We start from the raw sequence: 57,671 nt of genomic DNA on the forward strand, positions 1-57,671 counted from the left end.
ATACTTGGTTTGCATATCCGGGTATCCATAGGCCTTATCCCACCGGAAATCATTGCTATAGGTGATGCGTCCTTTGCCGGGTCTTCCCTTTTTTGTGGTAATGATAATGGCGCCGTTGGATGCATCTGAACCATATAAAGCCGCTGCTGCAGCGCCTTTCAATACGGAAATGGATTCGATGTCCTCAGGATTAAAATCGTTCCCTCTCGATGCAAAGTCCAGGTTACGGACCGAGTAGGTTTCCGTACCTGCCATAGCAATCGGGTTAAATGTAGAGTTATTCATCGGCACCCCATCTACCACGTATAATGGCTGGTTGTTACCTGAAATAGAAGTAATATTCCGGAGTACAACGGTGGTGGACGCGCCCGGAGAACCACTGGTAGATGTTACATTCAGCCCCGGCACCCGTCCCTGGAGTGCCGTAATAAATGCATCTCTTCCGGATTCTGCAACCGTAGCTCCATCGATCATCTGAACAGAAGAGCCTACTGCCCGCTGAACCCGTTTCATACCAAACTCGGTTGTCACCACCACTTCATCCATATTGTCCTTTCCTTTTAAAAGTGTCACCGCAATCGCTGTATCGGCACCTACGGTGAAACGAAAGGATTCAAAACCAACATGTGAAAAAACAAGTGCACTCGCCCTGGCCGCGTTAATACTGAAACTGCCATTGCTTTCGGTGGTAGTTCCGGCAGCCGTACCATTGATCGTAATCGTAACACCTGACAATGGCCTGTTTTCCTCGTCATGTACCGTTCCTGTAATCCGCCTCATCTGTGCGTTTCCCTTATTTGGAAAAACCACAAACAAAACCAATAACAGACCAATCAGTCCAGTTAGTTTTTTCATTTCTCATACTTTTTGATTAAAAAATTATAATAGATCCAGCTTTTAAACAGCATAGCGTATACCGGACAGCACGTATGGTTCCCCATTCGTCTAATGTCAGGGCTTCCTCAACAGATCCCCGCTTTCAATAACCCGGTTCATTCGCAATGAATGCAGATTTATTTCCGATACCCCATAACCAATAACCACAGGAATACTGTGAATTGCCGTAAATCCTTCCAGCGCGTGTTTCTCCCCATTTCTACCATGTATACGGCGGATTCCTGTTTGCAATCAATCGTTATAACATCTTCTCAAGTTCTAGTCAATTCGCTCACAAAGACTCTGTTAAAGATATGTAAAAAAACCGTAAAAAAAAGCAGTTTCTATAAAAAACCTGCAAATATGCGCAAAAATTTTAGGAGGACTTCCGCGTGCCAGGCTCATTTTATAAACCAAACTGGTCCTGCGTATATATTTATAGTATATAAGTGCCGCCTATATTCCGGAACAATATCTGAATCTGGCAGCGTTGCCTCAATGATATCAAAAATACCCGGTGCAGAACATTGCCGTTCCCCACCGGGTATTGAATACTACCACCCGGGGTTCTGCTTAAAACTTCCGTCGGGATACAAAGCGATCTGCCCGGTAGGAATGGCTGAAAGATAGTTTTTAGGATCAATAAAAGGTCGTACGGTTCCCGCAGTATAGGGCGTAATATAACCGTTAGCATCTGTTTTAACCTGGCCATTTCCGGCAACCTTCGCACCCTTGAAAATATCCGGGTTTACTGAGTTATCCATGTAACTTCCTTTTGCCCATCGCATCAGGTCATCGAACCGGAATCCATCCAGCATTAACTCTGTTCTACGTTCACGGCGTACTTCCCACAACAGGGAAGTGATGTTTTGATCGGCATCCTTTTTCGGATCTGTAAAGCCCACTCCATTTATTGCGGTGCCCTGGTTTCCTGCAAGCTGCAGCGATGCCACCCCGGCACGTGCTCTTAGTTTATTAACAGACATATCCAGGTCGGACTGACTGATACTGTATTTACCCATGCGGTCAAGCTCTGTACAGGCTTCGGCATAGTTCAGCAACACTTCCGGAAGACCGAAGATCGGTGCGTCGGTTGTGTTGTTTGGCGCCAGTTGATTGTCTGCCGGCTGCAGAAACTTGGCCGGACGGTAACCGGTACTGGAACTTAATCCGTTTACCAATTTACCCTGGTAACATAGAAAATCGCTGATCGTTTGCTGTAATCGCTTGTCGCGGTTTGCCCGAACATTAATAATGGTATCATCTCCTTTGTATAAGGGAGACAGGCTAATGGGTAACCCATCTGTACATAGATAAGCTTCCACGGCGTTTTTAGACACGCCTTTCATTACGGTTGAACTATTGGTAAAACCGATCACTGAGTGACCCAGAAATCCTGCCAAATATTGTTTATACAGGATCAACTGCTTGTTACCGTTCAAATCTAATGAATTGTAAGTGGTTTGATAATCCGCATTCAGCCCATACCCCGCAGCGGGATTCATTAGCTTTTCAGAAGCCGTTTTGCATGCCTGCAAATACACATCCGCATTGGTTACCGCCGGATCCTTGTGATAAATACGATACGTACCTTCATACAAACCCACTCTCGACAATAATGCGTATGCCACATCCTGGTTAACGGTATTTGCCTGGTCCTTAACCCGTAAGTTAGCAACAGCAAAGTTCAGATCCGCCAATACACTATCCATTACCAACGCACGGTTGTCTCTCGGTTTATATATTTTTTGTTCATCGGCCAGATCGAGATAAGTATTTACAAACGGAACATCTCCAAATGTTTTTACCAGGTTGAAATAGGTCATTGCCCGGAAGAATTTTGCAACGCCTTTCCAATGATTTTTTGCCTCGTCCGTAATGGTCATTCCATCAATACGCGCCAGCATCAGGTTCGCTTTCCGCACCCAGTAAAAGTTCCACGCAGCACTGCTGGCCGGTGCATTGGCTGCAAAGATCTGCAGGCTGGGATCCGCCTGATCATCGTTAAACGACGTAAAATAAAAATCGCCCTGACTACTTCCATTGCCATAACCCGGAAACAGGGAATAAAACTCCCAGCTATAGGCTCTTAAGTTGTCTTCACCGGTCCAGAAATCGCCGTCACTAAAACTATCGAGCGGAACCTTATCCACGTATTTTTTACATCCAAATGCTGTAGTAACTAAAAACAGCAATACGAATAATTTATTATAGAGTTTCATAGTCTGTTTGTTTTATTGAAAGTTAATTTGCACCCCAAATGAAAGGGTTCTGGCTATGGGCCATGTTCTTCCGGTAAACCCGGCAGTTGAGCTAACATCGTATGCTTCCGGATCAATCGGCAGGTATTTATCCTTTATAGTTATGAGGTTTTCGCCACTTACATACACCCGCACTTTTTGAAAATGATATTTTGCCAGCAGATCATATGGTAAGGTATAACCAATGGTAAGATTTTTCAGCCGTGCATAAGCCAGGTTTAACAGGTATTTCGTTTGCGGATAAAAGTTATTGGATCCTGCCTGCAGGCCGCTCACCGTTCCACCCTGGTTATTGGGATAAGGATTGGGGAAACGGGCATTAGGGTTTTCAGGAGTCCAGTAGTCTACCTGGTCCGCATACAGGATATCTGTACCCTGGTACATCGGCAGTACTACATTTCCCAGGCCCCAAACGTTTTGCTTTCCTACGCCCTGGAAAAGGAGGTCCAGATCAAAGTTCTTATAGTTCCCTCCCAATCTTCCGTTATAGATGTAGCGGGGCCTGCTATTGCCAATCACTTTTAAATCGCCATGATCTGCAGCAGATCCCTTGCCCCCATCAATTTTATCATCGCCATTGATATTCTTGTATTTAATATCTCCAGGACCGTATACAAAGTTTCCCGTCTGAAGATTTTTTTGACTGGCGATACCTGTGGCATACCCGGTAATTTTTCCGCTGCCATCTTTCACAAAATCCGCATCCGTAAAATACCGGTCGGTTTCAAATCCCCAGATATCACCGAATGTGGACCCCGAATAATAATTATTGATCAACTGAGAAGGATTATACCATTTCGTTACAATTGTTTTATTATCTGAAAAACCAAGCATGCCATAAAGTGACAGATCATTGTTTACGGGTACATATCCGTTTATCGTGATTTCATAACCACGGGTGCGCAGCGTTCCGTCATTTCTTCTGGGTTCAAGACCGGAAACGGTTCCTCCAGACGTGCCAAAAACAGCAGGGAGCGTAACGGTTGCAATCATGTCGCTGGTGGTGCGCTGATACCAGTCGAATGTTACAGAGAGGTTATTATTTTTAAAGAAACTGAAGTCGGTTCCGATATTTATCGACTGAACTTTTTCCCAAAGAAGATCTTTAGGCACCGCCCGCGGAAGTGAAATACCCTGCGCCCAGTTTCCACCCGCCATCCAATATCCGCTGGTACTAAACATTGATGGGATAAAATATTGAGCACCGCCAAAATCCTGGTTGCCTACACTTCCCCAGGAAGCACGTACCTTCCAGTCGTTCAATACCGGCTTCAGGGATTGCATAAATGATTCTTCGCTGATCCGGTATGCTCCTGACACTCCGGAGAAAAAAGCCCATCGATAATTCAATGGGAAGGAAGACGATCCGTCATAACGCCCCATTAACTCAAGCAGGTACTTTTCTTTATAATCGTAGTTTAGCCTGCCAAAAAAGCCGGCATAAGCGCGGTTACCATGGCTGCTGTTGGCGAACTGATCGCCTGTTGCCAGGTTCAGCTCTCCTTTATCCGGGTCCAATAAATTTCTGCGGGAAGCCGAAAAAGACAGGTTTTCATACTCTTCTGAATTGGCACCCCCCATCAGTTTGAAATGATGATCATTGAATTTTTTAGTATAGGTTAAAAAAGCATTGAATGAATTCTGCCCTACGCGTGTAGCGCTATAACTAGCCACATTTTGCGATGCCAGTGAAACGTCCGCCAGAGCAGAACTGATATTATTGGGATCGGGGATCGCCGCCCAGTTGTTTAAAATCTTTACAGGCCCGCCCACCTGGTGATTGATCACATTGTCTTTTCCAATTACATAATTTACATTCAACTCCAGATCCTTCATGAGCTTCATGGTTGAAGTCAGCTCCACCCGGGTATAGTTATCAATCGTGGAAGACGGGTGCGCAGCATTAAGAAATCCGGGCACATTCCGGAAATACTGCCCATTATAGGTACCATAAGGCCAGTAAGCACCCCACCGGTACATGTAGTAAAAATAATCCTGGTATCCATAGGGGGCAGTGTATTCAAAATTGCGGTACATCGATTTGATACCTACCGTCCACCATTTTGTAATGTCTACATTTACGCCACCAACAAGGTTATATTTTTTGATATTATCCGGGTTCATTTTAAACATGCCCCCCTGATTATTATAACCCGCCGATAAATAATAGGAAACCCGCTCACCGCCACCGGTAACACTGAGCGTTTGATTGGACTGCGGCATCGTACGGAACATGATCTTATTCACATCCCATACTTTATAGAAGTAAAAAATATTATTGATAATATCAAAGTCCTGGCCCTTGATCATTTCCATTCCGGTGTTTGTGCTTTTATATTTTTCTTCCCAGGTCTGGATACCACTCAACAATGTTTTCAATTGCATTCCGAATGATTCAGGAGAGGCCGTACCGGCCCGCTGCGCAGCTGAAATAATACCCGGTAATTCTTTAACAGGATCCGCAAACTGGGGAAGGTTGATCGCTTTGGCCCAGGAATAATTACTATTGAAACTCACAAGCGGTTTTTGATTCCGTTTTCCTTCCTTCATTTTTATCAATACCACACCAAAAGCGGCGCGGGTTCCATAAATGGCCGCAGAGGTAGCATCTTTCAATACCGATATGCTGGCGATGTCATTCGGATTAATAATACTCAGATCCTGTGTTTCGATATTATCCACCAAGATCAGCGGTCGTCCGAAGCCGGACGCATTGATCGACCCGACACCTCTGATATTAAAATCGGCTGTACTGGTGAGGCCGCCGTTTTTATACATAATATTTAAACCAGGAACAGCACCCTGCAAGGCCCGCATGGGATCTGAGATAGGTCGGTTGGTAAAGGTTTTTCCTACATCCACCGTAGCAACGGCGTCGGAAAGATTGGCTCTTTTCTGGCTACCATATCCTACTACCACTATGTTTTCCAGTTCTCCTGTGCTTGCTGCTAATACCACATTTACAATATGGGACGCGCCTACTACAATGTTTTTATCAACAAACCCAACAGCTGAAACAGAAAGACTGTCTCCCGCAGTTGCCATCAATTCGAAATGTCCTGTGGAATCCGTAGCAGTTCCCTGCCCTGTTTTTAAGGCAATAACAGTAGCGCCTGGTATGGGGGATCGCCCATCGCTCGTTACCCCCCCCGTAACCTTTCCGGTCTGACCAAAAGCAATTCCCGACAAAAGATTACAAATCAAAAATGTCAGCAGACATGAATATTTGTTCATTTGAAATTTGTTTTCATTTTTTATAAAACCGTTATCCCGGCCTTTACATAGGGCTGTAGCAACTCGTCTTGCGGATCCAGTTCCGTAACCAGGTAATCGATCTGTTTCAGTTCACACACCTGCAGCGCTTCAAAAGAGTTCAGTTTTTCTGCAATCGTTAAACATACGGTTTTCGCAGAAGCCGCTACCATTGCCTTTTTCAGTTCCACCACCTCCCAGTCGCTGTCCGTAATACCGCGGCGCAGGTCGATGGCATTGGTCCCCAGGATACACAGATCGGCGTTCACTTCCTTGATCTTGGCAATGGCACTGGCGCCCACCGTGATCTTGGATTCTTTATTCACTTTATCGCCCACTACCACTACATTAATATTGGGATGCGCGATATACGCGTTTAATACCGGTATGCTTCCGGTAATAAACGTAGCCCGTAACTGGGGAGGAAGCCGTTTGGCCATCTCGATGATGGTCGTTCCCCCACTCGTGAGTACGTACATATTTTCCTTGATCAGCCCGATTACTTTCTGCGCAATTACCGCCTTCTGCGTTTGCGAGTACACCGGGCTGCTGTTAAAATGTACCTCATTAAAAGCCAGCGAAAGGGCGCCGCCATGTACTTTAATCAGCCTGCCGGCCTCTGCAAGTTCCTGCAGATCTCTTCGAACCGTGTCCTCAGACACGTTCATATCCACACAAAGCTTGGTACTCAGCACTTTATTGTGCAGATCCAGCCGGTGGAGAATGTATGCTTGTCGTTCTTTTTTTAACACAACCGTTAATTTATTCCTAAAGGTAAACAGGAAAACAGCAAAAAGTCGCAAAATCTCAAAAAAAAAAGCAGTTGATCTTCCGAGAACTCCGGTTTTTTTAAACTAATTTTAACAAATACCTATTTTTTTAACATTTAACCTACTGATTTATGAAACAACTTTACCTCTTTTCAATCCTGGTACTAACGCTTTTTTTTATCCGCTGTAAAAAAGAAGACATCATTCCTTCTGAAAAAAATGCCCCAGTTACCAAACCAGAAACGCTTGCAATTTGGAATGGCTCACCTATTACCACAGAGCAAATCCCTTATCAGGCGCGTATTGAGAGAATTAACGGGGCACAAGGTTCTGGTGGCGGAGTCATTATCGGAAGACAATGGATTTTAACAGCGGCCCACGTGGTAGAAGACGTTCAACCGAATCAACTAAACATCCGCCTGGGATTGCATGACCTTAGCAATCCCGTTGGATCGCAAAGCTATAGTGCCGATCAAATTATCATCCATCCGGATTACAGAAACGAATCGATATTCTTTGGAGCAATCGATATCTTGAAAAACGATATCGCGTTGATCCATTTATCATCCCCCATCCAGCTTAACAATCACGTATCGGCCATCCTTTTTGCTGACGATACACACGAAAATTTCTATGGTGCTACCCTGTTTACTGTTTCAGGTTTCGGACACACCGAATCCGGTTCCGGAAGTCCGGTCCTTTTATCTACTACATTGAAATATGCAGAAACAACCACCCAGTTTATCAAAGCTGTAAGCCCTCCCGGCGAGCCTTTGTCGAGAACGGATGCAGGCGATAGTGGCGGACCACTCACTTATGTTACAGGTGAAGGGCGCTTTTTAGTGGGTGTCGTTAGCCATAGCAGAAGCAGCAGTGCCTCAGCTTCCTATTTTACAAGAGTATCTACATTCGCTCCCTGGATTACCGCTATAACCGGTATCCAGGTACAGCTGCCATCCGGTATTTTAGGGGCCAGCCCTTCGCCCTGTCAAACATCTTCCCAGTTCAGCTTAAACAATGTTCCGGCCGGAGCAAACGTAATCTGGGAAATTCCATCGTATGCCTCCGCCACTTTATCTGTTACAAATAATACCGCCACGCTTAATGCTACGGCAAATGAAGGCGTAGGGTTAACAGCCCACCTGGATATATATGGAAATCTGTATACATGGTACCGTGTCGTCAACTTTGGATATATTGACCGGTTGTTAACTGGCGTTGATGCAACCTATTTACCCGGAGATTTTATTCCCCTGGAAATTACACCCTCCAATGATGACCGACTATATACCTGGTACATCGATGGTATTATGGCAAACCAGGTATCAATACCGGAAGGGGCTATTTTCAATCACGGATATTATTATCACATCTATGCTTCCGAACCAGGGCTTCACCGGGTCAAAGTAGAAGTCAGTACCAAATGCAATACCTTCCAAACCTACGAAGGCGTTTTCACCGTAAATGATCAATAGCAATTTTAGAAAAAGAAGTATATTTGTTTATAAAAGTTGCATAAACAACTATTTTTCGATTATCTAAAAAAAACGCGCCATGCAAGAAGCATATATTGTTGCCGGCTACCGTACTGCAGTTGGCAAAGCAAAGAAGGGAGGACTCCGCTTTTACCGGCCGGATGACCTTGCCATTACCGTAATCAAAGGTCTGATGGCATCACTGCCCCAGCTGGAGCCCAACCGGGTAGATGATGTGCTTGTAGGTAATGCGGTGCCGGAAGCAGAACAGGGACTGCAGGTCGGGCGCATTATCTCTGCCCGCGCCCTGGGTATTGAAGTGCCGGGCGCCACCGTAAACCGCTATTGTGCCTCAGGACTGGAAACCATTGCCATGGCCACTGCCAAGATCCGCACCGGCCAGGCCGATTGCATCATCGCCGGCGGTACTGAAAGTATGAGCCTGGTACCGGCATCCGGATGGAAAACGGTTCCCTCCTACTCCATCGCCAGTGATGAACCAGACTATTATCTAAATATGGGCTTAACCGCGGAAGCCGTTTCAAAAGAATTTCATATCAGCCGGGAAGATGCGGATGCGTTCAGCTACCATTCGCACCAGAAGGCCATCAATGCCATACAGAACGGCTATTTTAAGGAAGGCATTCTTCCGGTGGAAGTAGAGGAGGTATTTGTAGACCCTAAAGGAAAACGGCAGGTGAAAAAATTTGTGGTGGATACAGATGAAGGTCCCCGCGCAGATACCTCTATGGAAGCCTTGCAAAAATTAAAGCCGGTTTTTGCGGCTAATGGGGTGGTTACTGCGGGCAACGCTTCGCAAACCAGCGATGGCGCGGCCTTTGTAGTGGTGATGAGCGAAAAACTGATGCAGGAACTGCAGCTACAACCCATCGGCCGGCTGGTAGCTAGCGCCGTGGCCGGGGTACATCCGCGCATCATGGGCATCGGACCAGTGGCGGCTATTCCAAAAGCCTTAAACCGCGCGGGCCTTTCCCTGAACGATATCGACCTCATCGAATTAAACGAAGCCTTTGGCGCGCAGTCCCTCGCGGTGATCCGGGAAGCAGGGCTGAATCCCGACATTGTGAACATCAACGGAGGAGCCATCGCATTGGGACATCCCCTGGGTTGTACCGGCTGCAAACTCACCATCCAGGTGCTTGGCGACCTGAAGCGCCTGAATAAAAAATATGGCATGGTTACGGCCTGCGTAGGCGGCGGACAGGGCATTGCCGGTATTATCGAACGTTTTTAGTTTTTTTGTCGTCTAAAAATCCGGTTCACTGTGCATAACGGTCAACCGGATTTTTTTTAGCCCGGCAGCGGAACAAAGGGCACCCATGTTGCGACGCTCCGTTCAGCTGCTGTGCCAGGTTCATCCCGTTCACTATTCAATATTGCTTATTCCTGTTCTATGTCCAAACCCTTTACAAAAACGCTCAATCTCGCCAATATCGTAAAACAGCTCTGGCCTTTTGTACGGCCCTACCGCACCATGATCTTTGGTACACTGGCGCTTACACTGGTAGGATCGCTGGCGGCACAGGTAAACCCGCTCATCCTGAAATATACGGTTGATCATGTAGACATACTCCTTCAAAAGCCCGACCCCATGCAGGAGGGCTTACGCCTCCTGCTGTACATTTCCATTATCCTGTTTACCAAGGAAATCGTCAATATTTTCATTCAGTTCGGACAGAAGTTTTATGGTGAAAAGATCCGGATCAACGTCAGCAATCTCCTGTCGGAAGCAGCCATTAAAAAGATACTTACCTATGGCATGGCCTTCTATGCAGCGCCGGAAAACCAATCCGGCCGCCTGCAAACAAGGATCGACCGTGGTGTGGAAAGTTTGACCCGGCTGGTACAAAACTTCTTTATCGATATCCTGCCCCTGTTCTCCAATGCCATCCTGGCCCTGGTGATCATGTACCTGGCCAATGTAAAGGTAGGGCTGGTAGCCACCGTGATCCTGCCCGCATACTTTTATGTAAGCAGCCGGCAGGCGCAGAAACTGCAGGGAGTACGACGGCAGCTGCGGCGGGGCAGAGAGAACAAGAACAACGGTTTGCTGAACCTGATTGAATCCATTACCGTAATCAAAAGTTTTGTGCGGGAAACCTATGAAGAAAAAAAACAACTCGAAATACAGGACCAGCTTACACAGGACCAGCTTTATACCCGCAAAACCAATTTCCGTTATGATGGTATCAAATCTTTTATAGAACAGATCGGCGTAGTGCTGATCATCATTCTTACAACCTACCTGGTGCTGGGTCACCAGATCAGCATCGGCGCCATTATGCTGCACATTATGCTTTTCAACAACGTATCGGCCCCCATCCGGCAGTTGCACCGTATTTACGATGAGGTAAACGATGCCTTTATTTATGCCGAAGCCTACTTCCAGATACTGGACGCAGAAGAAGCCACCGAAGAAACCGGTGCTTATAAAGAAGAAGTGGTAAAAGGCGATTTTGAAATGCAACAGGTGAATTTCACCTATCCCAATGGCACCAAGGCGCTGCACGATGTATCATTAAAAATAGAAGGTGGAAAAACAACCGCACTGGTGGGCCTGAGCGGCGCCGGGAAAAGCACCATCCTCAACCTGCTTAATAAATTCTATAAGCCGGATAGCGGCAGCATTGTATTGGACGGCGTTAACCTCGATGCATACAACAACCAGGTGCTCAGGAGTGAGATCGGACTGGTGCTGCAAAAGAACCATATTTTTAAAGGCACTATTGAAGACAATATCCGCTATGGAAAAATGGACGCCACAAAGGAAGCCATCATCACCGCCGCAAAAAAAGCCAGCCTGCACGACCAGATCATAGAATTGCCGCTGCAATATGAAAGTGATGCCCAGTTACTGAGCGGTGGCCAGCAACAACGCATTGCTATTGCCCGGCTGTTTCTGAAAGATCCTCCCGTGATATTTTTAGATGAGCCCACTGCGAGTCTCGATGCTATTGCCACCGAACAAATCAAAAACAGCCTAGATGCGATCAAACAAAACAGAACCGTGGTGATCATCTCCCACTCTATTTCGCAGATCGTTGATGCCGATATGATCTATGTACTCAAACAGGGGCGTGTGGTAGAGCACGGCACCCATGAGCAACTCGTAGCCCTTAACGGTACCTACCGCGAAATATTCAATGCTTCTGCCCGCAGCCTCAATATCGCCCGCATCGCACAATCATATAGCTGATTTCCGGAACGTTCGCGCATACGTTAAAGGGCCAACTCCCGAAAGAAAAGATCCTTTAGGCGGTGGTTGCTCAATGTGATGCTAAACTTGTTTCAGCTTCTATCCGGCTTCCAAAACGGGTTCGCATCAACCGATACGGATCTGCCGCCCCTGGTTTGAACACCTCCGCAGTGAACCGGACGCGGGTATAATACACCTGAAACCGACACCCGGATACCGCGGAATATTTTAATTTTCGTTAACAGCTGTTAGCCCTTTATAAGCGTCCTATAGAGGAAGACTTTTTAATCAAGTAACCCAATTAAAAAATGTTATGAAAGTGAAACTGGCCTTGTTGGCATTTGCATTACTGGTAGCAGGCATTTCCAAATCGGAAGCACAGCACTACCGTTACGAAAAAAAATATACGAAGCACTATAAAAAAAGCTATCGCCACAGCCGGCCGGTTGCGGTGGCTTATTATCCCGTAGTGCACCGGAACCGGTATTATGAAAGCAACGTATACCCGGCGTACCGGAATCACCATCGCTACCGGAATCACCGGCACATGCCTCCCGGACATGCAAAAAAGTATTACCGCTCTCACAGGCAACACAAGCGGGTACATTATTATTAAAGGATAAACGCGTGATTCATAAGGCTTAAAATGGTTCAGCAATCGCCACCCCCATGGGTGGCCTGATTGCTGGTATAAAGTTTGATTTATAGCCCGTTAAAATCCCGAATATGAAAAGAATAACCGTTAATAAACCCGGAGTAACCATCTCGCTGGCCATTTTGTTTTTAACATTTTTTTCGGTAATGATTAGTTCCTGTGCCGATCCTTATTATCCTTCTGATAGTTATTACCGGCATGGACACCGTTACTATAAGCAAATGCCTCCGGGCCAGGCAAAAAAATACTATGGCGCTCAATCAGCACGGGACTTTGCACCCGGGCATAACAAGCGCCGTTACTGACATAAACTTTTTCTTTAACAAAAACAATAGCAGACAATGAAAATACAATTATTCAATAAAACCCGTCTGCTGGTCACCGGTGCACTGATCGCGTTGGTGGCGGGGCTTAGTTCCTGTGCAGATACCTACTATCCTTCAGATAGTTATTATGACGGGTATTACGGCTATAACCCTTATTACTATTACTCTCCGGGGTATTATGGCTATTATGGAAATGGCGGCTATTATTATAATAACCGGTATTACCGCAATAACCGAAATTACCGCCGTTATGAAGACCGCCGCAGGTCGGACGACCGGAGAAGGGTATACAGTAATAACAGCCGGGATCGGTATCGTGTAAATACGAATCGTAATAATGCGGAATATTACCGCCAGCAAAACAACAACCGAGTTCCGGAACGGAACAGCACCAACAGTCGCTCCAACGAAGTCCGGTCAAGGAATGTAACACCACAGCGTTCTTACAGCCCGCCCCCTCCTTCCAGAAATATACGGCAGGCGCCTCCTTCCTCCGGTTCAGGTGGAAGCTATAACCAGGGACGGTCGAACAGTAACAACAGCCGTTCTTCGAGGAGATAACCGAATACAGGAATTACCTACTGCCGCAGGCCTTTTGAAAAAAGACCTGCGGCTTTTATTTTTTAACAAACCGTTGTTCATACAACGCGATCCAGTCGGCCACCGAAATCCGTTCCAGGAGTTGACCGATCAACTCAAAAGGAATCAGTTCCGGTTTGCTGAACCGGATGCAACTTTTTCCCATATCGGGCTTTTTTGGGGCAACTTTCTTCCATTCATTTAAAAACCAGTCCATCAGGCCGGCATCCGCATATAGTCCCATATGGTAAAGCACAATTCCGTTCTTTTGGGAAGCCATGCTCAAAAACGGGAGCGGCTGTTCCGGAGCACAATGATAACCGGCCGGGTAAAGGCGGTGCGGCACCACATAACCAATCATACCATATGCCATTGTTTCCTCATAGCCTTCGGGTAAATGTTTCCGGATTACGGTCCGCAGTTTTTCCATTGAGGGCAGCCGCTCTGCCGGTATTTCGCTTAGATAATCTGCGACTGTTTTTGCCTTGGATTGCATCTTTTTTAAGCGGGTTTATTTTTTAGCATTTTTTTTACAGAACCAGGGAGCTTGTTGCCACCATTTTACTGCTTTTTATCGTCCAATAAATATAATAAAAAAACAATGAGTAAAAATGTCATAAAACTGGGCATGTTCCTGCTGGGCGCCAGCCTTTTTCTGGCAGTAGAAAGTTTTGCGCAGTACCGGCGTCCGCCGCACCGCGTATACAGGAGCCACTCCTATTACCGGGCACCGAGAGTTTCCATTGGTATCGGTGGGGTCTTTGGCTGGCCGGCGCCTTATTACCGGTATGGCTACGGACCCAACGTAGGGGTTTCGGTTGGGATTGCTTTTCCGCCCATTGGCGCCACTATTTATGCGTTACCCCAGGGTGCGCGCAGGGTGTATTATGGTGGCATTCCCTATTATTACCGGAATGATACCTATTTTATGGAGCGCGATAAAGGAGGTTATGAAGTGGTAGCGCCTCCGCTTGGAGCCACTGCTGCACGCCTGCCCAACGGGGCCCGGATGCGAAAAATTGACGGGGATACGTATTATGAATACAACGGAACGTATTACCGCCCCGATGTAGATGAGGACGGCGAACGGGTCTATATCGTGGTAGGGCGAAATGGAACCCTGGATACAGAAGAAGCAAGAACGCAGCGCTATAATGACGAACGTGCCGCCACGGATGAAGATCGCAATGATGAACGAAGCAGCAACGCGGTGCAGCAAAACAGTGACGACACGGACACTAACAGCGGTGTTTATGATACCCGTCCCCAGGTGGGCGACCAGTTTGACCAGCTGCCCAAAAATTCAACCCGGGTAACGGTTGGTGGCAAAACCCAGTTCCGCTCACCCGCAGGCACTTACTATAAAGAGGTTACGGTTGACGGAAGAACCGTATATGAAGTTGTTTCTTCTAAATAATAAAACATATAAAATGTAAGGGAAAAAGTGGCCTCAGACGGCCACTTTTTAATGTGTATACAATGCTCTAACTTTAAATATGAAGCGGCTACATTTCAATAAGTACAAGCATTTCCGGATCAGCGGCCTGTTTTTCCTGTTGTTGCTGGCGGGTCTCCTTTCGGGGATGGTCTTATCTGCACAGGAATCCCGGTCACTCCTTTGGAAGATCAGCGGCAATCAATTACAGGCGCCCTCCTATCTCCTGGGTACCATGCACCTGGTTTGCGGAGAAGATTTTGAAGTTCCGCCGAAATTGAAAACCGTGCTTAAAAAAGTACGCACGGTAACTTTTGAGGCGGATATCGCAGCCATGGATGGCGCAGATCAATTAATGGACCTGATGAAACCCGTGCCGCGCATACTGGAAAAGACCCCGCGGGTACAACGCCAGCTGCTGGACAGCTTGCTGAAAGAATACCAGTTAACGCCGGAAGCGTTGAATTATATGTCGCCCTTTGGAATTACTTCGGTACTGACCCTGAAAACCTTTAATTGCGCCGATCCCTCAGCAGTGAAAATGATGGAAAAGGAGCTCCTCAATTTGGCAGAGACAGATTCGCTGCAGATTGATCACCTGGAATCGGTTGACTTCCAGATACAGATGATCCGTTCGATGAATACGATTGATGAGCTGCTGAACACCCTGAAAGGCATGAAAGAGGCCCCTCATTTTATCAAAGACCTGGTACAGGTTTATAAAACGGAAGATCTGCCACGACTAACCGGCCTGATGAATGACCCCGCATTTATGAGCACCGTACAACAAACCCGCTTGCTCAAAGAGCGGAATTATAACTGGATGCAGCTCCTGCCGGGAAAAATGAAAAAGGCATCCACACTGTTTGCTGTTGGCGCCGGGCACCTTGGTGGTAAAAGCGGATTGATCCAGCTTTTAAAACAAAACGGGTATACGGTTACGCCCGTTTTTGAATAAGCGCCATGAAGTATCTTTGTATGCTGAAACCCGGCTAAACCACAGTTGTGCCGGTTTCAAAACATATCAGTGGTTTATTCTAAAACGAAACAATGATGGCTCAGGCTACGCAGCTGGCAAAACGATTCAGAGAAGTACACCTCGATGGCGACTGGGTGGCCGCCACTAATCTCAGGGCTGCACTATCCGGTGTAACCTGGCAGCAGGCAACCAAAAAGATCGGATCGCTGAATACCATTGCGGCGCTTGCTTTTCATATCAACTATTACATTGCGGGTATATTAAAGGTATTTGAAGGCGGCTCGCTGGACATCCATGACCGCTATAGCTTCGACGCTCCTCCGATCGGTTCGCAGGCAAACTGGGAGCAATTACTGAACAAACTATGGACCGATGCTGAAGCATTTGCAGCACATGTACAGCAGATGTCCGAAGAACAACTGGAGTCGGCATTTACAAACGAAAAATACGGCAGTTATCAGCGGAATATTGATGCAATGATCGAGCATGTATATTACCACCTGGGGCAGATCGTGCTACTCCGGAAACTGGTACAGGAAACGCCTGTGCATTAAAAACGTCCAACACTGATGAAAAGAAATTATTATATACTTTCTGCGTGTTTCCTGCTCACTGCGTTGTTATCGGGCATTTTAACATCCGGTATTTCACTGGTGGGGCGTGTGGGCGTAAATACGTTTTACAGGAACTATCGTTTTTTTAAAATATGGTGGCAGGCGGCACTCGTATGCTTCCTGTTACTGGCGCTTGTAGCCCTTTTGTTATATTCGATCGATAAAAAATTCAACGGCAGCAAGCGCCTGATTTTCCTTACCGGCTTTCTTTTCGTATTCCTGGGCGGTCTTTATATCAGCTACGCCGATTTCCGGAATTCACTTTCGCACCGCTGGCTTGGAGAACGTTTTCACCTGGGTATCTATTTATACTGGCTGGGATCTTGCATTACCGATCTGTTCTTCCTGCTGACCCCCCGAACGGTTCCGGGTGCAATTACAAGCAAGTCCGGCGCACCTGCAGGAACTTCAGCCGTTTCTACAGATCCGGATGCAACTGCTCCGCGAACCAGTATTTAAGTTCGTTAAAAAATGGCGGTTAAGGAGGCCTTACCGGTATGTACGGTTTTGGTTGTTCCCGGTTTACGGCCATCATATTGAAAATTCAATTCCAGGTTGCTCATCAGCCGTTTGGTAAGCATAATATTCCACAGGTAGTTTTTTCCCGGTAATAATCCATCCAGCATGATATAGCTTACCGTGGTGGTATTGGTTCCCGCTGCTGTATACTTCAGATAGTCCAGCGTAAAGCGTGCCGTGAGCGCAGCACTTTGAAGGATATTGTATTTTGTTTCGGCCGTAAGGGCATTGGATATGGCTTTTTCTCCGCCATATACCGGCTTGTTCTTCCGCACTTCATATTTATAACCGGCCATCAGCCGGAAGGTGGTTCCGCTGATAAACGACAGGGAGGGCTCTGCACTGTTTTTGGTAATTTCATAATTGCGGTTATCAAATTGCGCGTTATCCGAATAAAGTGCCTGCATCCCATTCCGTCCTTCAAGATTCAGCGTAAGACTGCTGCCGAAAAATTGCCGGTACTTCAACGACCATTCCTTGGTTTTGCGGCTTTCATAGCCATAGGTCAACAGTGTTTTTCCCGTATTCTGAAGGTTGCTGATATCAATGCCCCACACTGAGCTAAAGCGGTTAAAGGAAAGGGTGTTGACCAGCACCGAACTCATCGCAATGAGGCTGGTATCGTTTAACGCATAGCGGAACGGATTGAGCGTTACAAGCCCCGTAGCCTGTGCCTTTCGGGAAATCTGCAACGTGCTGGTCCAGTTAAACCGCGCCAGGAATAGCTGAAACCGGCTGGCGGTTTTGTCTTTCCATAAGAGCTTCGGATTCAGTCCCAGGCTGTAGTTAAACGTATTATAATTGGCCTTTATATACTCGTTGGTAGGGGTATTGATCCGTATAAACCGGGCCTGGTCAGGGAAAGCGGCCAGCTCAAATTCATTCAGTTGCTGTATACTGTCCTGGTTCAGGTCAATCCAGGTATACTGTCCCGTACCCGCCGGAACTTCCAGGTAAGCATATTCTCTTTTTTGCTCCTGACCCGAACCCGCTTCATACAGGATATTACCTGTAAGAAAGCCCTTAAATTCATTCATATTGTATTCGATTCTCGAAAGCAGTGTATTTTCCTCCTGCTGCCGGCTAACCGCCGCATTGAGTACGCTTAACTTCCGCAGTGTTGTGTTGAAATATAATTGCCGGTGTTGGTTTGCCAGCAGCTCTGCTTTAAAATTCAGGTTATAACTCCGGTCGCCTTTTACAAAATCCCTGTACACCGGGTATTTATCTTCTCTTGTAAAAAAGCTGATGCCATAATGATTTTGTTTGGCTTCATCCGATTTTATAAAGAATGTATACGTATCAAACGAAAATGCAGTAGCGTTTAGAGTATCCGTTACTTTATTCCGGCTCTCATTATGCTCTAGCGTATAACGGGCACCAATACTCCAGTTATCCAATGCCGGTATTTTTTTACTGATGTCCAGTATAGGGCGTAAAAAGTTTCCCTTATCAAGCATCCCGCTGTACTGCGTAAGGGTTACATCATTATTAAAGGTCCAGTTACGCCATTGTGTAAATTGTGTCAACGCATGCTGAAAACCGTTGTAACGGTCGCTGCGGTTATAGTTCGTAAACTGGTACTGCAGCCGGTTACCGCTCCCACTCTGCAATCCTGTGGCCGCGCGGATAATGTGCTCATCAACCCGGGCCGTTACCAATGGCAATCCCCAGTCCCTGGTAAACTCTACGCTGCGTAAACGTTCAACCGGTTGAAACCGGGCCTGCACCATTTCATAGTCGAGCGAAGACACCAGTTGCAATTTGTTCTTTTCCCGGATATTGGTCGTATTGGACAGGTTTACTTTGGCTGCAAACCCCTTATCATCACCACCATTCAGCCTTGAAAAAGTATTTACATCATAACTGCTGGCCGCTACCTCCGTCTTTAGCAATGTTCCCGGCGTAAGGGCATAATCTACCCCCAGCGTTAGCACCTGTTGCTTTTTGGGTGTTATCAGCGCAATCACCGGCGCATAATTGCCTTGCCTTTGCCCATTTTCCGGCGGCACATACCGGAATACCTTTCCATTGGCGTTGGTATTGTCCGGCACATAATCGCCCTTACCAAAGCCTACGTCCATAAAGGACACGTTATACTGAGCAGAATCGCGGTTGATCGAATACCGGTAAAATGAGTCGACCACCTCTGTTCCCTGCAGCACATAGCTTCTTGCATACAGGATCTTGCCAGCCGCAAAGGTATCCAGTACCGCAGATGGATACAACGCATTCTGAATGCTGTCGCCGATCTGCGAAAGGAACTGTTTTTGCCGGTTATCCAGCACCTGGTTAATAGAAGAGTTCTTTGCATCACTGTTATTAAAAAATCCAACGCGAACTTTTACTTTATGATTAAAGTCCAGCTCCTGCATTCCGTACAGGTTGGTGTTCAGAAAATTCCTGTCGGCATATTCAAACTCGATCTGAATACGACTGTCTTTTGTAATCATACGACGCGGTGTAAAACTCACCTCGGCCGTGTTGTAGTTGATCACATAATCCTGGTCTTCGCCCCGTTGCAGTAATTCGCCGTCAATAAAAACGCGCTCGGTATTCGCCAGTACAATAAAGAACAGCTCATTGTTGGCGCCCTGTAATTTATACGGCCCCTGGTTGCCCTCCAACCCCTGGAATACGTTACGTGTAAATTTTCCCTTGGCGATGGAACCACTGATCAACGTATTAGAACTTGTTTTTTTGGAAAGCCCATTGGTTGTTTGGAAAGACAAGCCCTGCAGGCGTTTATAAAAATTGAGAAAATAACTCCGGTTTTCCCGGAGGTCCATATCCCCGATATTGAGCTGCCATTGCTTTTTTTTGAAGCGGATATATACTTCATCAAATTCATTTAACTGCTGGGTGTTGCCATCCGGCTGAATGGGTACATTATTATCAGTAATGGCAGCCTGCAGTTCAATACTGTCCGCCAGCATTCCGCTCAACTGTACATTCAGGTTCGAGTTCAAAACCAGGCTCTGGTTATTTCCAAAACCCATTTGCCGGCCAAAACTCCCTTGCGCGTTGATGTTCCCAAAATTAAACAGCTGGCTGCGCCCCCGGGTGCCGGTTTCGGGCGGAGCAATCGGCGCCGCAGAATTCATGACCAGACTGTCAAAGTTCATCCGTTGAACGACCGGGTTCAGCTTTACAGCAAATACCCGGTAATGTACGGTGATACTGCTTGCTGCCGGTTTGAGTATCCAGTGCAGCTGGGCGTTCACAAAATCGACCCGGTATGTATTGCTGTCTATCCCATCTATACGTAAACTGCCGGGAACAATACTCACGCTATCGAGCAATACCTTATCTGCCAGCACGGGTACCTGCTTTGTTCGCAGGTTCGATAAGGCACGGGATATGGTCTCCTCCTGTGCGCTCAACCGACCTGCCATACAAAGAAGAAAAAGGAAAAATATTATGCTTCTCAATAGACGCAATACTGGCTGTTTTAATTCAGCAAAAATCGGCTTTTTAGCTATACAGAACGGATTAAATGAATAATCGCAGCAAATCCGGATCTGGGAAATATTCCGGCCGGCATGGTACATCCTGCAATCATTTTTCATAATTTTAGTTCCTATCACCGTTGGGAAGGGATGGAAAGAAAACATTTTTACCAGGCAATTCACTATAAGGACAGAAGGCTTCATGCGCGATAAGACAGGAATGGCAACAACCGCCTCAGAAAAACTATATGGTCTTGATCATTTAAGGGCATTGGCCATCTTACTGGTATTTTTATTTCATTACCTGGGCTTTAACCACCCGGCCTGGATGAATGGGGTCGCTGAGGTTGGCTGGACAGGAGTTGATCTGTTCTTTGTGCTGAGCGGGTTCCTGATTTCCGGTCAACTGTTTGGGCAGTTAAAAAAAACCGGAAATATCGACGTTGGCGCTTTCTTCATAAAACGCTTCTTCCGGATCATTCCGCCATATCTCATTGTAGTAGCGCTTTATTTCTGCGTGCCGTTTTTTAGAGAAAGGGAGGCCCTGGGACCGTTGTGGAAATTTTTGACCTTTACCCACAATTTTGGACTGGATGTCATACACCGCGGTACATTCTCCCATGCCTGGTCCCTTTGTATTGAAGAACAGTTTTACCTCACGCTTCCGTTCATTCTATTGCTGGTACACAAACACAAAAGTGCTGCAGGGTTTGGGTTTAAGCTCCTGTTCTGCCTGCTGCTGGCGCTGACGGTCGTTTTCCGTTTGCTTTCCTGGAATATTTGGGTGGCGCCCTTTATCAACAAAGACGATTTCTGGCTGCAGTGGTACAAGTATATTTATTATCCCACACCTACAAGACTGGACAGCTTATTGCTGGGCATAGGGCTGGCATGGGTCATGCATTACCGTCCCCGAATCAATAGCAGGATCCGGCTAAACGGAAATTTACTTTTCCTTTCCGGCCTTCCATTTTTAACAGCGGCTTATTTTGTTTGCCGGTCGCCCTATTCTTTTACGGCAACCATCTGGGGCTTCCTCCTTGTGGCCATGGGTTTTACGTGTTGGGTAGCGGCGGCCGCAGCACCCTCGTCTTTTCTTTTTAAAAAGCGACTATTTATAACCGAGCAGCTGGCCAGCCTGTCTTTTGCTATTTATCTGTCGCACAAAGGCGTCATTCATATAACACAGGTATTGCTGGAGAAAGCCGGCTGGGCCACCGATAGCAACCTTACATTGCTTCTTGCCGCAACAAATTGCATTCTGGCGGGGCTGCTGTTTCGTTACTTAATAGAACGCCCCTGCCAACAGCTCCGCAATGCGTTCTTAAAACGGAGAGAACGGTTCTCTGCTGCCGTTGAACCTGCCATATCGGCAATCCCGGAGCGGGATCTTCTGCAATAAGAATGCGTTTTACGCCGAATGACAGCAACCACGGCAGCTCCAGCATTCAAGCACAAAAATTGCAGGAACCTTATCGCAGGAAATATGTTAATGTAAAAAAGATAAAAATCATGAATACAAATAAAATGCAGGTAGAGATCTGGAGCGATGTCATGTGTCCTTTCTGTTATATCGGCAAACGGCATTTTGAAGCAGCACTTGAAAAATTCGCAGACAATCAACAGGTGGAGATCACCTGGAAAAGCTTCCAGCTGGATCCCACGCTGCCCGAAAAGGAAGAATTGGATCATGAGCAATACCTCGTCGAGCGTAAGGGACTGCCCAAAGAGCAGGTGGCATCCATGCTGGATCATGTAACCCAATCGGCCAAACTGGCCGGACTGGACTATCACTTTGAAAAAGTGATCACCGTCAATTCTTTCAATGCCCATCGTGTTATACAGATGGCCAAAACAAAAGGGCTGGGCGATGCAGCTGAAGAGCGGTTCTTTAAAGCCTATTTTACCGAAGGCCTTGATATTGCCGACGGCGCCACTCTTACCCGGCTGGGAAAAGAGATCGGGCTTACGGAAGCAGAAGTGCATGATGCGCTTACCAATGAAGCCTATACCGGCAAGGTGAACCGCGATATTTATGAGGCACAGCAGATCGGCGTTAGAGGAGTTCCCTTCTTTGTATTTAACCGGAAATATGCCGTTTCCGGAGCTCAGCCAACGGAAGCGTTCACACAAACACTTGACAAAGCCTTTGCAGAATGGCGTACAGAGCACCCGGCTCCCTTACTGGAAATAACCGAAGGACCATCCTGCACGCCGGACGGTAATTGCAGTTAACATTCTTAATACCATAACCAGGATGCGGCTGCATTAAAAGTCGGTTAAAACATGTTGTTATTCTGAACTTGATGCAGCATCTTTTGATAAACAGGAGAACCTTAAATACTGAAATAATTCAGGCTAACCACAGCCGTTTTTGATGCAGCCTTATTTTTTGCCGCAGATCAGCACATCCATCCACAGATGTAGTTTTATATAAAAAGATTCTTTTGCGGAGGCAATAAAAAAAGCCGCCCTGTGCAGAGCAGCTTCAGCATTTTAACTTCCCGGGGGATATTAGTATTCGTCTTCGTTGAACAGGAAATCTTCCTGGGTGGGATAATCAGGCCAGATGTCTTCGATGGTTTCATATACATCGCCTTCATCTTCCAGTTCCTGTAAATTTTCAACCACTTCGATGGGCGCTCCACTCCTGATAGCGAAATCAATCAGTTCGTCTTTGGTGGCTGGCCAAGGGGCATCTTCTAAATAAGAGGCTAACTCAAGTGTCCAAAACATACTATATTCGATTTTTTATTATTAACAGGATACCTGAAACAAGGTTCAGGGTATTCTCAATTTTTTGCAAAAGTAACTGTATTCGGTAATTTAAAAAATACTTATTTTTATTTCCAAAACTTTGAAAACTGCTGCTTTTTTAACCCCGATCAAAGCTAAACAATATCCAAAATGCTGAAAAAAATCACTGCTGCCTTCCTGATGACAATCGCCGTTTTTGTACTTCATGCACAAACAGATCAGTACCTGTTTGCCCGGTTCCGGATAGCTGCTTCCGGAGGCTATGCGCTTCGCCTTGGTAAAAAGCCAGGTACGGACCCGTATTTTCGGGAAATTTCCCGGGGGGCTTCGTTTAATACAGACGCTACCTATTATTTCCGGGATAACATCGGGTTCGGATTAAAATATTCATACTTTTCAACCGCCGGATCCAGCTACCGGGTAAGTCCGTCGGTGATCAGCAATATCGACATACAATATCTGGGTCCGCTGTTTCAAACCCGCATCAGCGGTAATAGCGAGAGAATCGCGCTGGTGTCCGGTGTTTCTTTCGGTTATATGAACTACCGGGATAAGGGATGGATCGACCGGGAATACGGCACTTTAAAAGGAGGATCTATCGCCGCATTACTGGAGCTGGGTGTGGATGCAAGATTGTTCGGCAACCTGTTCCTGGGTATCAATACAAGTCTGTACGGTGGCAGTCTTTCCTCTGTGAGCCGGCAGGGGCAAACAATAAAGCTGGATGATAAAAACCGGGAAAGCCTGTCCCGTGTTGAAGCCAGCGCCGGACTACGGTATGCATTCCGCTAACGTTGTTGGGCAAGCTGTTGACAATTCCTATATTTACAGTCATATATCCATACAATGATTTCCGGGAAAAATATACACAAGGCCTATGGCACGGTTCAGGTTCTGAAGGGCGTAGATATTGAAATTGCCAAGGGAGAAGTGGTATCCATTGTTGGCCCCTCGGGCAGCGGAAAAAGCACGCTGTTGCATATATTGGGCACACTGGATAAACCAGACACAGGTTCTGTTGTAATGAATCAAACGCCCATAAGTGCCCTCAGTGGAAAACAGCTGGCTGCTTTTCGCAATAAGAACATCGGCTTTGTGTTCCAGTTCCATCATTTGCTGCCGGAATTTTCTGCGCTGGAAAATGTTTGCATTCCCGCCTGGTTGAGTGGAGGCCGTAAAAAAGAAGTGGCAGAAAATGCAAAAGAATTGCTGACCATACTGGGTGTAGACCACCGACTGGAAAACAAGCCCAATGAGCTCAGTGGTGGCGAGCAGCAGCGTGTAGCAGTTGCGCGCGCACTCATTAACCGTCCAGGGATCATCTTTGCAGATGAACCCACCGGCAATCTGGACACCTCAAATGCCCGGGAGCTGCACCGCCTGTTCTTTGATCTGCGGGAACGGTTTCAGCAAACCTTTTTGATCGTTACCCATAACGAAGAGCTTGCCCAGCTGAGTGACCGTGCCCTGCATATGAAGGACGGTTTGATCGTATAAAAAAAACGGCTCCCTGGGCCGTTCTGAAATTCCGGGCTGTGTACGGTTATTGACGGTCCCTGTAAAACGCCACTACCATCTTTTTTGAAGCAGGATCCAGTAGTGTTAATGTTTTAGAGGATGACACAAAGTTCTCCTGTATTTCATACTCCACATTATTCCAGGTCATCCTTTTGGTTCCGTTGCTAAATGCAAACTGATCCGTCCGGATCTGGTCGCCGCTTACGTTGTAGTAATGAATCAAGTGGTCCTGCTTGGAGAATTCAGCCCGGCCGCCGGCAGGAACCAGGTCAGTACCCGCTGCGGTAATCACACTTTTCCAGTTACCGATCGTTACCATGTTTTCAATAGTGTCTGTCCCAATTGCATCCCGTGTACGTGAACAGGCGCCCAGGAAACACACGCCCACTACCATAACACCGAGCATTATTTTGGAGATTGTTTTCATATATCTTTTTTTGCGGTTTAAAAGTTGCTGCGCCTTTCATAAACCAAGATTTATGCCAAGGAGTTTTTCAAAAGCATTCTTATAATCGATGGTTCTGCTGTACTACTTCAGAAGCTGTTGATCGTTAAGTATTTTCAGCTACCAACCAGGGTTTAGCCAACCAATAGACGACATCTGCTAAAACGGTTATAACACACGGTGTTGGGAAAGCATTCAGCCTCAGCAGGCTGCACCCTGGCCGGTTTTTTAAATTTATGTTAAAGGATTGTTGAAAGCCGGTTAAACGGCCGATGAGCGGAATATCAGGAACTGCGCGGCCTCCAGGGAATATCGGCGATACCGGTAAGATATCCGGTGTACCGCGCCAATACAAACAGGTAGTCGCTCAGGCGGTTCAGGTATTTAATGATCAACGCATCTACGGGCTCTTCTTCCTGTAATCGTACAGATGAGCGTTCTGCTCTCCGGCAGGTGCACCGGGCAATATGCAGGTAAGAAATGGCCACGCTACCGCCCGGTATAATAAACGACTTCATTTCCGGTAACGCGGCCGTCATGGTATCTATTTCCTTTTCAAGTACCTGGATGTCTTCCTCATGCAGATCGGGTAACGCCATTTTGGTATCCTTCGCAGGGTCCTGCGCCAGCAAGGCTCCGATGGTAAAAAGGCGGCCCTGTATTTCCTGCAGGCGGCCGGTTATAGCCACCTCCGTTTGAACATCCCTGCACAACCCGATCCAGGAATTGAGTTCGTCTACATTCCCATATGCCTCAATCCGTAAATGCGCTTTTGAAACTTTTGTGCCCCCTATCAGTGCGGTTTTTCCCTGATCCCCTGTTTTTGTATAAATGCGAAAAGTCATTGTGTGGATTTGAGGTTTGATATTTCAGAGTTGAGAAACGAGATATAAACATCAGATTTAAATCTAAAAGAAACCAGGAGGAACATTGAATACCCGGAAATTTAATTCAGGGTTCTGGAAGCGGGATTCTTCACCGCCAGATCGCTCTCAATCACTCCGTCGCGGAGCCGCACGATCCGGTGAGCATGATTGGCAATATCCTCTTCGTGGGTTACCAATACAACCGTATTTCCATCGTGGTGGATCCGGTTAAAGATATCCATGATCTCATAAGAAGTTTTCGTGTCCAGGTTCCCGGTGGGTTCATCCGCCAGGATCAACGAGGGATCATTTACCAGTGCACGTGCAATGGCTACACGCTGGCATTGTCCGCCGCTCAGCTCATTGGGTTTGTGATGGTACCGGTCTGTAAGATTTACCAGTTCCAGCACCTGCATGGCTTTTTCGTTCCGTTCGTTCTTCCGTATACCGGCATAGATCAGCGGCAACGCCACATTTTCCAGCGCGGTAAGTCGGGGCAATAAATTAAACTGCTGAAATACAAAACCGATTTCTTTGTTCCGCACTTCCGCCAGCGCATTATCCTCCATTTTGCTTACATCCTTTTCATTGAGCACATAGCTGCCGGAAGTAGGCGTATCGAGGCATCCCAGGATATTCATCAGCGTGCTTTTTCCGCTACCGGATGGGCCCATGAGCGCTACATATTCATTTTTATTGATATTCAGCGACACGCCTTTCAGCACCTGCAATTCCTGCTGTCCCATAAAGTAGCTCTTACGCAGGTTGCTGATATGGATAATGGAGTGATTCACCTTATTTGCGGATAACTTTGGGCACCTTAAAAAAGACGCCGTCTGTTGCAGGAGCATTTAATAGCGCTTCTTCGCGGGTAATAGATCCCTTTACCTGGTCGTCCCTCAGCACGTTGATCTCTTCGCTCATATGCATCAGCGGTGCTACATCTTTCAGGTCCAATTCGTTTAGCTTTTCTACAAACCCGATCATTTTCTCAAGATCATCCCGGAATTCGAGCTGTTCTTCCTGCGAAAAACTGAGTTTAGAAAGATGTGCCAGTTTATTAATTAAAGCCTCATTTACTTCCATTTGTCAAAGATAAAGCGTAGGAATTCTAAATACCAATTCTAAATACTAAATTCTAAATGAGCCGGAACATTACACGGAATCACTACGGAGAAGTGTTCCGGGGTTGGTGCTCAGGGATTGATAAGGATCGTCGCCGTATTTAGCGATGCATCACCTTCCCCGCTTATGCGCCCGCTCCCAGCCACATGGCTCCGCCGGCACTATCTCGACTAGCGCCGGTTACGGAGCTCAACACATTGGTTTCCTCCCTCCAGCGCAATACCGCAATCAACGCCATAATCAGGGCTTCTTTATATAACACCAGCCGTTCATCCGGAACGACTACCCTTATGTTAAGCAATTCCTTTAAACGGCTGATCAAAAAGCCATTCAATGCCCCGCCCCCGGTTACCAGCAGTTCCTGTGCTTCCTGGCCATAATGATCGTCTGCTTCCAGTGCCCGGCACACCTGCTGTGCAACATGTTCCACATACGTGCGCAGCTGATCCTCCACCCGGCCCTCGTAGCGTTTGATCAACGGGTAAACAGTATCCGTTCCGAAATCGTTGGCTAGCGACTTGGGAGCAGGCATCTGATAATAATCCAACGCATTCAACGCACCAAGCAATGCTTCGTTTACTGTACCGCTGGCTGCCAGGGCGCCATTTTCATCATAAGAATGCCCCAATTCCGCGGCCAGCAGGTTCAGTACCCGGTTAGCGGCGCAGATATCAAAGGCCTTGTAGCGGGTATCTTTTATCGACAGGTTGGCGATTCCTCCGATATTCAGTAAATAACGATACTGCCCCAGCAGCAGCTGTTCTCCTATCGGCACAATCGGTGCTCCCTGGCCACCGAGGGCAACATCCAGGGCGCGGAGATCCGACACCACTGTTAATCCCGTTGCTGCCGCAATGGCCGCTCCGTCTCCGATCTGCCCGGTCATCCGGCGTTCCGGCATGTGAAACGTGGTATGCCCATGAGAGCCGATCACCGCTACTTTGTACTGCAGATCATGCCGGTCGATAAATTCGTTTACCCGGGCTCCGATGTAATGGCCATAGTCTGCATGCAGCAGTTGATATTCCAGCGCATTCAATGAAACCGCATATTCCAGTTTGGATTTCCATTCCGGAGTATAGGCCAAACAATCGGCCTGCTGGATCTCAAACTGCCACCTGCCGCCGTTTTCATGAAATTCCACAAATGCAATATCCAGTCCATCCAGCGAGCTGCCACTCATAATTCCTATAGCCCTGTAGATCATAATAAAATTTTAGATTCGCCAAAATTAACAGATTGCTGATTACTGAAATTCTAAATATTGAACGCCAGATTCTAAAAGAACGCTAAAAACAAAACCGAAAAATCAAAAACCAACAGACAAAATCGCCAAACCAGGCGTCGCCAACTGATAGCTGAAGCTTAAAAGCTGATCACTGATTGCTGAAAGCGGATCACTTTATTCTCAAATATTATCTTATTTTTATTCTTCCGGAAGCAGCAATTATAAACAGTTCAACATGGTCATTAATTTAAGCGAGCAACACAGCCTGGTAAGCAATTGGGTAAGCGAACTCAGAGATACTGAAATACAACAGGATCGTATGCGGTTTCGCAGGAACCTGGAGCGGATCGGCGAAGTGATTGCCTATGAAATCAGCCGGGAGCTGCCTTATAAGACCGTGGAAACCCAAACTTCGCTGGGTATCTCCAATTCCAGGGTATTGGCGGAGCAACCGGTGCTGGCGACCATTCTGCGGGCCGGGCTTCCCCTGCACCAGGGATTGCTGAACTATTTTGACAAGGCCGACAACGCGTTCGTATCGGCTTACCGGAAACATCATAAAGACGGCAGTTTTACCATTAACGTCGAATACCTGAGCAGCCCCGAACTGGAAAACCGCATCGTCATTGTTTCCGACCCCATGCTGGCCACCGGCGCCTCCCTGGTAAAAACCGTTCAATACCTGCGGGAAATAGGGCGTCCAAAATTGATTCATGTAGCGGCCGCAATTGCCTGTACGGAAGGCATTGAATATGTCCTGCGCGAAGAACCGTCACTGAAACTCTGGTGTGGTGATATCGACGATGAGATCACCGCAAAAGGCTATATCGTACCCGGACTGGGCGATGCCGGAGATCTTGCTTTTGGCGGAAAAGCACAGTACTAACTGCACCGCCGGAAAAAATAAAGCCCTGTAAAACGGTTTGCTCACATTTCCCCGCAGAAAGCCGGTTTCCTCGCTACTTTACCCATCACCCCGTACATAATAAAACTGCAGGAAAATACTTAAAAACTGAATAACCGCTAATCTTTCGCAATATTCTCTGCATATATTTCAAAAAAACTAATACCTGTTAAAAAAATATTTTTGTATTTTTCCGCACTAATCCATCTTAGTTATTTTTAAAATATGAATGAATCAATCAGGCCTTTTCTTGAAAAGGTAAGTGCAAGAAATGCCGGAGAACCGGAATTCTTACAGGCAGTTACCGAAGTTGCAGAATCAATCATCCCTTATATCGAAACCCAGTCAAAGTATAAAAACAGCAAGATCCTGGAACGGATGGTGGAACCGGAGCGCGTGGTCATTTTCAGGGTTCCCTGGCTTGATGATAACGGCGAAGTGCAGGTAAACCGCGGATTCAGGGTTCAGATGAATAGTTCCATCGGACCGTACAAAGGCGGTTTACGGTTTCACCCCACGGTAACGCTCAGTGTGCTGAAATTCCTGGCATTTGAACAGGTATTTAAAAACAGCCTTACCGGCCTGCCGATGGGTGGAGGAAAAGGCGGATCGGATTTTGATCCCAAAGGAAAATCAGATAACGAGATCATGAAATTCTGCCAGAGTTTTATGACCGAGCTGTACCGGCATGTGGGGGATGATATTGATATCCCTGCCGGTGATATCGGAGTGGGCAAACGCGAGATCGGCTACCTGTTTGGCCAGTACAAACGGATCACCGGCACGTTTAACGGGGTACTTACCGGAAAGGCATTTGAATGGGGCGGCAGCCTGATACGGCCCGAAGCCACCGGCTATGGCCTGATTTATTTTGTAGAAGAAATGCTGAAAGTACAGGAAGACACCCTGTTGGGCAAAAGAGTACTCATCTCCGGATCGGGCAACGTGGCACAGTTTGCCGCAGAAAAATGTATTGAAAAAGGTGCCAAGGTATTAACCATGTCCGATTCCGAAGGGTTTATTTACGACCCGGTGGGCATCGACCAGGAGAAGCTGGAATATATCAAGGATCTGAAAGATAACCAGCGCGGGCGTATCAAGGAATATGCACAACGTTACTCCTGCGAATTTTTCCCCGGTGAAAAACCCTGGAGAATTAAATGTGATATTGCGCTTCCCAATGCCACCCAAAACGAACTGGATATAGCAGATGCAGAAATCCTAATCCAAAACGGTTGTACCTGTGTAGCAGAAGGAGCCAATATGCCTTGCACCCCGGAAGCGGTGGCCGCTTTCCATCAGGCAAAAGTATTGTATGCCCCGGGTAAGGCCGCAAATGCAGGAGGCGTGGCGGTTTCCGGTCTTGAAATGTCGCAAAACTCCCAGCGCTACTCATGGGGACGAACCAAGGTAGACAATAAACTAAAGGATATCATGAGCGACATCCATCACATCTGTATGAAGCACGGGCATGAAAAGGATGGCCATATCAATTACGAAAAAGGCGCCAATATCGGAGGATTTGTGAAAGTGGCGGAAGCCATGCTTTCGCAGGGTATTGTGTAACACAAATAGCACCGTTTTTCTTAAACAGGGACGCCTCAAAAAAGGAGGCGTCCTTGTTTTTATGCTGCTATGCGAAACTTGAACTTGAAGCCTCGCATAGCTGATTTTCAAAAAACCGGCCGCCCCTGTCCAATTCCCGACCTTCTGATTGTTATAATATCAAACATACATTATGGCAAACAATCAACAAGAAAACAAACACCTGATGCCCTTCCTGATCTGGCTGGCAATATATCCCCTGATCACTTTATTGTTATTTGTATTGGGTGGGCATATCGAGCCCTTTCCTTTACCGGTAAAAACCCTCATTCTTACCGTTATCGCAGTTCCGCTGGTCTATTACATCATTCTTCCTTTCTATTTCAATATCAGCGACCGTATTAAAAAACAAATAAAATAATTACCATGATAACCGTTAAAGTAACCTATACCATTAAGCCTTCATTCGTAAAGCAAAACCTTGAAAATATCCGCCGGTTCATGAATGATTTCAAACAACTGGAAGGCTTTCAATATGCAGTATATACATCAGCAGATGGCAATACCTTCACCCATATATCCCATTATAAGGATGAAGTGATTCAGAAGGGTGTACTGGCGGTGCCCTCCTTCCTTGCATTTCAGCAGCAGCGCGATGCAAGCGGATTGATCGGTGAACCCCAGATCGAAGTATTGCAACTGGAGGAGATGGTACGTCCGATCATCTAAATAAACTGCTATGCGAAACTTGAAGTTTCGCATAGCAGTTTATTGCAATCATTATTGTAACATTGCTGTATGACAGCCACGATCTACCTTATTCCTACCTACCTGCACGAAAGTAACCTGGAGGTATTGCCCGCCTACCTGCTGGAGGCCATTGAAAAATGCGCCGTGCTTTTTGTAGAAAACGAGCGCACCGCGCGGCGCTATTTAAAACAGTTAAAAAAAGAGATCGTCATCGACCATTTCGAATGGTTTGGCATCCAGAAAGACGAGGCAAGCCTGCTCCAGCAATTCCGGCAAAAACTAAAAGAAGGGAAGTCCATCGGCATCATTAGTGAGGCCGGATGCCCGGGGGTAGCAGATCCGGGGCAGCTCCTGGTTGCGGCGGCACAGGAAGCCGGAGCGCAGGTAATTCCCCTGGTGGGGCCCAGCTCCATTTTGCTGTCGCTCATGGCCAGCGGGTTAAACGGGCAGCAGTTTAGCTTTATCGGTTACCTGCCCATCGACAATGGTCAGCGGATCAAAGCCATTAAAGAACTGGAAAACGAATCGCAGCGCAAAAACAGCACCCAGATCTTTATTGAAACACCCTACCGCAACAACCAATTACTGGAAACACTTTTGAAACAATGCCAGCCGCAAACGAAGTTGTGTATTGCAGCGGATATCACTGCCGGAGAAGAATTCATTAAAACAAAAACCATTCAGCAGTGGCAGAAAGAAACCATTGACCTGCACAAACGGCCTGCTATTTTTTTACTAAAAAGGTGATACGCCGCCATCCGTCATGGAAATGATACTGTCTACAATATACACGGTGTTACCTCTCCAGGGCAATACACCCCGGTATTCTTTATAATGCAGATCGAAGCGCTTGCCGCTGTGTATAGCCAGTGTATCGTAAATACGTTTATTCTCGATGGAAAAAACAAAATTATTCGATTGTGCGCCACCACCCAAAGCGCCCTTGATACCAGCCTGGATCAGCTCCCCTTCAAACGTTTTAAATACCTGTCCTTTACGCACCACATTTTTCAGGATACCCGATTTTACACCATCACCAAATACATTATAATAATTCCAGTATATATATCCGCCACCCAGAATGATAAACACCAGGATGCCCATCAGAAAATACCGGCGACAACCCGAACGTTTGTTTGCTTTCTTTTGGTTCTCAATTGGTAAGGTTTCCATAAAAAATGGTTTAAATAAAAAATTTAATGTGCAATATTCAATATTGCATTATTTTTGTACTTCGAAAGTACAATTTGTTTTTAAATGAATAACTTTTTAAAACATACAAAACACGTTGCATTTCATGCAAATATCACCACGGGGATCTACGCCGTGGGATTTGATGTGGCCGTATGTTTTCCACGACCGATGCGCTGTCCTGATTGCTGACAGGACAACCCCCTGACCTGGGCCCTGTCAGTGAAATCTCTCCGAAAAAAGCTTATCAGGACTGGTCTCCCGCAAATTCATTTTAACTACACATCGTGGACAATCTCAATCAGGAAATTATCGTAAGAGTAGCTGAAGCTGCTGATAAAAAATATTCAACGATCATTACGGACGAAATGGAATCATCGGCAAAAGCCCGTGGTACCGGCATTGCAAAAAGAAGTCCGGAGTACATTGAAAAAAAGATCGACGAAGGTAAAGCCGTTATCGCGCTTACAGAAACCGGTGACTGGGTAGGTTTTTGCTATATCGAAACCTGGAGTCATGGAGAATATGTGGCCAATTCCGGCCTGATCGTCGCGCCCCATTTCCGTAAAAGCGGCGTTGCCAAAAAGATCAAGCAAACCATTTTTAAACTCAGCCGGAAATTATTCCCTGAGGCCAAAATATTCGGGTTAACCACCGGGCTTGCCGTAATGAAAATCAACAGCGAGCTGGGATATGAGCCCGTTACCTATTCGGAACTCACGCAAGACGAACAGTTCTGGGCAGGCTGCAAAAGCTGTGTCAATTACGAGATCCTTATGGGCAAGGACCGGAAGAACTGTATGTGCACGGCTATGCTCTACGATCCCAAAGACCACTATGAGCCGGAGGAAACCAAAGCGTTTTTTGAAGAAAACAAAACAGGCCTGGAGCGGCTGCAACGGTTTAAACAATGGAAATTCTTAAAAGCCTTCCGTAAAAAAGGCAAAACCGGAACCGGGTCCGGAACCATAAAATCATTTTTTAATTTGTTTCATTAATAATTACTGTTAAAGATGGCTAAAAAAGTTGTACTGGGTTTTAGTGGTGGTTTAGACACATCATTCTGCGTAAAATACCTTACTGAAGAAAAAGGATACGAGGTACACAGCATCATTGTAAATACCGGCGGTTTTAGCGAGGATGAATTGAAAAAGATAGAAGAGCACGCCAAAAAGCTGGGTGTAAAATCGCACAAAACAGTGGACGCCGTTAAAAATTATTACGAATCCATCATCCGGTACCTCATATACGGAAATGTGCTGAAGAACAATACATATCCGCTGAGCGTATCTGCGGAGCGCCTGAGCCAGGCCCTGCATATTGCCAGCTATGCCCGGGAGCTGAATGCTGACGCCATTGCGCATGGCAGCACCGGCGCGGGAAATGACCAGGTACGGTTCGATATGGTGTTTCATATCATGGCTCCGGAAATAGAGATCATTACACCCATCCGGGATATGAACCTCAGCCGGGCTGCTGAAGTAGAATACCTGAAAAGCAAAGGTGTAGAAATGAACTTTGAAAAATCGGTGTATTCCATCAATAAAGGCCTCTGGGGCACCAGCGTTGGCGGCAAGGAAACACTGACCTCCAACGGCTACCTGCCCGATGAGGCCTGGCCCACGCAGGTAACCCAAACCGGCACCGAGCAGGTAAAGCTTTCGTTTGAGGAAGGTGAGCTGAAACGGATCAACGATCAGGAATTCGCCCACCCAACAGAAGCCATACAGCACCTGCAGCAGATTGCAGGCCCTTACGGCATCGGCCGTGATATTCACGTGGGTGATACCATTATCGGCATCAAAGGCCGTGTTGGTTTTGAAGCCGCAGCGCCCATCCTGATCCTGAAGGCACACCATGCCCTGGAGAAACATGTTTTAAGCAAATGGCAGTTGCAGTGGAAAGACCAGATCTCCCAGTTTTACGGAACCTGGTTACATGAAGGACAGATCCTGGACCCGGTAATGCGAGATATTGAGGCTTATTTGCAAAGCAGCCAGCGCAATGTAACCGGAGATGTATTTCTTCAACTGCACCCCTATCGCTACCAGGTATTGGGCATCGAAAGTCCGTACGACCTTATGAACAATGCATTCGGCAGCTATGGCGAAGCAAACAGAAGTTTTACAGGAGAAGATGTAAAAGGCTTTACCCGGATCTTTGGCAACCAAACATCGATCTATCATTTGATAAAAGAAGGTGCCCAGGAAGAAAAATAAAGTGGTCAGCAGCAATATACCGGTATCATCATACCAATGGGGTGCCGGGTGCGAGGCGTTTGTGTTGAGCAGCAATGACCATTTTTCAATAAAAAAAGAACGGATACCACCAGGAACCGGAGAACAGTTACATCTGCACCATAAGGCAATACAGTTTTTTTACATCCTGAAAGGGACCGGTTCTTTTGAAATTGATCAAACTTTTTTTGTAGTAGGCTCCGGGCAGGGAATAGAGATCCTGCCGGGTCAGCAACACCGGATTTTCAACCAGGAAAGGGAATCGCTGGAATTTCTTGTTTGTTCACATCCGTTAACCGAACAGGATCGCTTAAATTTGTAACGCTGAAAATCAAACAACAAAACAGACAGGCATGAATATAAAAGCTGGAATAATTGGTGGCGCAGGATATACCGGTGGTGAATTAATTCGTTTATTGATCCATCACCCTTTTGTAACCATAACATTTATTCACAGCCGGAGTAATGCCGGAAAGCCGGTAACAGAGGTACATGCAGACCTGATAGGCGACACAGATCTGCGCTTTACAGATGCTATTTCACAGGATATTGATGTACTGTTTCTTTGTTTAGGCCACGGAGAATCCACGAAATTTTTAAAAGAGACGCCCATCGATGCATCCGTTAAAATTATCGACCTGGCCAATGATTTCAGGTTAAGAAAAGACAGCAACCAGCCGGAACTGAACCGTACGTTTGTTTACGGTCTTCCCGAGCTGAACCGGGAAGCGATTCAAAAAGCACAGAACATTGCCAATCCGGGCTGTTTTGCCACTACCATCCAGTTGGGATTATTACCATTGGCCCATACCGGTGTTCTTAAAGAGATCTACACAACCGGTATTACCGGCTCCACCGGCGCCGGTCAGAAGCTGGCCGCCACTTCGCATTTCAGCTGGAGGGCCAATAATATACAGGCTTATAAAACATTAACGCATCAGCACCTGGGCGAAATCGGCGAATCGCTGGATCAGCTGCAGCCAGGCACAGAGATCGACCTAAGCTTTGTACCCTGGAGAGGCGATTTTACAAGAGGCATCTTTATCAGTTCCACGATTACCACCGATCTGTCCCTGGAAGAGCTCTACGTTTTATTTGAAAATTTTTATAACGGTCATCCCTTTACCGTGGTGAGCCGCACACCCATCTTCCTGAAGCAGATCGTAAATACCAACAAAGCTGTGATCCAGCTGGAAAAAGTAGGTTCCAAACTGGTGGTGCATTCAGCGGCAGACAACCTGTTAAAGGGCGCAAGCGGGCAAGCGGTACAAAACATGAACCTGCTGTTTGGCCTGGATGAGCGCGCCGGTTTAAACCTGAAGCCCGCTGCTTTTTAAAATCAGCGATCCGATTTCAGCCGTCAGATTGGCGATCGAATCTTTAGACGAAGATTTGAAAACAGGCATTACCATCAAGCGCAAAAATGGCACTCCACCTGAAAGGTTGAGCATTAAACCAGGAACCCGTCCTTAACAGCCGGCATAGTTTTCCCCCACTCAAGCAAGCAGAAGGGTTTCTCTACCCAAATAACCGGTTGTCCAGTCCGTAAGACCGGGAATCAATAATTTTTATTTTTTTAAAATCGGGATGCAGGGGGTTTAACAGGAGATTAAATTCTTCCTGGATCACTGCTGAAGGCATTCTTAATGTGAGGTGCGCTTTTTGAACAAGGAACTGGTCGCCCATAAAACGGGTATACTCAAAATCCTCAACCCATTTATTTTTTAATACATCCGGATGTATTTGCACCAGCGGGCTTTCCGGCACCTCAAGCGTGAGCAGGTAGTAATCGGGCAGCATTTTATACATTGTCCGGTCATAGTTTACCACAATCTCCAATGCGGCCAATGAAATATGCTCAGAAGTATAAAGCGCATAAACCCCTTTGGAGTTCCAGCGCCCTCCATATAAAAAGGCTCCATAACCGGAGATGTCTTCTTTATAAGGTGCATGCACCAGTCGATAAACAAACATCAGGCAGAAATTCCTTGTTCCAGACGATGAAGCAGATCGATGATGCTTTGAATGCCATCATGTGTGGTTAAATGTTCTTTAACCAGCGACCCGTTTAAAGAGAATGGCCGGCTTTGCAGCCATAACCGAAATCCCTCTTTGCCAAAAAAATCATTTCCGGCTTCAATAAGGGTTGATAACAACAGGATCCGTTCTATTTGCAAGCCATTAAAACCGCTGCCCTCTTTTGCATACCGGTGCAGCGATCGCTCACTGATATAAAGAAGATCGGCCCATTCATTCAGGCTAAACGGACCTTTATCTGCGATCCTTTTAAAATGCGCATAGGTAAAATCTTTGATGGCGGGCTCTTTCGGTTCTTTTTTTATAGCTTTTGGACGAACCTGGTATACCGCTTCAAAATCGGATACCAGTGAAAGCGGCGGATCTTCGATGATTGGATATTTTTTTACTGGCTTTTTCATATTACGACTTTTGTCACAAAGGTAGGTGTTTTTTGTCGCTATTCATCTATTTCAGCTATCTTTCCTCCGGCCTGGTTTTGGACCATACCTCATAGATGGGGTCTCCCTTGGAACTCAATCCCGTATGAATCCAATGCCCCTCTTCCAGGTGATCTTTAAATTGCAGGGCCATTCCAACCCGGGAGCTGTCTCGCGAAAAAAACGCTATCTGCTCGGTATAGATCCCGTTCCTGAAGGTATATGTTCCGCCACCCGTACCGGAAAACTCCCCGGTTTCTATATTGATAGCAGCCCATTGGAACCGGTCATCGGTAAGAAATTTCAGGGTGCGCCTCGGCGCCAGTTGAATTTCCCGGAGCTGGTCGCCCTCCTTACGCTTGGTGATCCGCCAAACACCCGTCATTTCACCATTGGCTTTTCCGGCAGGAACCCATTTGCCCGTTTCGCCGGATAGGTTACTTTCAACATAGCCATTTTTTACATTCCATGTAAACGCACCGATGCTGCCGGTTTTGCTTTTATCTCCGGAATGGAACCGGTAGTTCAATTGTAAAATTCCTTTTTCTACGTGCTGAAATCCACCAAAGGTTTTGAAAAACGTTTTCCCGGTAGCGTCATAATGCGTAACCATACAATATTGATCCGCCGCCATCAACACCCAGGTTTCGGTACCTTTCGTGTACATCCAGCTTCCGGTTACTGATGTTTTTGAAGCCGGCCGTGCAAAACCTGTAAACAGGATCACACAGAGCAACGGCAAGAGATGGAATGGGCCGCTCATTTTCATGCGTAGTGCTTTTAAAGTCGGAATAACGATTACTTATTGCTGTGCGTTCAGGATCCGGGCTATCTGGCTTAATTCGTCTTTACTAAAGGTACTATTTTTCAGGTAACTTACTGAATCCATCAATTGGGCACTGCTGCTGGCCCCTACCAATACCGAGGTAACCCTGGGATCTTTCAGCAGCCAGGCCAGCGCCATTTGAGCCAGGCTTTGTCCTCTTTCCATCGCCAGCGCATTCAGTTCCTGGATCTGTTGCAACCGTTCCTTTGTGATCTGGTCTTTTTGAAGAAAGCCATGTTTCTTTGCCGCTCTGGAATTTTTGGGAATCCCCTTCAGGTACCGGTTGGTTAGCAGTCCCTGGGCCAGGGGCGAAAAAGGAATACAGCCAACACCTTCTTTCTCCAGCAGAACCAGCAACCCATCTTCCACCCAGCGTTCGAACATAGAGTATTTGGGCTGATGGATGACGCAGGGTGTGCCCAGTTTTTTAAGTATTTTAAACGCTTTCGCCGCTTCTTCTTTCCGGTAATTGGAGATCCCTACATACAAGGCCTTCCCCTGCCGCACAATCAGGTCCAGGGTTGCCATTGTTTCCTCCAATGGTGTTTCGGGGTCCGGACGGTGATGATAAAAAATATCAACATACTCCAGCTTCATACGTTTCAGGCTTTGATCCAGGCTTGATACAAGGTATTTTTTAGACCCCCAATCCCCGTAAGGCCCCACCCACATGGTATATCCGGCTTTTGTAGAAATGATCAGCTCATCCCGGTGGGATTTAAAATCCGTATGCAGGAGCTTGCCAAAATTGGTTTCTGCAGATCCCGGAGGCGGACCGTAATTATTGGCCAGGTCAAAATGGGTGATGCCGGTATCAAATGCACTGTGCAGGGTTTTACGATACACTGTTTCATCATCTACACCTCCGAAGTTATGCCAGAGGCCCAGCGAAATAGCCGGCAGTTTTAAACCAGACACGCCGCATCTGCGGTATTGCATCTCGGTATATCGCGATGGATTAAATTTCATTGATCAAATATTTTAATTAAAAATTAATTTTTATGCCTTGCGATGTCATTTTCTTAAAACCGCAGATGCGCAGATTAGGCCTGCGGCGCTTCGCACCGGTATTTTAGATATCATTAGAGCCGGCGCCCATCAGCGTATCTGTGGCAATTAAAATCACCAGGAGAAACTGCATTCACTGTTATTGCCCATTCACCATTACCTACTTCAGCTCGTCCAGCACCTTGTACATTTTCCGTACCAGTGCCAGCTGGCTCCCGTTGTAATTATTTACAAGAAACGAGAAAATGTATTCTTTTCCATCCCTGGATTTCTGATAACCGGAAAAGCCTTTTACCCGGTTGATGGTTCCGCTTTTCATCTTCATATCATTATACAAAGGAAAGCCCTCATAATAATCCGCAAACCAGGACTGCTCCCTTGCATAGTTTAAAATAGTTACCTGGGCTCTTGTGGTGATCCTGTTTTGAGGCGACAATCCCGAGCCATCATACAAATGCAGTTCGTCCACATCCACACCTCTTGTTTTCCAGTGCTCCTGTATGGCCGCAATACCGTTATCGGTGGTAGCCATTCCCTTACGATTTAGCCCCACCGTTCGTAATAGCGCTTCCCCGTAAAGATTAATGCTTTTGCGCAGAAACCAGTAAATGATCTTTGACAATTCCGGTGAGCTGTTTGTGTAAAACCATTTTACCTCCTTTGCCTCCTGACTCGTTGCAGTAACTGCGGTATTGGAAAAACGAACGGTGCCCTTAAGACTATTGATCACCGTTTTTACAAACTGGTTGGCCGGGTCATATACCGATCCCGATACTACAAACCCGTTCTGTCCTGCAGGAATGGTGCCGGTCAGCAATCCCGATTGCCGGCCCATGGAAGGATAAAACAAAATACTGTTATCACCCGAATTCTTTTCGCCAGCCGTTGCCAGTGAAGTGATCCGGTAATCGTAGAGATACGGTACCGTTTTTACAACCGAAACCGCGCTGCCCAATGCAGTCCCCGATTTTAATACAAGGTCAAACTGGTTCTCTCTCCAATTGAGTGCCTGTGCACCTGCGCCGTAGTAATTCCCAAGATCCTGCCAGATCCATCCCTCCGGAATGGTTTCTTCACCCCATTTTCCGGTATAGATCAACACGCTGTTCAGCTCTTTCACCCCCTCCGCACGCAATGCATTTTTAAGTCTTGCAAGGAACGCCGTGTCCTTTGTTTCGCTCCATCGCCAGCTGGCCAAACTGGGGTCACCGGACGGATCGATATACAGGCACTTCCCCTTGGGCGTATGCACAATACCAAACCGGGTTTCATACCGGTAACCGGCACCCAAAATATCAAACGCTGTAGCAGCCGTTACAATTTTTTCTGTGGAAGCCGTTGCCATACCTACCTTGCTGTTCTGATCAAAAACCACATTACCGGTTGAAGCATCAATAACATACAGGGAACTCAATGCATATTTCAATTGAGCATCTGCATTAAATGCATCCATTGCCGCTGTTAACTTTTGCGCGGTTTGCGCGTGAACCGTTATCCACCCCAGAAGGATCGCCAGAAGAGAAAAAAGTCGCATAGTCATCTCATTAAGAAAGGGAAAGTACAACATAATTCAGGAAGAACCGCATCCGGAATCGAAGATTTTTGATCACACCTCGTTCAACGAAGCCGATAGAAAAGCAGATCAGCCGGACGCAGGAGCCGCCGCTTTATGCCAGATCAAAAGGTATTATCGAAAATTAAACAACGTAGCCGTAAACATGCCCCGTTCTCTTTTTTTAAAGATCACATCCCAGTTACCGATATAGCGAAGCACCGAGGGTACCAGCAATCGCCCAACCCGTGTTAATTCTACTTCCATATGTACATCAAAATCATAAGCACCGGTATTATAACTCAGGTCATAGGTACGACCCATAATTTCAAAGCTGCGGTCGTTAAACCAGGTGGTCATCCGGTCATATACGATCCGGTTCCGGTCGGCCCCACTCAATCCCTCCTTTGCCTTAATCTCAAATTTGTACGCATTTTTACCATTGTAAGAAACATAGTCAATCATATAATCATACAGGTCCGCAACACGGGGGTCGAAGATATTGCTCTTTTCGCCCATCAGCGGAATGCCCGGTATCCTTTTCCCCGGATTAAAGAACAACATCTTCAGTTGCTCCTTCCGCTTTTCGATACCGGATTTATCTTTTGGATGCAACCCGGCATTGCCCACAATATTTGTTTCCCCGCATACTTTCCCTGCAGTAAAGAACAACCCTGCATACAATTCAGCGGTATAATAATTATAATCCCCGCTCTTATCGACCATGTCTCCTGTGGTGTGCTCATATTCTTTTGTCATGGTACGGCAGCCTCCCTGGTAGGTTTGATGGGTTTTACTGTTGAGTGAAGCAACCTGCTGTCCCCGCTTATCGCGCATTACAATATTGTTTAAGGACGAGAAACTAAGCACTCTTAAATTTTTAAATGCTTTATAAAAAGAAGTATCCTTCTTCACCCGGTCAATAAAGCTGGGTACATTCAGTTTATTATTGATCACTACTTCCGAAAGCGTTACCATCTGCGCCAGGCGGTCATTTTCCAATGAATCCTGTACGGCTTCATTTACCTGCGCGCTCAGCCATTGACCAAAACCCTGCAGCAATACAAGAAAAAGAATTTTCGGTTTCATAATTCTAAAAGAAAGAAAGCGCTGATCACTTTAAACGATTCAGAGCGCCAGCAGACTACAACCACGGATATCGCTGTTGTCTCTTCTGCCCAATACCTCAAAGGTTCCGTTTGCGTGTACGATCCCCAGATCGTCTGTAGCAATAAAGCTGCAGGAATACAGATTGGCCAGGTCAATTACATTCAATACGCCGCGGCCCGGCCGGGTAATAACTGAAAGCGGATCTTCCTCCTCCCTCAATACCATCCGCATCCAGGGCGGTGTATCAAAAATACCGGCGCCCTTTGAATAGGCCTGCGACAGCAGCTCCGTCATTCCATATTCGGAATGAACGGCCGCGGTACCAAAATGCTGTTGTAACCGGTCGTGTACTTCTGCGCGGATTAGCTCGCGTCTTCGTCCCTTCATACCGCCCGTTTCCATAACGATCGTATGTTGGAGCGCCCGGGGAAACTGTTCTGCAAAATCAAGCAGTGCATAGGTAACCCCGATGAGCAGGGTCTTTTGCCCCCGCTCTTCCAACTGTTGCAAAGTTTGAGCCAGGGATTCAAAATCCTGAAGGTAAAAACCGCTTTGTGGATGTCCACTGTCACGTATCAGCTGGTCTACCATAAAAACCAGCGAAGAGTGGCCCCGCTCCAGGTAGGAAGGCAGTAAGCCCAGAATACAAAAATCCGTTGCAGGTCCGTAAAACAATTCAAACGCGCTCGTAAAACTTTCGGTATATAAAGCAGCGTCTTTTACCAGGTGCTTACTATTAACCGTACCGGTAGTTCCGCTGCTTTCAAAGTACACCTCCGGCTCAAAAGCGGTGGTGATTACTTCATGGGTTTTAAAAAAACGGATCGGAAGAAAAGGAATATCCTGCAGGCCGGTCACGGCTGCAGCCTTACACCCGATGGCATCCGCATAACGCCGGTAAATTTCATTATGTTGATATTGAAACAGAAACACCTCCTTCGCGAGAGCTTCAAACTCCGCCGGTTCAACTGCAAATAGCGATTCCTTCAATGTCTCCAATTCCATAAAATATGCCGCAAAAATACAAATAGGGCACAGATAAATAAAGGATTAAGTTTGCAGCAGAAAGCTGGTTTTTCATGAGGGCAAAGGGTAAAATTTTTTTTGATTTTATTATTTTCAGCAACCTGTTCATCGCTTGTTGTGCGGTAGCCATGTGCCTTTGCACCGTTGCGGTTTTCAATATTGGTAAACTTCCGGCTGATTATGCGGCATTCGTGTTTTTTTCCACCCTTTCCAGTTACAGCATTCACTGGTACCTCACCAATGCCGATGTAGAAGTTACCGCCAGCCGCACGGATTGGCTAAGACAGCATAAACGGGTACATGCTGCTTTTTTTATCATCAGTGCTATTGGCACCGTTTTTTTTCTCGTCCGCCTGAAAGCATGCTGGCTGTATATCCTGCCCGCCGTGGGATTAACGCTGATGTACACGGCGCCAAAATTCCCGCATCGCATTTTCCGGTCCTTACAACGATACATCCTCGGTAAAACCTTCCTGCTGGCTGCCATGTGGACCTATGTAACCACTGCGCTAACTTTTTTTGTGCAGCAGGTTACCTGGCAAACACGGCACTATATATATGTGGCCGACCGGTTTGCCCTGATCTTTGCCATCTGTATTCTCTTTGACTTAAGGGATAAGCAATTTGACAAGCAAACGGGCGTAAAAAGCCTGGTAACGATACTGCCGCTTGAAAAAATAAAAATAATTTTTACGGTATTTATTCTTGTAAACATCACGGGCTCTTACATCCTATATACTTATACTCAGGACCTTATACATTTTGTCTTTTTAGCCCTGCCGGCAGTGCTTACATACCTGCTTTATCCCTTCGCAATAAAATCTAAAAATGATTACCTTTTTTATTTTATTTTAGACGGCCTGATGGCGCTGACATCCGTAATGTACTTTATGAAAATGGTAGTTGAAATGTACATACGATAAGTTAGCACAAAAATTGATAGATATAACTTATGCATACTTCATTTAATAAAATTGTACACTTCACCCGCCTGATAAAAATCAATGGCAGATTACGAGAATTCAATTACCGGAAAAACAACAACGCCGGCAGCTATGTTTTTGACGTAGATACAGCAGACGACCGTGGTAACCGCTTATTTTTCAGACTGCTGAAAGAAGATAATGAGTGGCAGCTTACCGCCAAAATGGCAATGCCGGAATGGGTTACTGACAACCGGGAATTATTGATCACCGAACTGGAAGAAGGCGTGCTGAGTAATTAATACCTTCATTCAATCCCACAGCCATGTGTAATTTTTTTACAACCAATCCCTGGCAAAAAAGTTACACATGGTCTGTTTTGATTCCCTCCGTTAAAAATAAAAATTCAGCTATCAAAAAAACGCTGACCATCCTACTGCTTGCAGTATGTTGCGCCTGTACATCACCCCGGTATTCCGTCCGGCAACCGGCCGCTACATCTCCTATAACCATCAACGGCAAACGCTGGAGCTCCCTGTACCAGCAAAAAGCTGCAGAATACGCGGCCCTTTGTTACCAGGCTTATAATACAGCCCGTATGAGCCTCGACCATTCCTTACAGGCACCCGCTTCCGGAAAACCGCCTGCCATCATTACCGATATCGATGAGACTTTTCTCGACAACAGCCCTTATGCAGTCCGCCAGGCAGCAGCAGGCCAAGACTATGACAGCAAAACATGGCAGGAATGGACCGCAAAGGGTATCGCACAGCCGCTTCCGGGCAGTGTCGATTTTTTTAATTATGCAGCGGCAAAGGGTGTCACCATTTTCTATATTACCAACCGGGGCGAGCAGGAACGTTCCGGCACCATGGCCAATCTTAAGAAATATAACTACCCTTTTGCCGATAGTGCGCATCTTATACTGCTGCAGGGCGAATCTTCAAAGGAAAAACGCCGTCAGTCCGTTGCCGAGCAATATTCGATCCTCTTGCTGCTGGGCGATAATCTTGCAGATTTTAGCGGACTCTGGGATAAAAAAACAACGGAAGAGCGCCTGCAACAGGTAACAGAAAATGCCGCTGCATTTGGCACGCGGTTTATCCTGCTTCCCAATCCAACCTATGGCGGATGGGAAGATGCACTCTATGGTAACCGGCACAACCTGACACCCCCTCAAAAAGACTCCGCCATCAAAGCCAATCTATCCGGGTATTAGGGCGCACTAAAGTGAAACAGTGCATCCCTGGCTTAGATCCTGGCCCCTTTATAAAAGCCCCACCGGCGAAGCTTTAGTAAAAGCGTAAAATAGTGTACATTGCAACTATGGCGGGCTAATGCGCTACGTTTTAAAGCCCGGCATCTATCCGGGCAGGAGCAACGTCCTCCGGTTAAATCTGTATGTATGACAAAATTATCGGTTAACATTAATAAAGTTGCTACACTGCGCAACTCCCGTGGCGGTAATAATCCCAACCTTATTAAAATGGCGTTGGATGCAGAAAATTTCGGGGCCGACGGGATCACGGTTCATCCCCGGCCGGATGAACGGCATATCCGTTATAAAGATGTATATGAGCTCAAACCGCTGCTGACCACCGAATTCAATATAGAAGGCAATAGCCGGGAGCAAACGTTTATCGACCTGGTACTGGAAACAGCACCGCACCAGGTAACCCTGGTTCCGGATGTAACCGGGCAGCTAACATCCGATCATGGATGGGATACCATTCAACACCAGGAATACCTGAAGGCAACCATTAGCATCTTTAAAGCCGCCGGCATCCGGGTATCCATTTTTGTAGATCCTGATCCCCGGATGGTAGAAGGCGCAGCAGCAGTTGGTACCGACCGCATAGAGCTTTATACGGAAGGGTATGCCCGGAACTTTCCGCGGAACCCGGAGGCGGCCATTGCACCTTATGTGGAAGCGGCCGAAAAAGCCCGCGAATTGGGATTGGGGCTCAATGCAGGACACGACCTGGACCTCAATAATCTCAATTATTTCAGTCAGCAAATTCCCTGGCTCGATGAAGTAAGCATTGGCCATGCGTTGATCTGCGACGCCCTTTACCTGGGATTTGAAAATACGATCCAGCTGTACAAACGGCAGCTGGCCATGCGAAGCAGCCTGTAACTTCTTGAACCTATTTTTATTTGTATTAACGATGATCCGGATCTTTTCCCTTTTCCTGGCAGGCTGCATGCTTGCTGCAAACACATCTGCACAAAAGCTAACCACTGTTTTTGAAACCAGCAATGGAAGTAAAACCCCCGAATACGCAGCCATTATCAGCTGGTGGCAGCAATTAGACCAGCTATCGAACAAAGTTCAGATGCGCGCCATGGGTATGACAGACGCCGGATTTCCGTTGCACCTGGTTACCATCAGCAATCAGCCCTTTACCAGCTTTGATAAAGCCCATCAGCAGCAGAAAACCGTACTCCTCATCAACAATGGTATCCATCCCGGAGAACCGGATGGTATTGATGCATCGATGCTGCTGGCGCGCGATATTGCCGAACAAAAGCTCCGGCTTCCGGACAATGTGGTGCTGGCCCTGATACCGGTTTACAATATCGGGGGATGCCTCAACCGCAGTGCCTATTACCGCGTGGATCAGGATGGGCCGGAAGCCTTCGGATCCAGGGGCAATTCCCAGAACCTTGATCTGAACAGGGATTTTATTAAATGTGATACAAAGGATGCGCTGGCCTTTACCGCAATATTTCACGAAGTAGACCCGGATATATTTGTGGACAATCATGTAAGCAACGGCGCCGATTACCAGCATGTGATGACGCTGCTGTCCTCGCAACACAATAAACTGGGAGGGCAAATGGGCGAATTTATGAACCGGCAATTTGAACCCGGACTTTATGAGCGCATGAAGAAAGAAGGTTTTGACCTGATCCCCTATGTAAACGATTTTGGAGATGCCGTTACCAATGGCTGGCCGGCATTTTGGGACAGCCCCCGGTATGCCAGCGGTTATGCCACCTTATTCCATTCTTTTGCGTTTGTGCCCGAAACCCATATGCTGAAGCCTTATCCGCAGCGCGTAAAAGCCACGTATGCGTTGATGAAAAGTTTTATCGGTTTTGCTGCAGATCACGGGCTCCGGATCCAGGAGCTAAGGCGGGAAGCCCGGGCCCAGGTAATGCAGGCCACATCCTTTCCCGCAGCATATAAACTGGATTCAGCCGCCGGTACAACCATTACCTTCAAGGGATACGAGGCCACCCGGAAAAAAAGCGATGTATCGGGTTTGCCAAGACTTTATTATGACCGCACCAAACCCTTTACCCGGCAGATCCCCTTTTATAACGAATACCGCCCCCAGCGCTTGGTAACCAAACCACGTGCCTATATCATTCCCCAGGGATGGTGGAAGGTGGTTGACCGGTTAAAGGCCAACAGGATCAAAATGCAGCAGCTGACACGGGATACCACGATAACGGTTCAGGCTTACTATATTACTAAATACCGGTCTTCGGCAATACCCTATCAAATGCACCATGCCAATACGGATGTAGAGGTGGAAACCAGGGAGCAGCGGCTATCGTTCCGGAAAGGCGATTGGTGGATTCCAATGAATCAACCGGCAAACCGGTTCCTGTTTGAAACTCTGGAACCGTATTACGAAGACAGTTATTTTGCCTGGAACTTTTTTGATGGAATCCTGAACAATAAGGAGTGGTATTCGGCATACAATTATGAAGATATAGCTGCTGCTTATTTAAAAGAGCACCCCTCCCTTCAGGCCGCTCTTGAAGAAAAGCGTAAATCGGATACGGCTTTTGCCAGCAGTGCTGCAGCACAACTGACTTTTATATTCAACCAATCGGCGTATAAAGATCCCGACTTTATGCGTTATCCTGTTTTCCGGATCATGGATTAGTACCGGATGGTGCCGCAGGAGCTTTTTCAAGCATAAACCCGTTTTCGGCAGCAAAGCGGACCTGTGTATCCTGCAGGCGGAGCATTACTTCTTCCTGGGCCACCAGGATCTGGTTCATCCGGTTACTGGCTTCCATACGGGCCGGTTCATCCGGCGCATCACCAATTGCCCTGTAGGCCGTATACAAACTCTTAAAATACTCAAAGTAGCGGACGGCCACGGTTTTAAAATCTTCGCCTCCCGTAAGTTTGGAAACATCCACTTTTTCGATCTGATCGATCTTTTCCTGTATGACCGCTTCCATTTTTTCAGCTGCCGCCGCAACACATTTATAATCGGCACTGTCCGCACATTTCTTAATGGTATTTTCCGTCTGCCGTATCGGCTCCGCAAGACTCTGTTCCTGTGCGGCCACCTCATCGCTAAATTGCTTCGCAGACATAGTGATCTTTTCCTTGCAAGCTGTTAAAAGAAAAAAAATCAACGTACATAATACTGTGTTCAATTTCAATTGCATCGATGTATTTTATTTTGTATCCCACAAGCGGCCGAGTCCTTGGTTCCCACACATATTTTAAAGTATGCATGGCAGCCGGCTCTTCACCGGGCATCGTTCACTGGTTATCCGGGAATTACCTTCTCAGCAGGTTCGCTAACAACCGTATAGGGCGCCGAGGGGCACTCAGCTACCGGTACTTCCACCCGGAGCGTTCCTGGCTTTCCGGGCATAGTAATAGTAAATCGGCACTCCAATTATAACAATAACCAGGCCTAATAATGAAGTAAAGGTTTTTTCATACAACAATCCAATACCCAGTGTGCCGGCCATCAGCAGATAAATGATCGGAATTACAGGATAACCAAAAGCCTTATAAGGCCGCTCCGCATCCGGACGGCTCCGGCGCAGGCGAAAAACACCCACGATAGTCAGGATATAAAACACCACGGTGATAAACACCACATAATCCAGCAGCACACCATATTGCCCGCTCAGGCACAGGGCGCTGGCCCAAATGCATTGTGCCCACAGCGCCCATTGGGGTACTGCATTCTTATTGAGCGTACCGGCCTGGGGAAGAAACAGGTTATCCTTAGCCATCGTATAATATACCCGGGCACCCGAAAGAATAAGACCGTTGTTACATCCGAATGTAGAGATCATGATCATAACAGCGATAATCGCCGCACCGTAATGACCAAATATAGAAGACGCCGCCGCCGTTGCCACACGGTCCTGAACTGCAAATGCGATATTGGGAGCTGCCACCTCGGGGGTATAGGCTAATGCGGAGCCTGAAGCTGGCGGTATCATGGGCAGCACGGCCAGGTACATCAGGTTGGCCAGCAGGTATACCACCGTTACCACCAGGGTACCCAAAAAAAGACTCATTCCTACGTTGCGCTTAGGATTCTTTATTTCCCCGGCAATAAATGTTACATTTTCCCAGGCCACGCTGCTGAAAACAGAGCCCACCATTGCCGCGCTGATCAGCCCCAGGGCTACCATCATACTTCCCGGCGCCTGGAATGCGGACCACCCCCGCTTTACGCCGGCTGCATCGGTAACAGGCGTGGTAAATTTCATATCGAATCCGGTGGCCCAATTGGCGTTCCAGATATCGGCTTTGGCGGCCATCAGCAACCCGAACAGGATCAGGCCAAACAATGAAAAGAGTTTAACAATGGTAAAAACCGTCTGGATGATTTTTCCATCCTTTACGCCACGGGTATTTACGTAGGTTAAAAAAATAATAAGTGCAATAGACACCAGCTGTGCGGGGAAAATACGTACAAAGCCGAAATCAAAAAGAAGATTCCGTTCATCCATGGTAAGTACCGGGATAAAATAACCCGCAAACTTGCTAAACGCAACGCCAACCGCTGCAATGGTTCCCGTTTGAATCACCGAAAAAAAGCTCCAGCCATATAAAAATCCCAGCATCGGGTTATAGGCTTCTTTCAGGTATACATACTGCCCACCTGCTTTAGGAAACATAGAAGAAAGTTCACCATAGGTTACCGCGGCAAAAACGGTCATTAAACCCGTAATAACCCAAAGCGCAACCAGCCATCCAGCAGACCCTACCTGCCGGGTCATATCCGAGGCCACAATAAAAATACCGGAACCAATCATGGATCCGGCTACGATCATTGTTCCATCGAACAAATTGAGCGATTGTTTAAACGCAACTTTCTCAGCCATTTGTTTTAATTTATTAGCTCAAAATAAGATTTTATTGGAAATAAATGGCAAAAAAATACCCTGCCAAAGGCAAGGTCATTATTAAAATCTGGCTAATAGATTACCTTTTTTCGCTCTTGTACTGCTCATTCAGCCCTTTGATCACTTCCTTGGTAATATCGTAGGTAGAGTCCTTGTAATAAAACAAACCCGGCTCATAAGCAAAAATAAAAGAGAAGGTACCGTCTGCATTAAATACCTTCAGGTAATCCTCTATCTTTTTCTTCACGCTCATATTCTTACTGGCTACAAAATTATTGAACTCATCCATCAGGCTTTGACGTTTTTCCATCATTTGCGTTTGCGTGGTTTCAACATCCTGGCGCGCGGCTAAGGCCTGCTCTTCACTCATTGCATTGCTTTGCTTTTGATAGCCTCCCACTTTTGCCTTAAACGATTTATCCATTTTATCGAGCTCTGACGTAATCGAGCCTTTTTTCTTCTCTACCTCCCGTTCCATATTCCGCGCCACCTCATAGTACTCCTGGATCGAATCCATATCGATATAAGCAAATACGGCATTCTTATGCAGCATTGAATCTTTCCCCTTTGGAAGTGAGGTACCGGCATGCTGTAACCCTCCCGCGCTGGTATTTCCGTTAAACTGTTTGTATAACAAAAATGCCACTGCAATTATCAGTAACGCGTTTACAACAAGGAGCGCATTCTTCATTTCTCAATTTTTACAATAAATATAAAACAACTTGCAATATACCAATGAATTAAACAAAAAAAATATCAAATGCGTATCTTATGATAGCCTTAACAGGACAAAAAAGCCGCCCCAAGTGCATCGGGGCGGCTTCGTTCAATACGTTTAAGTAGCTTAAACAATCTTTTCTACCTGCATATAATTCAATTCCACCGGAGTAGATCTTCCGAAGATCTTCACGGTTACTTTCAGTTTTTTCTTCTCATCATTTACTTCTTCAATAACCCCGTTAAAATCATTAAATGGTCCTTCAACGATCTTAATGGTTTCACCAACGATGAACGGCTCAACCATGCTTACGCCACCCGCTTCTGCCATTTCATCCATTCTTCCCAACATCTTGTTCACCTCTGCTTTCCGGAGTGCGATCGGGTTATCTTTTCCAAGGAAATGAATCACGCTATTGGTGTTTACAACCAGGTCTCTCAGATCGTCGCTCATTTTTCCATCCAGCACTTCGATCATCACATAACCCGGGTAATAGTTCCGCTCCCGCATCACTTTTTTCCCGTTTTGTACCTTATATACTTTTTCCACGGGAAGAAATACCTGCTTTACTACTTTTTCAAACTCACTTCTCGATATTTCCTTATCCAGATACTCCTTTACCTTCCGCTCTTTACCACTCACCACCCGCAATACATACCACTTGGTATCTTGCTGGGGTGCCGCCGGAGTTGCATTATCTGTTATGTTTACACCTTCCATTCTCTAACTATAAAGGATTTTGTATAAAAAATTAAGCCCGCCTCCGGCAATAAAGTCCATCAGCCAGATCATTACAGTGATCAGTACCGTGGCGCCCAGCACAATCATGGTAGACTGTTGCAGTTCGCTCCAGGTAGGCCAGGTTACTTTCTCTGCCAGTTCCTTATAGCTGTTTTTTACATAATCTCCGAACTTGCTCATCTGAATAGTTTATGGTTCATAGTTTATGGTTCATGGTTATATAACATTACTATGAACTATTAACGAATAAACAATGAACGTGTTTAGCACGGGCACAAGGATTCGAACCCTGATCAAAGGTTTTGGAGACCTCTATTCTACCATTGAACTATGCCCGTATGACCTTCTAGACCTTCCCGGAGAAAGGCTTCAAAGGACAAAAAATTAAGAACTAATTTTAAATATAAAGTACTTAGACTGAACCGCCCAAGTACTTTATACAATATGAGACAGCTTCCATACACCCTTTCGGGGCAGGGTGCCTTATTTGATGATTTCAGTTACCTGACCTGCACCTACTGTACGTCCACCTTCACGGATCGCGAACTTCAGACCTTTTTCCATCGCGATCGGAGTGATCAGTTTTACAGTTAAAGAGGTGTTATCACCAGGCATGATCATCTCAGTGCCTTCAGCCAGTGTACACTCACCAGTTACATCCGTTGTACGGAAATAGAACTGAGGACGGTATTTGTTGAAGAACGGAGTGTGACGACCACCTTCATCTTTGCTCAGTACATAAACCTCAGCTTTGAATTCAGTGTGCGGAGTGATAGATCCGGGTTTGCAGATTACCATACCACGACGGATCTGGGTTTTCTCAATACCACGTAACAGCAGACCAGCGTTATCACCAGCTTCACCTTCGTCCAGGATCTTGCGGAACATTTCCACACCTGTTACAGTAGAAGTCAGGGGTTTTTCCATCAGACCTACGATTTCTACAGCCTCACCGGTTTTAACTTTACCTCTTTCGATACGACCAGTAGCAACAGTACCACGACCAGTGATAGAGAACACGTCCTCAACACTCATCAGGAACGGAAGATCGATCGGACGGGGAGGCAGCGGAATGTAGCTGTCTACAGCATCCATCAGTTCAGTGATTGCACCAACCCATTTTTCATCTCCAGCCAGTGCGCCGGTTGCAGAACCTTTGATAATGGGTGTGTTGTCACCGTCGAAACCACGTTTTGACAGTTCATCACGAACTTCCATTTCAACCAGGTCTAACAGTTCAGGATCATCAACCAGGTCAACTTTATTTAAGAAAACCACCATTTTAGGTACACCTACCTGTGCAGCCAAAAGGATGTGTTCTTTTGTTTGAGGCATCGGACCATCAGTAGCCGCTACCACCAGGATGGCTCCATCCATCTGGGCAGCACCAGTGATCATATTTTTAACGTAGTCAGCGTGACCGGGGCAATCTACGTGTGCGTAGTGACGAGTTGCAGTTTCATATTCTACGTGAGCTGTATTAATTGTAATACCTCTCTCTTTCTCTTCAGGTGCACCATCAATATCGTCATATTTTTTTGCCTGAGCTAAACCTTGCTTAGCAAGAATCTCGGTAATAGCCGCAGTCAAAGTGGTTTTACCATGGTCAACGTGGCCAATGGTACCAATGTTTACGTGGGGTTTTTCCCGCTTAAAGGTCTCTTTTGACATTGTTATCTTTTTTAATTGTTTTTACTAAATTTTTATTTATTCACAAATCCAGCCAGGGCTGGATTGCAATGCTTAGCTGAATTGCTTCTACAGAGGTGCAACTCATCTAAAATACCAAAAGAAGAGTCATAACACCGGCGTTAACCGGAATGACTGCTTCTACTTCAGAGCCGTTGATGAGACTTGAACTCACGACCTCTTCCTTACCAAGGAAGTGCTCTACCCCTGAGCTACAACGGCGATCTCAGTTGATAGCTCAGGATCTGTTTAAAACAAATCCCCGCCTGCAACGGAGCAGGCTCAACTACAAACGAAACAGAGCGGGAGACGAGGCTCGAACTCGCCACCTATAGCTTGGAAGGCTATCGCTCTACCAAATGAGCTACTCCCGCTTATCAATTTGAAAATTTGAAAAGGAATTAATTTGAAAATTAAATCTTCTGCAAACATTCAAAACCCAAAGAACTCCTGCATTTGAAAAGTGCTATTTTCAAATTGCACAGTGGGCAGTGAAGGATTCGAACCTCCGTACTCCGAAGAGAACAGATTTACAGTCTGTCGCCTTTAACCACTCGGCCAACTACCCAAACCAAAGCCACTCCCGGAGGAATGCTTTTGAGCCGAAGAAGGGAGTCGAACCCGCGACCTGCTGATTACAAATCAGCTGCTCTACCAACTGAGCTACTTCGGCTTATAAAAAGAACTAATTTCTGGTAGTTAGTGGCTGAAACACAGTACTGAACAGCTCCAAAAATTGGGAAGGCAAAAGTAAGGCTTTTTTATCATTCAATAAATTTTGTTGCCTACTTTTTTTATAATTTTTTATTGCAAAAATAAAAACCGTAATCAATGCTCTTTCCACCTGTTATTCCGGCTTGTCAGCAGCAATTAAAATAAAAAGCGGCCGCCGGGTTTCATCCTGCATTTCGGGGTAATGACGCAACAGTTCCGGTGCCGGCTGCGGCTCTGCTACCTGCCGGATCCTGAACCCGGCATCGAGCAGCGTATTGATCCAGGTAGCCATTGTGCGGTGATACTTAACCACTTCGTGCCCCAGGAAGCGCGTGCTTCTGCGGCCTTCCTCCTGGTAATGGTCTACCGGCCAGTGCAGCCGTTTTCCCGCTGCATTACAAAACCAGTCTTGCTCCGCCCGCGCTGTAAACACCGGGTGCTCTGCGGAAAAGATCATGCGGCCACCGGCGCTCAATATTTCAAACATTCTTTTGCAAACACCCGCATAATCCGCAATATAATGCAGCGCCAGGGAGCTGATGATTACATCAAAGGAATCCGGCGGAAATGCCAGGGCCTCAATAGATTGCCGGAGGTATTGAATTTGGGTGAACCCTGTGTAGCTCCGGGCCTGTTCCAGCATCTTTGCAGACAGGTCCACACCAGTTACCCGTACAGCACCCTGCTCCGCTGCATAGCGGCAATGCCAGCCGTAGCCGCAACCCAGGTCCAGCACCCGCTTACCTTTCAGATCCGGCAGCATCGCACGCAAAACCGGCCACTCCCCCGCCGCACTCAGCCCTTCCTGTGAACGGGGCATGCGGCTGTAACTTTCAAAGAAAGAAGGATCGTCATATTTATTCTGCTCCATGACCGCAAAATTACCAATCTCTTTTTTTAACGACGGCTTTGAAAAAACCCTTCGCTTTCTGTCCGGAAGGATTCCCCATTACATCGTAATATACGGACCCCGAAGACAGATAGCCGTACATACTATCTCCTATGGAATAGATTTTTTTATCCAGCACCAACCGTTGCCAAAGAGGGACGTTAAGAGGCTCAAATGAATGGTTGGTGGTTACGCAAAATGAGCTATAAGGCATCATCACAAAACAGCCCCGGATGATCCAGATATTCAAACCAGAGTTTCCAAGTCCCAAATGTGAACCTATAGAAATACGAAGCGTATCATTTTGGAAATAGGCCCGGCAATCATAAAGATCTCTTGCATTGCTCGAACTGTAATGCTCATGGCCTTCAAAAACATTTCGGGTGGTAGTGTAATAATCCACTGCGCTGGACCGCTTTGCTGCAGTATCCTCATCATTTTTAAAAGACGAATGTATTTCCGGCATACTATCCAGCTTTTTATATACACTGTTCCCTGACAGCAGGCTATCTACCTCAAACGGCTGCCGGTATTTAATACTTCGGACGGCAGCAGCAAATGGATAAAGACTATCTGTATCCTGCTGAAATACGCTGTCTATAATCGTTTCCGCGGTCCTAAAAAAAGGTTCATGTAACGGTTCCTTTTTCTTATAGCCACACTGCCACGCCATAATAACGCAAAAAAGAATCACGATCATTTTTCTCATATGCATCTTTTTTAAAAGACGCAGCGCTCATTTGATTACATAAAAAAAGAGCGGCCTTGGAAGCCGCTCTTATGATTTAAGACCTAAAGGCCGATTATTCTTCTTCGTCAAAAGACATCGCCTCACGTGCTGTTTGCAACAGTTCGTATTCTTCCTTGCTTCCTACGATCATGTTTTCAAACTCACGCAAACCGGTACCGGCAGGGATGTGATGACCCGTGATCACGTTTTCTTTCAGACCGAGCATTTCATCCGCTTTACCATGGATGGCTGCAGAAGAAAGTACCTTGGTGGTTTCCTGGAAGGAAGCCGCCGAGATCCAGCTTTGTACACCCAGCGAGGCCTTGGTAATCCCCAGAAGCGTTGGCGCTGAAGTAGCAGGCTGTGCATCACGGTATTCCACTGTTTTCTTGTCGTTACGACGCAGCACCGAATTCTCTTCACGCAGCTCTCTCAGGCTGATGATCTGGCCGGCACGCAGCTTGCCCGAATCACCCGGATCGGTGATCACTTTCTTCTCGTATACGAAGTCGTTCTCATCTACAAATTCAAACTTATCTACCAGGTCATCTTCCAGGAAGCGGGTATCACCCGGATCCACGATGCTTACCTTACGCATCATCTGGCGAACGATCACCTCGATGTGCTTATCGTTGATCCGTACACCCTGTAAACGGTATACTTCCTGGATCTCATTTACCACATACTGCTGTACGGCAAACGGCCCCTGGATCGAAAGGATGTCCTGCGGAGAGATCTGGCCGTCACTTAACGGGCTACCAGCTTTTACAAAGTCGCCATCCTGAGCCAGGATCTGTCTGGTAAGCGGCACCAGGTACTTGCGGGTTACACCATCCTTGGCTTCGATAATGATTTCACGGTTACCGCGTTTAACAGCACCCATAGAAACCACCCCGTCAATTTCCGATACAACGGCCGGGCTGCTGGGGTTCCGTGCTTCAAACAGCTCGGTTACACGCGGCAGACCCCCGGTGATATCTTTCAGTTTACCCAGGATACGCGGTATCTTCACCAGTACACGACCAGCTTTCACCTCATCACCATCGTCCAGCATCAGGTGGCTACCGGTAGGTAAGTTGTAAGATTTATTTTCTTTACCCTCTACAACAATAGAAGGAATCTTTGTTTTATCGCGGGTTTCAATAACCACTTTCTCACGGTGGCCGGTTTGCTCATCTGCTTCTTCACGGTAGGTAACCCCTTCGATCACGTTTTCAAACTTCAGCACACCATCCACTTCCGCGATGATAACGTTGTTATACGGATCCCATGAGCAGATCGCATCTCCCTTGGAGATCTTCTGACCGTCTTTCACCAACAATGTAGATCCGTAAGGAATGTTATTGGTAATTAACAGGCGGTCATTTTTAGTGTCGATGATACGGGCTTCACCGGTACGGCCAATTACCACACGTACATCATCACCTTCTGCGTTGGTTGTTATTACAGAGCGAACACCGTCAAACTGAATGTTACCGTCAAACTTAGCCACTAAGGTAGATTCTACAGAAGCAGACCCAGCCACACCACCCACGTGGAACGTACGCAGTGTTAACTGTGTACCCGGCTCACCAATAGACTGGGCAGCGATGATACCCACGGCATCCCCTTTCTGAGCCAGTATACCGGATGCCAGGTTCTTACCATAGCATTTCACGCAACAGCCGCGCTTGCTTTCGCAGGTAAGTACAGAACGGATCTCGATTGACTCAATACCCGCAGCTTCAATCCTGCGTGCTTTTTCTGCGGAAATTTCGGTACCCGCTTCCAGCAACAGTTCATCGCTTTGGGGATCATAAATATCATGCAGGGAGGTACGGCCTTCGATACGATCTGCCAGCGGCTCAATCACATCTTCGTTGTCTTTTAAAGCAGCGATGGAAATACCTCTTAATGTACCGCAATCTTCTTCGGTGATCACCACGTCCTGTGCTACGTCTACCAGACGACGGGTCAGGTAACCGGCATCGGCCGTTTTCAGGGCCGTATCCGCAAGACCTTTACGCGCACCGTGGGTAGAGATGAAGTAATCCAATACATTCAGTCCGCCCTTAAAGTTGGAAAGGATCGGGTTCTCAATGATCTCAGACCCGGTAGAGCCTGATTTTCTCGGCTTGGCCATCAGTCCCCTGATACCTGCCAGCTGCTTAATCTGCTGCTTGCTACCACGGGCTCCGGAATCCAGCATCA

Annotated in this window: 57 protein-coding genes and 5 tRNA genes (2 of these 62 running past the window's edge); 28 read left to right on the forward strand and 34 right to left on the reverse strand. The window is 46.7% G+C overall.

Annotation, left to right across the window (positions count from 1 at the left end):
- From LQ567_RS10220 to LQ567_RS10235, 4 genes are all read right to left on the reverse strand, one after another.
- A protein-coding gene (locus tag LQ567_RS10220) for a SusC/RagA family TonB-linked outer membrane protein (protein WP_231004406.1) crosses the window boundary here: on the reverse strand, positions 1–855 show its 5' end (the start). Its footprint begins 2,241 nt before the window's first position; the window shows 855 of its 3,096 coding nt (coding positions 1–855); it begins with the start codon at positions 853–855; its stop codon lies off the left edge, out of view.
- 575 nt (positions 856–1,430) lie between these two features.
- Positions 1,431–3,098, reverse strand: coding sequence for a RagB/SusD family nutrient uptake outer membrane protein (locus LQ567_RS10225; protein ID WP_231004407.1), 1,668 nt, complete (start codon positions 3,096–3,098; stop codon positions 1,431–1,433).
- Positions 3,099–3,110: 12 nt separating this feature from the next.
- Complete coding sequence (locus tag LQ567_RS10230) at positions 3,111–6,371, reverse strand: SusC/RagA family TonB-linked outer membrane protein (RefSeq protein ID WP_231004408.1); 3,261 nt, start codon at positions 6,369–6,371, stop codon at positions 3,111–3,113.
- Positions 6,372–6,391: 20 nt separating this feature from the next.
- Positions 6,392–7,141, reverse strand: coding sequence for a DeoR/GlpR family DNA-binding transcription regulator (locus LQ567_RS10235; RefSeq protein WP_231004409.1), 750 nt, complete (start codon positions 7,139–7,141; stop codon positions 6,392–6,394).
- Between the two features lie 149 nt (positions 7,142–7,290).
- On the opposite strand from LQ567_RS10235, the gene LQ567_RS10240 reads away from it, so the two are divergent.
- The 6 genes from LQ567_RS10240 (at position 7,291) to LQ567_RS10265 (ending at position 13,393) form a co-directional block, all read left to right on the forward strand.
- Positions 7,291–8,634 (forward strand): S1 family serine peptidase, encoded by a 1,344-nt coding sequence (locus tag LQ567_RS10240; RefSeq protein WP_231004410.1) that lies wholly within the window; start codon positions 7,291–7,293, stop codon positions 8,632–8,634.
- Between the two features lie 79 nt (positions 8,635–8,713).
- Positions 8,714–9,889 (forward strand): acetyl-CoA C-acyltransferase, encoded by a 1,176-nt coding sequence (locus LQ567_RS10245; protein ID WP_231004411.1) that lies wholly within the window; start codon positions 8,714–8,716, stop codon positions 9,887–9,889.
- A gap of 159 nt (positions 9,890–10,048) precedes the next feature.
- Positions 10,049–11,851, forward strand: coding sequence for an ABC transporter ATP-binding protein (locus LQ567_RS10250; RefSeq protein ID WP_231004412.1), 1,803 nt, complete (start codon positions 10,049–10,051; stop codon positions 11,849–11,851).
- 313 nt (positions 11,852–12,164) lie between these two features.
- Entirely contained in the window at positions 12,165–12,467 is a 303-nt protein-coding gene (locus LQ567_RS10255) for a hypothetical protein (protein WP_231004413.1), read from the forward strand.
- A 110-nt stretch (positions 12,468–12,577) separates the two neighbouring features.
- Positions 12,578–12,811, forward strand: coding sequence for a hypothetical protein (locus tag LQ567_RS10260; RefSeq protein WP_231004414.1), 234 nt, complete (start codon positions 12,578–12,580; stop codon positions 12,809–12,811).
- 36 nt (positions 12,812–12,847) lie between these two features.
- Entirely contained in the window at positions 12,848–13,393 is a 546-nt protein-coding gene (locus tag LQ567_RS10265) for a hypothetical protein (protein ID WP_231004415.1), read from the forward strand.
- Positions 13,394–13,448: 55 nt separating this feature from the next.
- On the opposite strand, the gene LQ567_RS10270 is transcribed toward LQ567_RS10265, so the two are convergent.
- Entirely contained in the window at positions 13,449–13,907 is a 459-nt protein-coding gene (locus LQ567_RS10270; protein WP_231004416.1) for a DUF1801 domain-containing protein, read from the reverse strand.
- A gap of 105 nt (positions 13,908–14,012) precedes the next feature.
- Between LQ567_RS10270 and LQ567_RS10275 the strand changes: the two genes are divergently transcribed.
- From LQ567_RS10275 to LQ567_RS10290, 4 genes are all read left to right on the forward strand, one after another.
- Entirely contained in the window at positions 14,013–14,828 is an 816-nt protein-coding gene (locus LQ567_RS10275; RefSeq protein WP_231004417.1) for a DUF6515 family protein, read from the forward strand.
- 79 nt (positions 14,829–14,907) lie between these two features.
- Entirely contained in the window at positions 14,908–15,804 is an 897-nt protein-coding gene (locus tag LQ567_RS10280; RefSeq protein WP_231004418.1) for a TraB/GumN family protein, read from the forward strand.
- A 92-nt stretch (positions 15,805–15,896) separates the two neighbouring features.
- A complete protein-coding gene (locus LQ567_RS10285; RefSeq protein WP_231004419.1) occupies positions 15,897–16,379 on the forward strand; it encodes a DinB family protein in 483 nt (160 codons plus the stop codon).
- 15 nt (positions 16,380–16,394) lie between these two features.
- Positions 16,395–16,898 carry a cytochrome d ubiquinol oxidase subunit II gene (locus LQ567_RS10290; protein ID WP_231004420.1) on the forward strand — a complete coding sequence of 168 codons (504 nt, stop codon included), beginning with the start codon at positions 16,395–16,397 and terminating at the stop codon, positions 16,896–16,898.
- A gap of 5 nt (positions 16,899–16,903) precedes the next feature.
- Here LQ567_RS10290 and LQ567_RS10295 read toward each other — a convergent pair whose 3' ends face one another.
- The gene (locus tag LQ567_RS10295; protein ID WP_231004421.1) at positions 16,904–20,353 is read right to left on the reverse strand and encodes a hypothetical protein; all 3,450 of its coding nucleotides are present in this window, start codon (positions 20,351–20,353) and stop codon (positions 16,904–16,906) included.
- A gap of 256 nt (positions 20,354–20,609) precedes the next feature.
- Here LQ567_RS10295 and LQ567_RS10300 point away from each other — a divergent pair, with 256 nt between their 5' ends.
- Together LQ567_RS10300 and LQ567_RS10305 are read left to right on the forward strand one after the other, a co-directional pair.
- Positions 20,610–21,809 (forward strand): acyltransferase family protein, encoded by a 1,200-nt coding sequence (locus tag LQ567_RS10300; RefSeq protein WP_231004422.1) that lies wholly within the window; start codon positions 20,610–20,612, stop codon positions 21,807–21,809.
- A gap of 110 nt (positions 21,810–21,919) precedes the next feature.
- Entirely contained in the window at positions 21,920–22,642 is a 723-nt protein-coding gene (locus LQ567_RS10305) for a DsbA family oxidoreductase (RefSeq protein ID WP_231004423.1), read from the forward strand.
- Between the two features lie 279 nt (positions 22,643–22,921).
- On the opposite strand, the gene LQ567_RS10310 is transcribed toward LQ567_RS10305, so the two are convergent.
- Positions 22,922–23,143, reverse strand: coding sequence for a DUF2795 domain-containing protein (locus LQ567_RS10310; RefSeq protein ID WP_018627833.1), 222 nt, complete (start codon positions 23,141–23,143; stop codon positions 22,922–22,924).
- Positions 23,144–23,314: 171 nt separating this feature from the next.
- On the opposite strand from LQ567_RS10310, the gene LQ567_RS10315 reads away from it, so the two are divergent.
- Positions 23,315–23,956 (forward strand): hypothetical protein, encoded by a 642-nt coding sequence (locus tag LQ567_RS10315; RefSeq protein WP_231004424.1) that lies wholly within the window; start codon positions 23,315–23,317, stop codon positions 23,954–23,956.
- A 54-nt stretch (positions 23,957–24,010) separates the two neighbouring features.
- Entirely contained in the window at positions 24,011–24,661 is a 651-nt protein-coding gene (locus tag LQ567_RS10320) for an ABC transporter ATP-binding protein (protein ID WP_231004425.1), read from the forward strand.
- A 46-nt stretch (positions 24,662–24,707) separates the two neighbouring features.
- Here the strand turns inward: LQ567_RS10320 and LQ567_RS10325 are convergent, their stop codons facing one another.
- The 5 genes from LQ567_RS10325 to LQ567_RS10345 all read right to left on the reverse strand — a co-directional run bounded on the left by LQ567_RS10325 (position 24,708) and on the right by LQ567_RS10345 (position 28,325).
- Entirely contained in the window at positions 24,708–25,109 is a 402-nt protein-coding gene (locus LQ567_RS10325; protein ID WP_231004426.1) for a hypothetical protein, read from the reverse strand.
- A gap of 302 nt (positions 25,110–25,411) precedes the next feature.
- Complete coding sequence (locus LQ567_RS10330; RefSeq protein ID WP_231004427.1) at positions 25,412–25,972, reverse strand: cob(I)yrinic acid a,c-diamide adenosyltransferase; 561 nt, start codon at positions 25,970–25,972, stop codon at positions 25,412–25,414.
- A 101-nt stretch (positions 25,973–26,073) separates the two neighbouring features.
- Entirely contained in the window at positions 26,074–26,787 is a 714-nt protein-coding gene (locus tag LQ567_RS10335; RefSeq protein ID WP_317206837.1) for an ABC transporter ATP-binding protein, read from the reverse strand.
- Between the two features lies 1 nt (position 26,788).
- A complete protein-coding gene (gatC, locus tag LQ567_RS10340) occupies positions 26,789–27,079 on the reverse strand; it encodes an Asp-tRNA(Asn)/Glu-tRNA(Gln) amidotransferase subunit GatC (protein ID WP_231004428.1) in 291 nt (96 codons plus the stop codon).
- Positions 27,080–27,242: 163 nt separating this feature from the next.
- A complete protein-coding gene (locus tag LQ567_RS10345; RefSeq protein WP_231004429.1) occupies positions 27,243–28,325 on the reverse strand; it encodes an anhydro-N-acetylmuramic acid kinase in 1,083 nt (360 codons plus the stop codon).
- 256 nt (positions 28,326–28,581) lie between these two features.
- On the opposite strand from LQ567_RS10345, the gene upp reads away from it, so the two are divergent.
- From upp to LQ567_RS10370, 5 genes are all read left to right on the forward strand, one after another.
- Positions 28,582–29,232 (forward strand): uracil phosphoribosyltransferase, encoded by a 651-nt coding sequence (gene upp / locus LQ567_RS10350; RefSeq protein WP_231004430.1) that lies wholly within the window; start codon positions 28,582–28,584, stop codon positions 29,230–29,232.
- A gap of 243 nt (positions 29,233–29,475) precedes the next feature.
- Positions 29,476–30,816 (forward strand): NADP-specific glutamate dehydrogenase, encoded by a 1,341-nt coding sequence (gene gdhA, locus LQ567_RS10355; protein WP_231004431.1) that lies wholly within the window; start codon positions 29,476–29,478, stop codon positions 30,814–30,816.
- Positions 30,817–30,988: 172 nt separating this feature from the next.
- On the forward strand, positions 30,989–31,216 hold the full coding sequence (locus tag LQ567_RS10360; protein WP_231004432.1) for a hypothetical protein: 228 nt from the start codon (positions 30,989–30,991) through the stop codon (positions 31,214–31,216).
- Positions 31,217–31,221: 5 nt separating this feature from the next.
- Positions 31,222–31,524: a hypothetical protein gene (locus LQ567_RS10365; protein ID WP_231004433.1), complete on the forward strand. Its 303-nt coding sequence runs from the start codon at positions 31,222–31,224 to the stop codon at positions 31,522–31,524.
- Positions 31,525–31,593: 69 nt separating this feature from the next.
- Positions 31,594–32,292, forward strand: a complete 699-nt coding sequence (locus tag LQ567_RS10370) for an SAM-dependent methyltransferase (RefSeq protein WP_231004434.1) — start codon at positions 31,594–31,596, stop codon at positions 32,290–32,292.
- On the opposite strand, the gene LQ567_RS10375 is transcribed toward LQ567_RS10370, so the two are convergent.
- Positions 32,281–32,718 carry a hypothetical protein gene (locus LQ567_RS10375; RefSeq protein WP_231004435.1) on the reverse strand — a complete coding sequence of 146 codons (438 nt, stop codon included), beginning with the start codon at positions 32,716–32,718 and terminating at the stop codon, positions 32,281–32,283. The two genes, LQ567_RS10370 and LQ567_RS10375, sit on opposite strands and share 12 nt — an antisense overlap.
- Positions 32,719–33,023: 305 nt before the next feature.
- On the opposite strand from LQ567_RS10375, the gene LQ567_RS10380 reads away from it, so the two are divergent.
- From LQ567_RS10380 to argC, 4 genes are read left to right on the forward strand one after another with little or no spacing between them, the layout of a single operon-like run.
- On the forward strand, positions 33,024–33,734 hold the full coding sequence (locus tag LQ567_RS10380; protein WP_231004436.1) for a GNAT family N-acetyltransferase: 711 nt from the start codon (positions 33,024–33,026) through the stop codon (positions 33,732–33,734).
- Positions 33,735–33,749: 15 nt separating this feature from the next.
- Complete coding sequence (gene argG, locus LQ567_RS10385; RefSeq protein WP_231004437.1) at positions 33,750–34,955, forward strand: argininosuccinate synthase; 1,206 nt, start codon at positions 33,750–33,752, stop codon at positions 34,953–34,955.
- Positions 34,936–35,295, forward strand: coding sequence for a cupin domain-containing protein (locus tag LQ567_RS10390; RefSeq protein WP_231004438.1), 360 nt, complete (start codon positions 34,936–34,938; stop codon positions 35,293–35,295). The genes argG and LQ567_RS10390 overlap by 20 nt, the downstream gene beginning before the upstream one ends.
- Before the next feature lie 31 nt (positions 35,296–35,326).
- Complete coding sequence (gene argC / locus LQ567_RS10395) at positions 35,327–36,310, forward strand: N-acetyl-gamma-glutamyl-phosphate reductase (RefSeq protein ID WP_231004439.1); 984 nt, start codon at positions 35,327–35,329, stop codon at positions 36,308–36,310.
- 181 nt (positions 36,311–36,491) lie between these two features.
- On the opposite strand, the gene LQ567_RS10400 is transcribed toward argC, so the two are convergent.
- The 7 genes from LQ567_RS10400 to LQ567_RS10430 form a co-directional block, all read right to left on the reverse strand.
- A complete protein-coding gene (locus LQ567_RS10400) occupies positions 36,492–36,947 on the reverse strand; it encodes an RES family NAD+ phosphorylase (protein ID WP_231004440.1) in 456 nt (151 codons plus the stop codon).
- Positions 36,947–37,411, reverse strand: a complete 465-nt coding sequence (locus LQ567_RS10405; protein WP_231004441.1) for an antitoxin Xre-like helix-turn-helix domain-containing protein — start codon at positions 37,409–37,411, stop codon at positions 36,947–36,949. The genes LQ567_RS10400 and LQ567_RS10405 overlap by 1 nt, the downstream gene beginning before the upstream one ends.
- A 55-nt stretch (positions 37,412–37,466) precedes the next feature.
- The gene (locus LQ567_RS10410; protein WP_231004442.1) at positions 37,467–38,198 is read right to left on the reverse strand and encodes a hypothetical protein; all 732 of its coding nucleotides are present in this window, start codon (positions 38,196–38,198) and stop codon (positions 37,467–37,469) included.
- 33 nt (positions 38,199–38,231) lie between these two features.
- Positions 38,232–39,224, reverse strand: coding sequence for an L-glyceraldehyde 3-phosphate reductase (gene mgrA, locus LQ567_RS10415; protein ID WP_231004443.1), 993 nt, complete (start codon positions 39,222–39,224; stop codon positions 38,232–38,234).
- 199 nt (positions 39,225–39,423) lie between these two features.
- Complete coding sequence (dacB, locus tag LQ567_RS10420; RefSeq protein ID WP_231004444.1) at positions 39,424–40,797, reverse strand: D-alanyl-D-alanine carboxypeptidase/D-alanyl-D-alanine endopeptidase; 1,374 nt, start codon at positions 40,795–40,797, stop codon at positions 39,424–39,426.
- A gap of 153 nt (positions 40,798–40,950) precedes the next feature.
- Complete coding sequence (locus LQ567_RS10425; protein ID WP_231004445.1) at positions 40,951–41,904, reverse strand: hypothetical protein; 954 nt, start codon at positions 41,902–41,904, stop codon at positions 40,951–40,953.
- A 39-nt stretch (positions 41,905–41,943) separates the two neighbouring features.
- Positions 41,944–42,930 (reverse strand): LuxE/PaaK family acyltransferase, encoded by a 987-nt coding sequence (locus LQ567_RS10430; protein ID WP_231004446.1) that lies wholly within the window; start codon positions 42,928–42,930, stop codon positions 41,944–41,946.
- Between the two features lie 74 nt (positions 42,931–43,004).
- Between LQ567_RS10430 and LQ567_RS10435 the strand changes: the two genes are divergently transcribed.
- The 5 genes from LQ567_RS10435 to LQ567_RS10455 all read left to right on the forward strand — a co-directional run bounded on the left by LQ567_RS10435 (position 43,005) and on the right by LQ567_RS10455 (position 47,776).
- Positions 43,005–43,874 (forward strand): UbiA prenyltransferase family protein, encoded by an 870-nt coding sequence (locus LQ567_RS10435; protein ID WP_231004447.1) that lies wholly within the window; start codon positions 43,005–43,007, stop codon positions 43,872–43,874.
- 29 nt (positions 43,875–43,903) lie between these two features.
- Positions 43,904–44,176, forward strand: a complete 273-nt coding sequence (locus LQ567_RS10440) for a hypothetical protein (RefSeq protein ID WP_231004448.1) — start codon at positions 43,904–43,906, stop codon at positions 44,174–44,176.
- Between the two features lie 23 nt (positions 44,177–44,199).
- Positions 44,200–45,093 carry a 5'-nucleotidase, lipoprotein e(P4) family gene (locus LQ567_RS10445; RefSeq protein WP_231004449.1) on the forward strand — a complete coding sequence of 298 codons (894 nt, stop codon included), beginning with the start codon at positions 44,200–44,202 and terminating at the stop codon, positions 45,091–45,093.
- Positions 45,094–45,279: 186 nt separating this feature from the next.
- Positions 45,280–46,011, forward strand: a complete 732-nt coding sequence (locus LQ567_RS10450) for a pyridoxine 5'-phosphate synthase (RefSeq protein WP_231004450.1) — start codon at positions 45,280–45,282, stop codon at positions 46,009–46,011.
- Between the two features lie 31 nt (positions 46,012–46,042).
- Positions 46,043–47,776 carry a M14 family metallopeptidase gene (locus tag LQ567_RS10455; RefSeq protein ID WP_231004451.1) on the forward strand — a complete coding sequence of 578 codons (1,734 nt, stop codon included), beginning with the start codon at positions 46,043–46,045 and terminating at the stop codon, positions 47,774–47,776.
- Here the strand turns inward: LQ567_RS10455 and LQ567_RS10460 are convergent.
- The 14 genes from LQ567_RS10460 to rpoC all read right to left on the reverse strand — a co-directional run.
- Complete coding sequence (locus LQ567_RS10460; RefSeq protein WP_231004452.1) at positions 47,766–48,218, reverse strand: hypothetical protein; 453 nt, start codon at positions 48,216–48,218, stop codon at positions 47,766–47,768. The genes LQ567_RS10455 and LQ567_RS10460 overlap by 11 nt on opposite strands.
- Positions 48,219–48,458: 240 nt before the next feature.
- Positions 48,459–49,979 carry an APC family permease gene (locus tag LQ567_RS10465; protein WP_231004453.1) on the reverse strand — a complete coding sequence of 507 codons (1,521 nt, stop codon included), beginning with the start codon at positions 49,977–49,979 and terminating at the stop codon, positions 48,459–48,461.
- A 100-nt stretch (positions 49,980–50,079) separates the two neighbouring features.
- Positions 50,080–50,691, reverse strand: coding sequence for an OmpH family outer membrane protein (locus LQ567_RS10470; RefSeq protein WP_231004454.1), 612 nt, complete (start codon positions 50,689–50,691; stop codon positions 50,080–50,082).
- A 153-nt stretch (positions 50,692–50,844) separates the two neighbouring features.
- On the reverse strand, positions 50,845–51,438 hold the full coding sequence (gene nusG / locus LQ567_RS10475) for a transcription termination/antitermination protein NusG (RefSeq protein ID WP_231004455.1): 594 nt from the start codon (positions 51,436–51,438) through the stop codon (positions 50,845–50,847).
- A 3-nt stretch (positions 51,439–51,441) separates the two neighbouring features.
- The gene (gene secE, locus LQ567_RS10480) at positions 51,442–51,639 is read right to left on the reverse strand and encodes a preprotein translocase subunit SecE (RefSeq protein WP_223707957.1); all 198 of its coding nucleotides are present in this window, start codon (positions 51,637–51,639) and stop codon (positions 51,442–51,444) included.
- An 87-nt stretch (positions 51,640–51,726) separates the two neighbouring features.
- A tRNA-Trp gene (locus LQ567_RS10485) sits at positions 51,727–51,797 on the reverse strand.
- A gap of 145 nt (positions 51,798–51,942) precedes the next feature.
- Positions 51,943–53,130, reverse strand: coding sequence for an elongation factor Tu (tuf, locus tag LQ567_RS10490; protein ID WP_231004456.1), 1,188 nt, complete (start codon positions 53,128–53,130; stop codon positions 51,943–51,945).
- Positions 53,131–53,298: 168 nt separating this feature from the next.
- Positions 53,299–53,370, reverse strand: a tRNA-Thr gene (locus LQ567_RS10495).
- 79 nt (positions 53,371–53,449) lie between these two features.
- Positions 53,450–53,522 (reverse strand) — tRNA-Gly (locus LQ567_RS10500).
- Between the two features lie 111 nt (positions 53,523–53,633).
- Positions 53,634–53,716 (reverse strand) — tRNA-Tyr (locus LQ567_RS10505).
- Between the two features lie 32 nt (positions 53,717–53,748).
- A tRNA-Thr gene (locus tag LQ567_RS10510) sits at positions 53,749–53,821 on the reverse strand.
- Between the two features lie 174 nt (positions 53,822–53,995).
- Positions 53,996–54,733, reverse strand: coding sequence for a class I SAM-dependent methyltransferase (locus LQ567_RS10515; protein ID WP_231004457.1), 738 nt, complete (start codon positions 54,731–54,733; stop codon positions 53,996–53,998).
- 10 nt (positions 54,734–54,743) lie between these two features.
- On the reverse strand, positions 54,744–55,460 hold the full coding sequence (locus LQ567_RS10520; RefSeq protein ID WP_231004458.1) for a hypothetical protein: 717 nt from the start codon (positions 55,458–55,460) through the stop codon (positions 54,744–54,746).
- Positions 55,461–55,554: 94 nt separating this feature from the next.
- Positions 55,555–57,671: the 3' end of a DNA-directed RNA polymerase subunit beta' gene (gene rpoC, locus LQ567_RS10525; RefSeq protein ID WP_231004459.1), read on the reverse strand. 2,179 nt of this gene lie beyond the right edge of the window; only the last 2,117 of its 4,296 coding nucleotides appear in the window; its start codon lies off the right edge, out of view; the stop codon is at positions 55,555–55,557.

The organism is Niabella pedocola (assembly GCF_021044425.1).
In the GTDB taxonomy this organism is placed as follows: Bacteria; Bacteroidota; Bacteroidia; order Chitinophagales; family Chitinophagaceae; genus Niabella; species Niabella pedocola.

Coding starts and splice junctions, on each gene's coding strand:
- LQ567_RS10225 (WP_231004407.1), bottom strand. CDS start 3,098: ATGAAACTCTATAATAAATTATTCGTATTGCTGTTTTTAGTTACTACA.
- LQ567_RS10230 (WP_231004408.1), bottom strand. CDS start 6,371: ATGAACAAATATTCATGTCTGCTGACATTTTTGATTTGTAATCTTTTG.
- LQ567_RS10240 (WP_231004410.1), top strand. CDS start 7,291: ATGAAACAACTTTACCTCTTTTCAATCCTGGTACTAACGCTTTTTTTT.
- LQ567_RS10245 (WP_231004411.1), top strand. CDS start 8,714: ATGCAAGAAGCATATATTGTTGCCGGCTACCGTACTGCAGTTGGCAAA.
- LQ567_RS10250 (WP_231004412.1), top strand. CDS start 10,049: ATGTCCAAACCCTTTACAAAAACGCTCAATCTCGCCAATATCGTAAAA.
- LQ567_RS10255 (WP_231004413.1), top strand. CDS start 12,165: ATGAAAGTGAAACTGGCCTTGTTGGCATTTGCATTACTGGTAGCAGGC.
- LQ567_RS10260 (WP_231004414.1), top strand. CDS start 12,578: ATGAAAAGAATAACCGTTAATAAACCCGGAGTAACCATCTCGCTGGCC.
- LQ567_RS10265 (WP_231004415.1), top strand. CDS start 12,848: ATGAAAATACAATTATTCAATAAAACCCGTCTGCTGGTCACCGGTGCA.
- LQ567_RS10270 (WP_231004416.1), bottom strand. CDS start 13,907: ATGCAATCCAAGGCAAAAACAGTCGCAGATTATCTAAGCGAAATACCG.
- LQ567_RS10275 (WP_231004417.1), top strand. CDS start 14,013: ATGAGTAAAAATGTCATAAAACTGGGCATGTTCCTGCTGGGCGCCAGC.
- LQ567_RS10280 (WP_231004418.1), top strand. CDS start 14,908: ATGAAGCGGCTACATTTCAATAAGTACAAGCATTTCCGGATCAGCGGC.
- LQ567_RS10285 (WP_231004419.1), top strand. CDS start 15,897: ATGATGGCTCAGGCTACGCAGCTGGCAAAACGATTCAGAGAAGTACAC.
- LQ567_RS10290 (WP_231004420.1), top strand. CDS start 16,395: ATGAAAAGAAATTATTATATACTTTCTGCGTGTTTCCTGCTCACTGCG.
- LQ567_RS10295 (WP_231004421.1), bottom strand. CDS start 20,353: ATGGCAGGTCGGTTGAGCGCACAGGAGGAGACCATATCCCGTGCCTTA.
- LQ567_RS10300 (WP_231004422.1), top strand. CDS start 20,610: ATGCGCGATAAGACAGGAATGGCAACAACCGCCTCAGAAAAACTATAT.
- LQ567_RS10305 (WP_231004423.1), top strand. CDS start 21,920: ATGAATACAAATAAAATGCAGGTAGAGATCTGGAGCGATGTCATGTGT.
- LQ567_RS10310 (WP_018627833.1), bottom strand. CDS start 23,143: ATGTTTTGGACACTTGAGTTAGCCTCTTATTTAGAAGATGCCCCTTGG.
- LQ567_RS10315 (WP_231004424.1), top strand. CDS start 23,315: ATGCTGAAAAAAATCACTGCTGCCTTCCTGATGACAATCGCCGTTTTT.
- LQ567_RS10320 (WP_231004425.1), top strand. CDS start 24,011: ATGATTTCCGGGAAAAATATACACAAGGCCTATGGCACGGTTCAGGTT.
- LQ567_RS10325 (WP_231004426.1), bottom strand. CDS start 25,109: ATGAAAACAATCTCCAAAATAATGCTCGGTGTTATGGTAGTGGGCGTG.
- LQ567_RS10330 (WP_231004427.1), bottom strand. CDS start 25,972: ATGACTTTTCGCATTTATACAAAAACAGGGGATCAGGGAAAAACCGCA.
- gatC (WP_231004428.1), bottom strand. CDS start 27,079: ATGGAAGTAAATGAGGCTTTAATTAATAAACTGGCACATCTTTCTAAA.
- LQ567_RS10345 (WP_231004429.1), bottom strand. CDS start 28,325: ATGATCTACAGGGCTATAGGAATTATGAGTGGCAGCTCGCTGGATGGA.
- upp (WP_231004430.1), top strand. CDS start 28,582: ATGGTCATTAATTTAAGCGAGCAACACAGCCTGGTAAGCAATTGGGTA.
- gdhA (WP_231004431.1), top strand. CDS start 29,476: ATGAATGAATCAATCAGGCCTTTTCTTGAAAAGGTAAGTGCAAGAAAT.
- LQ567_RS10360 (WP_231004432.1), top strand. CDS start 30,989: ATGGCAAACAATCAACAAGAAAACAAACACCTGATGCCCTTCCTGATC.
- LQ567_RS10365 (WP_231004433.1), top strand. CDS start 31,222: ATGATAACCGTTAAAGTAACCTATACCATTAAGCCTTCATTCGTAAAG.
- LQ567_RS10370 (WP_231004434.1), top strand. CDS start 31,594: ATGACAGCCACGATCTACCTTATTCCTACCTACCTGCACGAAAGTAAC.
- LQ567_RS10375 (WP_231004435.1), bottom strand. CDS start 32,718: ATGGAAACCTTACCAATTGAGAACCAAAAGAAAGCAAACAAACGTTCG.
- argG (WP_231004437.1), top strand. CDS start 33,750: ATGGCTAAAAAAGTTGTACTGGGTTTTAGTGGTGGTTTAGACACATCA.
- argC (WP_231004439.1), top strand. CDS start 35,327: ATGAATATAAAAGCTGGAATAATTGGTGGCGCAGGATATACCGGTGGT.
- LQ567_RS10400 (WP_231004440.1), bottom strand. CDS start 36,947: ATGTTTGTTTATCGACTGGTGCATGCACCTTATAAAGAAGACATCTCC.
- LQ567_RS10405 (WP_231004441.1), bottom strand. CDS start 37,411: ATGAAAAAGCCAGTAAAAAAATATCCAATCATCGAAGATCCGCCGCTT.
- LQ567_RS10410 (WP_231004442.1), bottom strand. CDS start 38,198: ATGAAAATGAGCGGCCCATTCCATCTCTTGCCGTTGCTCTGTGTGATC.
- mgrA (WP_231004443.1), bottom strand. CDS start 39,224: ATGAAATTTAATCCATCGCGATATACCGAGATGCAATACCGCAGATGC.
- dacB (WP_231004444.1), bottom strand. CDS start 40,797: ATGCGACTTTTTTCTCTTCTGGCGATCCTTCTGGGGTGGATAACGGTT.
- LQ567_RS10425 (WP_231004445.1), bottom strand. CDS start 41,904: ATGAAACCGAAAATTCTTTTTCTTGTATTGCTGCAGGGTTTTGGTCAA.
- LQ567_RS10430 (WP_231004446.1), bottom strand. CDS start 42,930: ATGGAATTGGAGACATTGAAGGAATCGCTATTTGCAGTTGAACCGGCG.
- LQ567_RS10435 (WP_231004447.1), top strand. CDS start 43,005: ATGAGGGCAAAGGGTAAAATTTTTTTTGATTTTATTATTTTCAGCAAC.
- LQ567_RS10440 (WP_231004448.1), top strand. CDS start 43,904: ATGCATACTTCATTTAATAAAATTGTACACTTCACCCGCCTGATAAAA.
- LQ567_RS10445 (WP_231004449.1), top strand. CDS start 44,200: ATGTGTAATTTTTTTACAACCAATCCCTGGCAAAAAAGTTACACATGG.
- LQ567_RS10450 (WP_231004450.1), top strand. CDS start 45,280: ATGACAAAATTATCGGTTAACATTAATAAAGTTGCTACACTGCGCAAC.
- LQ567_RS10455 (WP_231004451.1), top strand. CDS start 46,043: ATGATCCGGATCTTTTCCCTTTTCCTGGCAGGCTGCATGCTTGCTGCA.
- LQ567_RS10460 (WP_231004452.1), bottom strand. CDS start 48,218: ATGTCTGCGAAGCAATTTAGCGATGAGGTGGCCGCACAGGAACAGAGT.
- LQ567_RS10465 (WP_231004453.1), bottom strand. CDS start 49,979: ATGGCTGAGAAAGTTGCGTTTAAACAATCGCTCAATTTGTTCGATGGA.
- LQ567_RS10470 (WP_231004454.1), bottom strand. CDS start 50,691: ATGAAGAATGCGCTCCTTGTTGTAAACGCGTTACTGATAATTGCAGTG.
- nusG (WP_231004455.1), bottom strand. CDS start 51,438: ATGGAAGGTGTAAACATAACAGATAATGCAACTCCGGCGGCACCCCAG.
- secE (WP_223707957.1), bottom strand. CDS start 51,639: ATGAGCAAGTTCGGAGATTATGTAAAAAACAGCTATAAGGAACTGGCA.
- tuf (WP_231004456.1), bottom strand. CDS start 53,130: ATGTCAAAAGAGACCTTTAAGCGGGAAAAACCCCACGTAAACATTGGT.
- LQ567_RS10515 (WP_231004457.1), bottom strand. CDS start 54,733: ATGGAGCAGAATAAATATGACGATCCTTCTTTCTTTGAAAGTTACAGC.
- LQ567_RS10520 (WP_231004458.1), bottom strand. CDS start 55,460: ATGAGAAAAATGATCGTGATTCTTTTTTGCGTTATTATGGCGTGGCAG.